A 56,051-nucleotide genomic window follows, 5' to 3' on the forward strand; every position below is an offset into this window, starting at 1 on the left:
GGATAATCGTTGCACTAGGCATGCGCCAGCATCGGATTTTCCGGCACGGGATTTCCCCGGTCTTCGGCTCCCGCCCCGTTGCTTGAGGCCTGCGCTGACTGCCCTACTACAGTAAGCATGCTTAGCATCAAATGGGAAGTCTGCTTAGTATTTTTTTCATTGACCCGGGCTGATGCTCCCCGCTGTTCACCGAACCTTTCCCCCCGGGCCATGCCTTCATCCCCGCCGCGTCAGGGCCGGCACCCACCGTGGAGGGGTGAGGATCGCAATTGTTGCTGAATCATTCCTGCCGCTGATGAACGGGGTCACGCACTCCATCCTGCGGGTGCTGGACTATCTGCAGGAGCGGGGTGACGATGTCCTGGTCATCGCGCCGTCAGCGCACGACGGCGGTGCGGAGGACCATGTCAAGGGCGCCGAGATCCACCGGCTTCCGGCCGTCCCGCTTGCGGGGTACGCGAATGTCCGGGTGGCGATGGGCGGTGTGTACCGGGTCAAGCGAATCCTTGCCGACTACGCACCGGACGTCGTCCACCTGGCCTCGCCGTTCGTCCTCGGCTGGCGGGCAGCCCAGGCGGCCGCCCAGCTTGGCATCCCCGCCGTCGCGGTTTACCAGACAGAGGTTCCCGGCTACGCGGCCCGGTACGGCGTCCCGTTCCTGGAGAACTGGGCCTGGAACCGCGTGGAGAATATCCACCTGCTTGCTTCCAGGACCCTGGTGCCTTCCACGTTCGCGCTGAACCAGTTGCGCGGACGCGGCATTCCCCGGGTGCGGATGTGGCGCCGCGGGGTGGACACGGCCAGGTTCTCGCCGGACAAGCGCGACGACGGGTGGCGGGCATCGGTGGCCCCGGCGGGCCACCGGATCATCGGCTACGTGGGCAGGCTGGCCGTGGAAAAACAGGTGGAGGACCTCGCAGCCCTGGCCGGAATGCCGGACACCACCCTGGTGATCGTAGGTGACGGACCGCAGCGGGCAGCCCTGCAGGAAACCCTCCCGGGAGCCGTCTTTACCGGGTTCCTGGGCGGCGATGACCTGGCCCGCGCGGTGGCGTCCTTTGACCTCTTCGTCCATCCGGGCGAGTTCGAAACCTTCTGCCAGACCATCCAGGAAGCCATGGCATCGGGGGTGCCGGTGGTGGCCACGGGACGCGGCGGACCGCTGGACCTGGTGGAGAACTCCCGGACCGGCTGGCTCTACGAGCCCGGTGACCTGTCCGCCATGCGAGGCCACGTCCTGGACCTGATGGGCGACGACGCCAAGCGCCGGGCGTTCGCCGCCGCGGCTCACGCCTCGGTACAGGCCCGCACATGGCCGGCCCTGTGCTCGGAACTGATCTGCCACTACACCGATGTCATCGCAGAACAGCCGGTTTTGTCCGGTTCGTACAAAGCCAAGGGAGCAGCTCTATGAAAATTTCGGTGATCGGCTGCGGCTACCTGGGCGCCGTGCACGCGGCCACCCTTGCCTCGATGGGCCACTCAGTTGTTGGCATCGACGTGGACCACGCGAAAGTGGAACAGCTGGCCCGCGGTGCAGCCCCCTTCCACGAACCGGGCCTTGACGAGCTGCTGCAGGACGGCAGCGCCACCGGACGGCTCCGGTTCTCCACCGACATCGCGGATGCCGCCGGCGCCCAGGTGCACTTCCTGTGCGTGGGCACCCCGCAGGACAAGGCCTCCGACGCCGCCGACCTGTCCTACCTGGTCTCCGCCACCCGGGCCCTGCTGTCGCACCTGGCCGCGGGCGCCGTCGTCGTGGGTAAATCCACGGTGCCGGTGGGCACCGTGGACATGCTGCGCGGGGTGCTGGGGCGGCGTCCCGATGTCCTGCTGGGCTGGAACCCGGAGTTCCTCCGCCAGGGCACAGCCGTCAAGGACTCGCTGGTGCCGGACCGCCTGGTGTACGGCGTGGACGGCGGGAAAGCCGCGGCGTTCAACCGGTCCACCGGCGCGCCCGTGGGGGTGGCGGCAGCCCTGGATGCGGTCTACGAGCCGCTGCTGCGGGCAGGCATTCCCCGGCAGGTCTGCAGTTGCGCCACGGCAGAACTCATCAAGTCCGCGGCCAACGCGTACCTGGCCACCAAGATCAGCTTCATCAACGCGGTGTCGGAGCTGTGCGATGCGTCCGGCGCGGACGTGGCGGAACTCAGTGAGGCAATGGGGCTGGATCCGCGGATCGGCAACCGTTACCTGCATGCCGGGCTGGGCTTCGGCGGCGGCTGCCTGCCCAAGGACATCCGCAGTTTCCGGGCACAGGCCACAAGCCACGGCGTGGATGCCGTGGCGGACTGGATGCAGCTGGTGGACTCGGTCAATCTTGGCCAGCGGCAGCGCACGGTGGACCTGGCGGCGGACCTCTGCGGCGGTACCGTGGCCGGCCGGACCATCACCGTGCTGGGCGCCTCCTTCAAACCGGACACGGACGACATCCGCGACTCCCCCGCCCTGGACGTGGCAGACCGCCTCGCGGCGGCCGGAGCTCATGTGACCGTCACGGACCCCAAGGCCGTGAACAACGCGTGGCGGCGTTACCCCCGGCTGCGGTTCGAGGCCAACGCAACCCGGGCCCTGGAAGAAGCAGAACTGGTGCTGCTACTCACCGAGTGGGATGAGTACCGCCGGCTGTCCCCGGCCGTTGCAGGCAGCCTGGTACGACGGCGTGTGCTGCTGGATGCGCGCAACGCACTGGACGCCGCGGCATGGCTGGCGGAAGGCTGGGTGGTGCGCGGCCTTGGCACGTGCCCGGCTTCATCAAGTGATGCGGGTGGGGTTGCTGCCGAAGTCGCAACCGCAGCCCGCCGCTGACCGGACGGCGTTCAGTCCAGGAGGCCAGTCAGTCCAGGAGGCCCAGGCCGGCGAAGGCGAGCGCCACGCCGTTGCCGGCCGGGCCGGGTGTGAGCCGGTCGGCGACGGCAAGCACGCCTGGATGTCCGTCCTCCACCGCGATGCCCACCCCGGCGTACTCGAGCATCTCGATGTCGTTGGCGCTGTCGCCGATGGCCACGATGTCCTCCCGGTGCAGGCCCAGGCGTTCCTCCACCACCCGGATGCCCACGGCCTTGTGGGTTCCGGCCATGAAGATCTCCCCGGCTGAGTCGCCAAGGGCGGACAGGGAACTGGGGATGAGCCCCACCTGCGGGCCGAGGCCACCCATGAGGCGGGTCAGCGGTACCGGGGAATCGAAGCAGGAAATCTTGGCGAAGGACGCCCCGCGAAGGTCGTCGCTGTACTGGACCGGCCCCAGGATGTCGTCCACGGGATCCACGTCGGTACTGAGGACGCCGTCGTGCCGGGAACGGCCGGCAAAGACGGGAGTGAGGACCCGCCGGAGCCGCTCACCCACTCCGGTGCGGCCGCGCAAGGCTTCGGGAGCCTCCAGGATGTAGGCGACGTCGTTGGCGTCCAGGGTGTCCACGATGAGGGCCGCCACGCCGGGTTCGAACCGGGTGTCCTTGAGTACCTCCCCGTTCATTTCCACCCGGGCACCCGCGCCGGTGATCACGCCGTCGAACCCTGCCTCCAGGATGTGGGCCGGCACCATGGACAGCGGACGCCCGGTGCACACGAACACCAGGTGGCCGCGGCGGCGCACTTCCTGCACCGCCTCCACGTGGGCTGCCGGGGCCAGGCCGTGGTCCGCATATGTTCCGTCAATGTCGAGGAAGATGGCGCGCGGACGGTCTGTTTGCTGGCTGGCCATGCCGGGCTCCTAGGGAAGTGCTAACCGGGACAATTCATCCTATCGAAGGCCCGTAATATGGCGCCCCGCCAGGCCAAGAGGGCTGGTCAGGCGGGTGTTTGCCGGAAAAACTGATAGTCATCCTGTGATATTGAAAGCCTTGCAGCGAAGTAAGCACGCTGATTGAATTAGGGAACCGGAGATGGGGGCACGGCACAACTTACTAATAAGGAGTGACAGCATGGGCATTCTCGGATTTCTCATCTTGGGCCTGATTGCGGGCGCCATTGCAAAGGCGATCCTGCCGGGCCGTCAGGGCGGAGGCTGGCTGGTGACCATGGTCCTCGGCGTAGTCGGCGCAATCCTCGGCGGTTGGATCGGGTCGCTGATCTTCGGCGGCGGCCTGGCCGAGTTCTTCGATATCCGCACCTGGCTGCTTGCCATCCTCGGATCCATCGTGGTCCTGCTGATCTACGGCGCAGTCATGAACCGCAGCGGGCACCGGGCCTAACACCCCCTCCATCCACAAGCGCAGAGACGCCGTCCCGGCAGCGGGGCGGCGTTTCTGCGTTCCGGTTCTGTACCGGTATTCGTGCCCAATCCGTAGTGAACCTGGCCCCCATTACCGGCAGTTCGCACCTTATGATGTGCGAGGGGGTGGTGGTATGGCTGAATCCGGCCACGAAAGCACAATGGCAGTCCGGACGTTCGAGGCGATGCTTGACGCCAGCCCGGATGCCTTCCTGGCCCTCGCGGCGGATGGCACCATCACCCTGGCCAACGGGGCAGCAACAAAGCTCTTTGGACTGGACCGCAGGTTCCTCACCGGCCTGGATTACCGGACCCTCCTGGCTGACCGCTCCCACCCCGAGGTCGAAAGGCTCTTCCGGCAGATCCTGGCCCGGTCCACCGCGCACCCGCGGGAAGTGGCCTGGGTCCATGCCGACGGCACCAGCTTCTCCGCGGAAGTGGCCGGGTCCCTCTTTCCCCCCGGGCCCGGGCAGCTGCCCTGGAACGCAGCGGCCGGCGCCGCCGATGCCACGGACACCGCGCCCGACGGCGGCGTCCCGGCCGGGGCGCAGGTCCTCCTCTCGGTCCGGGGTACTTCGCACCGGCAGGCCACGAATGCGGACCTTCGCGATGCGATGTCCCTGCTGGCGTCCACCCTGGAGTCCACGGCGGACGGCATCCTGGTGATGGGCTCCAACGGCACCGTGGCCGGGTACAACGACCAGTTCCTCACCATGTGGGACATTCCCCGCAAACTCATGGAAGGTGAAAGCGGGGACCCGGTAATGCAGCGCATTACCGGCCAGCTCACCGACCCCGGCGCGTTCCTGGCCAGGCTCATGGAAGTCCAGGGCAACACCACCGCCGAGAGCTACGACGTTCTGGACTTCAAGGACGGCCGCACCTTCGAACGCTATTCGCGCCCCCACAAGGTGGGCGAGGATGTTGTGGGCCGGGTGTGGAGCTTCCGGGATGTCACTCCCCGCCGCAAGGCCCAGGAACAAGCGCACCAGGCCATGCTTGACCTGGCGGAGCAGGCGGAAAAGCTGCGCGTCATGGCCTTCCAGGACCCGCTGACCGGCCTGGCCAACAGGGCCGTGTTCAAGGACGCCCTGGCCGGGTCTCTGCAGGAACCCCGGCTCAAGTCCGTTGATGTGCTGCTTCTGGACCTGGACGATTTCAAGGAGGTCAATGACCTCCTTGGCCACCAGGCCGGGGATGACATGCTGATCGAGGTCTCCCGCAGGCTGCGCGGCTGCCTTCCGGCCGCGGACGTGGTGGCACGGCTGGGCGGCGACGAGTTCGTGGTGCTCCTGACGGCCTGCCCCAACGTGGATGAAATCGCGGCGTGCATTGTCCGCTGCCTGCACGTCCCCGTCACCATCAGCGGCCGCGCGCTTCGCCCCAGCCTGAGCCTCGGAGTGGCATCGCGGGGGCGGGACGAGGTTGGCCCGTCCGAGCTGCTGCGCCAGGCGGACATCGCCATGTACGCGGCGAAGGCCGCCGGGAAGAACCGCTTCCTGCGGTTCCATCCGGACATGATGGCTGCCCTGGTGCAACGGACGGACATGGAAAGCGGACTGCAGTTCGCCCTGCAGGGCGGCGAGATCTCAGTGGATTTCCAGCCCATCGTGTCGCACCGCAGCGGGCAGGTGGTCCAGTTCGAGGCCCTCGCCCGGTGGGACCGCGGCGCCGGGCGGGTGCCGCCGTCGGACTTCATTCCCCTGGCCGAACGCACGGGGCTGATCCGGGACATCGGCCTGGAAGTGATGGCCCAGGGCATGGCGCAGCTGGCGGACTGGTTGGGCGGGGACCCGGCGAGGTCGCTGGCGGTGAACGTGTCAGGCGTGCAGCTGCAGGAACACGACTTTGCCGCGAAGGTGCTGGGCCTCGCGGAGGCCAGCGGCGTGGCCGCCCGCCAGCTGGTGCTGGAGGTCACCGAAAGCGTATTCTTCCATGCCGACTGCGACCTGATCAGGCAGCTCAGCACGCTGCGGGATGCGGGCGCCCGGGTTGCCCTGGACGACTTCGGCACCGGCTATTCCTCGTTGGGGCGGTTGCAGGACCTGCCGGTGGACGCCGTGAAGATCGACAAGACCTTTGTGTCCATGGTGCGTACCGGCAGCGAACGCCTGCCCATCCTCAGCTCCATGATCAACATGGCGCACAGCCTGGGGCTGACCGTCACCGCGGAGGGAATCGAGACGGTTTCACAGGCGGACTACCTTACGGCGCTCGACTGCGATGCGCTGCAGGGCTACCTGTTCTCGCTGCCGGAGCCGGCCGCGCGTCTTGGGGACGCGCTGCGCCAGGCCAAAGAGGTGCTCGGCGCGCTGCACCAACGCTAGCTCGCGGCTGCGCAAGTACGACGCCGGGCCGTCCGGCTGCTAGGCGGCCTGCCTGCCGCCGGGCTGCCTGGGCTTCTTTCCCGAGCCGAGGGGTTGGCCTGGGGGCCGCGGCGGAGCAGCCGGGCCCTGCTGCCCGCGCGCTTCGGGTGCGGTGGACTGGGCGTGGTCGTACGGTGCAGGGTCCTGGGCGGATGACCCGGCAGCCGGTTCCGCGGCGCTGGATTCCACGGCAACAGCCTGAGTGGCAGTCCGCTCGACCCGGGCCGGCCCAGCTGATTCCTCGTCAAGGGCATACTCGATGACGCCGTACTCGTCGACAGCGTTTTCAGCCGGGACGAACGCATCAGCGGGGTTTGCCATTGCGGCGCGGTTGCGGCGCCAGCGGCGGATAAGGTCCACGGCGGCCAGCAGGCCCGCGAGCGGTGTGAGTACCGCAGCGGTGTACACGAAGAGCATCCAGGTGAGGGTGGTCAGCGGCGGCTGGTTGTTGTGCAGGAGGGACAGCCCGCCAAGGATTCCCACGAGCCAGAAGAGGATGACCGCCGCGAGGACTGCTCCGGCGGGAAAGTACTGGTTCCGCACAATCTTCTTCAGGGTTTCCAATGCACTTCCTCCTTGCCTGGCCGGGGCTGCGGAAAGTGGCCGCATCACCCTAAGTATGGGGCCACTTTCCGCCGAATCCCGGCAAGACGCCACGGCGAGTGATGAACGTAACTGGAGTGTTGCCGTCGCCCCCGTTTTTGGCGGCAATCAGCCGCGCCTTGGCGGTATTTGGTCTTCCGCCGGAACGGCCCGGCGCATAGGTTGTTCCTTGACCCAACGAACCCTGGAGGACCCGCATGCGCAAAGTAACGGCCGGACTGTTCCACTCCATTGACGGAGTGGTTTCGGATCCGTTCAAGTTCCAGTTCGACAGCTTCGACGCTGAGCTCGGCGAGGGGCTGACCAGCATGATGAACACCGTGGACACGGTGGTGCTGGGCCGGAAGAGCTACGAGGAGTGGGCGTCCTACTGGCCCAACGCGTCAGCGGACCAGGACTTCGCCGCGTTCATCAACCCGGTGCAAAAGTATGTGGCGTCCCGGACGTTGAGCGAGCCCCTGGAGTGGCAGAACTCCCGTCTGATGGACGCACCGCTGGAGGAGTTCGTGGCGAAGCTCAAGGAGACCGACGGCGGTGAGATTGCCGTGTGCGGCAGCATCTCCGTGACGCGGCAGCTGCTGTTCGCAGGGCTGCTGGATTCGCTGCAGCTTATGACCCACCCCGTGGTGGCGGGCAGCGGCAGGCGGCTGTTCGAAGACGGCGATCCCCTCACCCGGCTGGTCCTGCTGGACGAGAAACGCACCAGCAAGGGCAACGTGCTCAGCACCTACGGGCTCCGCGGAGACTAGGCTGCCTGCGCCAATGGGCCCCATGCCGGGGCACATTGACCCGGACACGCCGGGGATGGCGGGCATTCGCCCCGGACTTAGCGCTGGATGTGCCCCGCGACGGCGGAGATGTCAGTAGGCGTTGTCCTGCAGCAGCCGCCGATGATCCGGGCGCCGAGGGCCTGCCAGGCAGGCACGCCGTCAGCCAGCGCTGCAGGGGCTGTGGCCGCAGCGGGCGCTGCGTCCCATGTCTTGGTGCCCGCATCGTAGGTCTCCCCGGAATTCGGATAGGCCACCAGCGGTTTGTTGGTGCCACCGCGGAGGGCCGTGAGCGCCGGGGCAACCAGCGCCAGCGGCACGCAGTTGACCCCGACGGCGGCCACGTGGGACTCAGCGTCCAGCAGTTCCGCGACGGCGGCCAGGGGTGTGCCGTCACTGATGTGTCCGGCGTCGCGGAGGGAGAAGGAGAACCAGGATTCGACGCCGAGGTCCCTGGTCAGTTCCGCAAGGGCCTGGGCTTCGGCGAAGGATGGCAGGGTTTCGCAGGCCAGGACGTCCGCTCCGGCACCGGCCAGCGCTTCGAGGCGGGGACGGTGGAAGGTCCGGAATTCGGCGGGCGTCAGGGCGTAGTCGCCGCGGTACTCCGAGCCGTCCGCGAGGTAGGCACCGTAGGGCCCCACGGATCCGCCGATGAACAGGGGCCCGGCCTCCGGGTGGTTGGCCAGGTGGTCACGCCGCGCCTCGCCCGCCAGCTGGACGGACAGGGCCACGAGATCGAGGGCCTCCTGCTCCGTCATTCCGCGGCCGGCGAATCCCTGGGGTGTTGCCTGGTAACTCGCGGTGGTGGCAATCCTTGCCCCTGCTGCGAAGTAGTCCCGGTGCACGTCCCGGATCAGGCCCGGCTGTTCCAGCAGGACCTTGGCTGACCACAGCGGATCGTCCAGGTTGCAGCCGCGCACCTCAAGTTCCGTGGCCAGTGCGCCGTCGGAGGTCAGGGATTCCCCGGCGTCGAGCAGGGCGGACAAGGTGAGGATGGCAGGCATGTTGGTCACTATACGCATCCAGATATGCCGATGCCGGGTATTACGTTCCCGGGACCGCGACGGCACTGCAGCCCAACTACACTCGGAGCCATGTCGAAATCCTCCAGTATGGGCCGCGGAATCATGGCCCTGCTGGCTGTGGGATCCCGCCACGCGGCCGAACATCCGGGCGGGACCGTGGCTGAGATTGCCGCCGGCCTGGGCAAGGACCGCAGCCAGGTCTCACGGTACCTGCGCAGTGCGGAGCAGGAGGGCTTCCTGGCCCGCACCGTCCACCGTACGTATGCGCTGGACTGGGAGGTCTTCACCGACGCCCAGCAACTGACGGCCCGCCGGCTGGAATCCGACGGTGCCACTGCCCTGGACACCCTGGCCGGCGAAACTGATGAAGCCTGCTTCCTGGGCATCCTGCACGGAAACAGCACCGTGACGATCGGCGAAAGTGTTCCGGCCAGCAGCAACCTGGTGGGCTCCTGGCTGGGCCGGCCCTACCCCGCGTACTGCAGCGACGCCGGGCAGGCAATGCTCTGGGAGGCCTCCGAAGCGGAGATCCGCACCGTTTTCGCGGCCGTCGACTTTGTCCGGCACGGGCCCAACACTCCGCGCAGCGTGGAAGACTTCCTGGCCCGGCTGGAAGCGGCGCGCCGGCGGGGCTATTCAATAGTGGACCAGGAGGCAGAACCGGGGCTGTACTCCCTGGCCGTCCCCGTGCGCGATTACAAGGGCGAGGTGGTGGCAGCCCTGCAGGTCGTGGGGATCAGGGACCGGCTGGAACCCCGCCGGGAGGCCTGCGCCGCAGCGCTGCTCCAGCAGGGGCTGCGGCTCGAAGCGGGATTGGGGTACCGGCCGTGGGACTAGTGGGGCACGGCCGCAGCGCCGGGCCCTCCCGCCGCTCCGAGCCTTTCCGCGGCGGCGGCCAGGGCGTCCGCCGCGTCACGCCGCTCCACCAGGCCGGGACCGCCGAGCACACTCAGCGAGGCCCGCACTTCTCCTGACCCGTCCCGCACGGGCACGGCGAGCTCAACAACGTCATGCTCGAATTCCTCGACGGCGGCAACCGCCCCTGCAGGGCGGTCCCGGACCATGAGCTCCCAGACATCGTCGATGGTGTGGGCCGCGCCCGGACCGCCGATGCCAATGAAGTTCACGTCCTGCAGCAGCCTCTCGAGGGCCGGCCGGTCCAGGTCCCACAGCAGGGCGCGGCCGGCACCCGTGCACCACACCGGACTGACCATGCCGGGGTGGACGAAGCTGCCGGGTACGGAGTCGTTGCTGGAGTTCCGGAGCAGGATGGACCGGTAGCCGTCGCGGACAGAGAGCCTTGCACGCAGGCCCAGGGCGGAAACCAGGGATTCGAGTTCGGCCCGGGCGGCCAGCACCCAGCCGGTATTGAGGGCCGCGGCCAGGCTGAAGTATTCCGGCCCGGCACGGAACGGACCACGCTCCGGGCGTTCGAGCAGTCCAAGGTCGCAGAGTTCCTGGGCCAGCCGCGAAACCCTGCTCTGGTCCATCGACAACGCCGCGGCGAGCTGGGATACACCCAGGAGTGGGCGCCCGGATTTCTCCCGGTCCACCACCAGCCGGACAATCCGGAGCCCCTGCGCCATGGACGACGCCTCAGCGGATGAATCCACGCTTTCCCTGCCCCTCCCGCCGGTCACGCGCCCCATTCTTCCACGGCCTTGGCGGCGTCGCCCCGCGTAGCCCCCATGGTCACTGCAGGCGGCCACGGCACCCAGGCCGCGGACGACGCCGGCGCGCGCCGGCGAAGGTGCCGGGCGCCCCTGCCGTACAGCCGTCGTCGTCCGTGCCCGGCTTAGCCCCGCGCCTGAACGGTCTTGCGGCCGTGCCGAAGGTGGAAGTAGAGGTAGCAGCCGGCCACGAACGGAACACCGAAGTACAGGGCGGGTGCCTGGGCGGGATCCAGGGCGATGCCGATCAGCGAAACGACGCACAGGGTGAACGCCAGGATGGGGACCAGCGGGAACAGCGGTGCCTTGTAGGCGAGGGTGGAGGTATCGCCGCCGCCCCGGATGAAGGCGCGGCGGTGGAAAAAGTGCGAGGCCGTGATGGACATCCAGACGCCCACCACCGCGAAGCCGGCCACAGACACGAGGACCAGGTAGACCGTCTCCGGTGCCACCACGCTGCTGATCAGGGATGCCAGGCCACCCACCATGCTCAGCGAGAGCGCAGCCAGGGGGATGCCGCGGCGGGTCAGCTTCTTGAGGGCACGCGGTGCATGGCCTTCGTCGGCGAGCGAGTAAAGCATGCGGGCGCAGGAGAACAGGCCGCTGTTGCCGGCGGACAGGAGGGCGGTGATGATGACGAAGTTCATGATGTCGGCCGCGAACGGGATGCCGATGGCGGAGAAGACGGTGACGAACGGGCTCTCATCGAGCCCCACCTCGGTGTACGGGATGGTGGCCGCGATGACGGCAATGGCGCCGACGAAGAAGATGAGCAGGCGGATGACCGTGGTGCGCATGGCCTTGGGGATGGCCGTGGCCGGGTCTTTGGTTTCGCCGGCGGCAACGCCGATCAGCTCGGAGCCGGAGAAGGCGTAGAAGACGGCAAGCACGGTGACCAGGACGCCGGTGAAGCCGTTGGGGAACAGGCCGGACTCGGTGGCGAAGTTTTCGAACAGGAACGGGTGCCCGTCCCCGCCGCCGCCGAGCGGACGGAAGCCGAACAGGGCCGCGCCGCCCAGGACAATGAGTCCGATAATGGCGGCTACCTTGATGATGGCAAACCAGAATTCGGACTCGCCGAAGAACCGGGCGGACACCGCGTTGAAGCCAAAGAGGATGGCCGCGAACACCAGGCACCAGACCCACACCTCCACGTCCGGGAACCACCGCTGCATGAGCAGGCCGGACGCCGTGAATTCGGAGCCGATGGCCACGGCCCAGCAGAGCCAGTAGAGCCAGGCGGTGGCAAAACCGGTGGCGGGTCCGATGGAGCGGGCCGCGTAAATATGGAACGCCCCGGACACGGGGTAGGCGATGGCCAGTTCGCCCAGGCAGGCCATCACCAGGTACACCACGAACGCCCCGATGAGGTATGCGATCACCGCGCCCAGCGGGCCTGCCTGGGAGATGGTGTAGCCGGAGCTGAGGAACAGCCCCGAGCCGATGACGCCGCCCATGGCGATCATCACCAGGTGCCGCGGCCCCATGGAGCGGCGGAGTCCGGAGGTGACCGGCTGCGCCGGGTCCGGCCTGGTGTCGAGCGTAGGCAATGAGGGTTCCACGGGTTTCTCCAGGTGCGGGTGATCGGTGCAGATAGTGGCGGCGGCCAGGGTTTACGTGCCTCGCAGGTGCGCTTCACATGAACACGGGGAACCGAAGAAGTGAACGCCGACAGAGCCGAAAGTAGCACGGTTGCCGAATTTAGGGTCATTAAAGGCATGGCATCTTGCTTATATTGCACGCTATTACGAGGGTGCCGGCAACGGCGGCACCCCCCAGGTACCGGCGTCGGGCGCCCCCAAAGGCAGCAGGTAAAATTGGAGGGCCATGCGCTGTTCCTACTTTGATGCCGCCCGCTGCCGCTCCTGCACCCTCATGGGCACGCCCTACGGCGAACAGCTGGCCGGCAAGCAGGCCCACTGCCAGACGCTCCTCTCCGGCCACGCCTCGCTGGAGTGGCTGGAGCCCGTGGCCAGCCAGGAATCAGCGTTCCGCAACAAGGCCAAAATGGTGGTCAGCGGGACGGCCCAGAACCCCACCATCGGCATCCTGGACGCCGACGGCCACGGCATCGACCTGCGCAAATGCGGCGTCTGCTCCCCTCGGCTCCGCGCAGTCTTTCCCGTGGTGGCCGCCTTCATCCGCAGCAACCGCCTGACGCCCTATGACGTGCCCAACCGGAGCGGCGAACTCAAGCACCTGATCGTCACCGAGTCCCCGGACGGCGAGATCATGCTGCGCCTGGTCCTCCGTTCAGAGCAGCTGGTGCCGCGCATCCGGAAGCACCTTCCGGAGCTGCTGGACGCCCTGCCCCAGGTGAAGGTGGTGTCCATCAACTTGCACCCCGAGCACAAGGCGGTACTGGAGGGCGACCGGGAGATCCTGCTGACGGAGCAGTCCACGCTGAACATGCGGGTGAACGACATCAACCTGCACCTGCGCCCGCAGAGCTTCTTCCAGACCAACAGCGCGATGGCCGCCGCGCTGTACCGGCAGGGGCGCGAATGGGTCAGCGACCTGGCGCCGGCGTCAGTGTGGGACCTGTACTGCGGCGTGGGCGGGTTCGCCCTGCACGTGGCCGATCCGTCCCGCACGGTGACCGGCATCGAAACCAGCAGCGAGGCCATCGTCTCGGCCCGGCTCAGCAGCGACGAAGCAGGGCTGCAGGGCATGGAGTTCGAGGCCGGGGACGCCACCGCCTTCGCTCTTGCCGCCCCGCAAGCGCCGGAGCTGGTCATCGTAAACCCGCCGCGCCGGGGCATCGGCAAGGAGCTGTGCGGCTGGCTGGAATCCTCCGACGTCCGGCACGTGGTCTACTCCAGCTGCAATGCCCAGTCCCTGGCCCGCGACCTGGCCGCCCTCCCCTCGTTCACGGCACTGCGGGCCCGGGTCCTGGACATGTTCCCGCAGACCACGCACTACGAAGTGATGGTCCTGCTGGAGCGGGCCGCCTAGCTTTCCGGAGTTCGCTGGGCCAGGACGCGTTCGACGGCGGCCGCGCTGGCTTCCTGCCCGCTGGACCGCAGCCCGGCCACCACACCGGCGGCGTCGGCGGCAGACCGGTTCTGGCTCAGTTTCTCCTTCGCCTCGATCCGGGTGATCAGCAGCTCGATGCCCACGATGGCGCGCAGCTGCCCGGCGATGAACTTTTCAGGGGCGTCCCCGACGCTCCACGGATGCTCACGTTCCCCCTCGTGCCGGTCCGTCAGGCGGCGGACGTGCCGTGCCAGCCAGCCGGCGTCGTCATGGACAACCAGCTGGCCGTACACGTGCGCGGTGCTGTAGTTCCAGGTGGGCACCACCCGCCCGTGCTCGGCTTTGGACGCGTACCAGGACGGCGAAATGTAGGCGTCGGGGCCCTGGATGATCGCCAGCGCCTCACCGGCAACAGCCGCGGAGGCCTGCGGGTTGTTCCGGGCGACGTGCGCGTGCAGGGCACCGTGCTCACCCACGTTCGGCTCGTAGACAAAGGGCAGCAGCGTAGCCAGCAGCCCGCCGTCGGTCATGGTGATGAGGTTGCCCGCTCCGGGGGTGGCGAGCAGGTGCCGGACGGCGTCGGGGCCGGCGGCGAAGTGGGCGGGAATGTACATGGGGATGTCCTTTCGGGTTGTAGGAGGCAGGTCAGGCTTTGGGCTTGAGCCGGACGCGGACGGCGGCGCCGGCGCAGAGGATGACGGCCAGGCCGCCGATCACGGTGGTCCAGGTAATGGCTTCGCCCAGCAGGAGCGCCGCCCAGCAGATGCTCAGCACGGGCTGGAGGAGCTGGATCTGGCTGACCTGCGCCATGGGGCCGATGGCCAGGCCGCGGTACCAGGCGAAGAAGCCGAGGAACATGCTGACCACCGCAAGGTAAGCGAACGCTGCCCACTGGGCGGGCGTGGCCGACGGCGGCTGGCGGGCGAGGTCGAACACGGCGAGTGCCAGCATGGGCGGGAATGCGAGGACCAGCGCCCAGGCGATGGTCTGCCAGGAGCCCAGTTCGCGGGCCAGCAGGCCACCCTCGGCATACCCCACGGCGGCGCACACCACGGCGCCGAGCAGCAGGAGGTCCGCCCAGTGCAGGTGGCCGATCCCGCCCGATTGCAGGAACGCGAAGGCGAGGGCGGCCAGCGACCCGAGCGCCATGACTGCCCAGAAGGCTGCCCGGGGACGCTCCCGGGTCCGCAGGATGGCGGCCGTAGCCGTGGCGGCCGGGAGGAGGGCGATCACCACGGCACCGTGCCCGGCCGGAACGGCGGTGAGCGCGTAGGACGTCAGCAACGGGAAGCCGACGACGACGCCCCCGGCCACCAGCGCCAGCCTCGCCCAGGTGCGTGGCTGCGGAAGCCTCTGCCGCGTGAGTGCCAGGGCTGCGGCTGCGAGGACTCCGGCGACGACTGCACGGCCGGATCCGATGAACAGCGGGGACAGGCCCGCCACCGCCATCCGGGTTAACGGGACCGTGAAGGAGAAGGCCGCGACGCCAAGGAGTCCCCACCAGATGCCGGTGGACGTCCTGCTCGCGGCGGTCCCGTTGTGCCGGACGGGCAGTATCACTGGCTCCGGCAGGACAGTAGCGCTACTATGTTCTCTCATGAACAACGATAGCAGTTCGCGCATCGTCCTGGCACTCAGGACGTGGATCACCGCCGCCGCGCCAGGCGCGAAACTGCCGTCCACGCGCTCGCTGGTAGCGGAGTACCAGGCCAGCCCGGTGACGGTGCAGAAGGCGCTGCAGGCGTTGACGGCGCAGGGGCTGATCGAAAGCCGTCCCGGCGTGGGAACCTTCGTGCGGGCAGTCCGGACGGCGCGACCCGCGGACTACGGCTGGCAGACCGCGGCGCTGGGCTCGCCGTCGGCCGCGCTGCCGTCGTCGTCCACCATGCGCACGGCTCCCAACGACGCCATCTGGTTCCACTCGGGCTACCCGGACCGTGAACTGCTGCCGGAACGCCTGGTGCGTGCTGCGCTGGCCCGGGCAGCCCGCGGTGACGCCGCGTTGTCCCGCCCGCCGGCCGCCGGGATGCCGGAGCTGCAGCAGTGGTTTGCCCATGAGCTCGGGGCGGCGACGCCGGTGGGCATCACTCCCCCAACGCCGAGCGACGTGATCGTGCTGCCGGGAAGCCAGAGCGGTCTGAGCTCGATCTTCCGGGCGCTGGTGGGGGCCGGGCAGCCGCTGCTGATGGAGTCGCCCACGTATTGGGGTGCCATCCTGGCTGCCGCCCAGACGGGCGTGCGGGTGGTGCCGGTACCCAGCGGACCGGACGGGCCGGACCCGGTGGGACTGGCCAGGGCATTCGAGGAGACCGGGGCGCGGGCGTTCTACGCTCAGCCCAACTACGCTAACCCCAGCGGTGCACAGTGGGCACCCCCGCGGGGCGGCGAAGTCCTGGAGGTGGTGCGCGCACACGGGGCGTTCGTCATCGAGGACGACTGGGCCCATGACTTCGGCATCACCTCAACACCGGTGCCGCTGGCGACGCAGGACGATTCCGGGCATGTCATCTACATCCGGTCGCTGACCAAGAGCGTGTCCACGTCGGTGCGGATTGCCGCGGTTGTTGCGCGGGGTCCGGCCCGGGAGCGGATCTTGGCGCACCGGGCGGCGGAGTCGATGTACGTCAGCGGGCTGCTGCAGGCCGCGGCGCTGGATGTGGTGACCCAGCCGGGCTGGCAGACCCACCTGCGGAACCTGCGCCAGCAGCTGCAGTCCCGCCGGGACCTGCTGGTGACCAGCATCCGCCAGCACGTGCCGGACGCCCACATCGAGCTGCTGCCCAAGGGCGGGCTGAACCTCTGGCTGCGGATGCCCGACGGCACGGACCTGCCCCGGCTCACGCGCGACTGCGAGGACAACGGCGTCATCATCGCCGCCGGAACGGATTGGTTCCCGGCGGAGCCCGCTGGCCCGTTCGTCCGGCTCAACTATTCCGGCCCGAACCCGGCGGCGTATCCCCAAGGTGCCAAGGTGATCGGCGAGGCGCTGGCGCGGCAGGGTTGAGCGCCACCGAAACGGTGTTTAGGCGGGCTTGACCAGCTCTTCGCTCTTGTCCCACAGTTCGCGGGCCAGCACGGCGTCGTAGGCCTGCTTGTTGGCCTTGGCCAGCGCACGCTTGGCGTAGTAGGCGCCGGAGATCCAGTCGGTGCCGGCGGTGCCGTTGATGAGCCACAGCATGGTGTCGGCGCCCTGGTCCGGGGTGAGCATGAACCGGTTCAGGATGGTCTTGTACGCGTGCCGCATCGGACTTGCCGACTCCGCCGCGAAGTTGGTGCGGACCACGCCCGGGTGGAAGGCCGCCGTCGTAATTCCGCGCTCGTGGAAGCGGCGGTGCAGCTCGGACGTGAAGAGGATGTTGGCGAGCTTGCCGGTGCCGTAAGCGCGGTTGACGGAGTAGCTGTGCTCGGAGGTGAGGTCGAAGAGGTCCAGCTTGCCGAAGCCGTTGGCGGCGCTGGAGGTATTGATGACCTTGGCGTTGCTGGCCGACAGGGTGTCCAGCAGCAGTGTGGTGAGCAGGAACGGTGCCAGGTGGTTGATCTGGAACGTGGCTTCGTTGCCGTCCACGGTCAGGGTGCGCTTGCCCATGATGCCGCCGGCGTTGTTGGCCAGGACGTCGATGCGCGGGTAGTCGGACTTCAGCTGCGCCGCGAGGGTGCGGACCTGTGCGAGGTCGGCGAAGTCGGTAACGAAGTAGTCGGCGTCGATCTCCTTGGCCAGCGCCCGGGTCTTCTCGGCGGAACGCCCCACGACCACCACCCGGTCGCCGCCCTTGGCCAGGGTCCGGGCGGCTGCTGCGCCGATGCCGTCGCTGGCGCCGGTGATCACAATGGTGCGTTGGGTCAAGGGGTGTCCTTTGCTCGAAGCGGCAGCGCCCTGTCCTTTGTGGATCGAACAAGCGCACATAGGAGGAACAACGACGGCGGGGCGGCCGGTGTTCCCACCAGCCGCCCAGCCGCCGCGGAAGTTGGGCGTACGCTAGCCCGCCAGCCCGGCCACCAGGAAGATGGCCGCGGCGATGGCGAAGCCCATGACACCGATCAGGGTTTCCATCACGGTCCAGGTCTTCAGCGTGGTTTTGACGTCCATGCCGAAGAAACGGCCCACCAGCCAGAAGCCGGAGTCGTTCACGTGCGAGACCACCACTGAACCGGCGGCCACGGCAATGACCATGGCGGCCACCTGCATGCCGTTCAGCCCGCCGGCGGCCACGGCCGGAGCAATCAGGCCCGCCGTGGTGGTGAGTGCCACGGTGGCGGAACCCTGCGCGATGCGGAGGATGGCGGAGATCAGGAAGCCGGCCAGGATGAGCGGGATGCCCAAGCCGCCCAGGACATCGGCCAGGGCCTTGCCAATGCCGGAGGTGCGCAGCACGCCGCCGAACATACCGCCGGCACCGGTGATCAGGATGACGGAGCAGAACGGGCCCGAGCGAGGACTCCAGCAGCTTCTCCAGTGCACCGGCGTCCTTGCCGCGGCGGGCGCCGAGGACGAACAGGGCCACGAGCACGGCGATCAACAGGGCCACCGGGGTTTCACCGAGGGTGCGCAGGACCTGGAACCACTGCTGGTCCTTGGTGCCCTCGGCCAGTACGCCGGAGGAGGCCAGGGTGTTCAGGCCGGTGTTGACGAAGATCAGGACCAGCGGCAGGAGCAGCAGGCCGATAATGGTGCGGAAGCGCGGCGGGTGGGACTCTGCTTCAGCGGAGGCGTGGCCCAGGATTTCCGGCACCGGCAGGACCAGCTTCTTGCCGGTGTACAGGCCGTAGAGGTAGGTGGTGACGTACCAGGTGGGGATGGCGACGATCAGGCCGGCGATGGTCACCAGTCCGATGTTGGCTTCGAAGAACGCGGCAGCGGAAACCGGGCCCGGGTGCGGCGGCAGGAAGATGTGCATCACGGAGAACGCACCGGCGGCAGGCAGGCCGTAGCGGAGTACGCCGCCGCCCAGGCGGTGGGCCACAGCGAAGACCACAGGCAGCATGACCACGAGGCCGGCGTCGAAGAAGATGGGGAAGCCGAAGATCAGGGAGGCGAGGCCCAGCGCGAAGGGGGCGCGCTTTTCGCCGAAGATGCCGATCAAGTAGTCGGCCAGGACCTTGGCGCCGCCGCTGGTTTCGACGATGCGTCCCAGCATGGCGCCGAGACCCACCAGAAGCGCTACCGTACCCAGCGTGGTGCCAAACCCGTCAATGAGGACCGGCACCACCTTGTTGGCGGGGATGCCGGTGGCGAACGCCGTGGCCAGGCTGACGAGGATCAGGGCGATCAGGGCGTGCACGCGCAGCTTGATGATCAGGAACAGCAGGACGAGGATCGCGGCTGCGGCGATGAGCAGCAGGGGGCCTGCTCCCAGCGTCTGGGTCCATCCTTCGATGGTCATGGTTCTCCTTTGAAACAGTACTTCTGGTTGGGGATTCGGGGGTGCTTAGGAAGCGCGGGGCGCCTGGTCCGCGTCGAGGCCAAGAGCTTGGACGACGTCGGCGACGAGTTCCTCCGGTGAGCGCGAGATGTCGAGGCGGAGGCTGCCGGCGTCGAGCTCTTCCTGGCTCAGTGGCTCCAGCGTGGCCAGCTGGCTGGGCAGCAAGGTCGGCGGCATGAAGTGGCCTTCGCGGCCCTGCATGCGCTGGCCGATCAGGTCTGCTCCGCCGTCGAGGTGCAGGAAGACCACGCGGCCCCCGGCTTCGGACAGGAGCCGGCGGTAGCTCTGCTTCAGGGCGGAGCAGGTGAGGACGGTGCTCAGGCCGTCCCGGGACTTGCCGGTCATCCAGTCCCGGATCTCGCCAAGCCAGGGCCAGCGGTCGTCGTCCTGGAGGGGAATGCCCTGGCTCATCTTGGCGATGTTGGCGGCCGGGTGGAACTCGTCCGCCTCGGCGCAGGCCCATCCCAGCGTGCGGGAGAGGGCTGCGGCGAGGGTGGATTTGCCGGACCCGGCAACGCCCATCACCACGAGGTGCGTGGGTGGATACTGCATGTTTGTACCTCCGGAGAAGACGTCGTTGGCTTTCGAAGAAGCTCCCTGCGGTGCCCAGTTGGCGTGGGCTACGCCATAAGGTATCACCTTTCAGAGCTATAAATACTATCTTTCAGTGTCACAAGTCATACCTTTGCGCGTTTCACCGGTACTCTGGAGGTGCGCTGCGGCGCGGAGAGAGGCGGCAGGAATGTCAACGGCGACAGTTGAAGAGACGGATGACGCGCACGACGGCGGCGCGTCTGTAGCAATGCATGAGCGCGTCCTCGAGGCGGTGGGCATAGCCATAGCGTCCGCCAAGCTTCCGCCGGGCAGCCGGCTCACCCTGGAAGGGCTGCAGCAGGAGTACAGGATTTCGCGGACCGTTGCCCGGGACACCATGAAGGTGCTCGAGTCCATGAACCTGGTGTACTCGCGGCGCCGGGTGGGGATCGTGGTGCAGGAGCGTCAGTACTGGAATGTCTTCGACCCCAAACTGGTCCGGTGGCGACTCGCCTCGGACCGCCGCGAGGTCCAGTACAGCAGCCTGACGGAGCTGCGCATCGCCGTCGAGCCCATAGCCGCCGCCGGGGCAGCGCGGCGGGCCAGTGCCGACGAACGCGCCCAACTACTGGCCCTTGCCGGCGACCTCCGGCGCCTGGGTGAGGCCGGCGACCTGCAGAATTTCCTGGCGGCGGACATCGAATTCCACCAGCTCCTGCTGCGCAGCTGCGGCAACGAAATGTTCCGGGCACTCGAAGGCATGGTGGCGGAGGTCCTGACCAGCCGCACCCAGCAGGGGCTCATGCCGTTCAAGCCCCGCAACGAGGCACTGCAGGCGCATGAGGATGTGGCAGCTGCCGTGGCGGGCGGCGATACCGCTACCGCTGAGCGCGCCATGCACCACATCCTCGATGAGGTCCGCGAGGCCATGGGGCTACGCTGAGACCCATGAAAACGGGTTGGGGGATCCTGGGGACACTCGCTGCCGCCATGGCGGGGGCACTCCCCCTGGCCGGCTGCATGACGTATTCATGCTCCGCCATTGGCTACAGCAATACCGTCACCGTGGCCCTTGAGGGGAACGTTGCCGGCGTCGGCGAGGTTCGGCTGTGCGACGAACGCACGTGCTCCCGGCTTGCACCGGAATTGGGCGCCCCGGCCCCGGCGCGCACCATCGAGCCCACGTTTTCGCCCGACACGGAGCCACCCACCCCTGTCACCTCTGCGCCGTACTTCGCCACAAAAACCGACAATGCGGTTTGGGAGGTCAACGTGGCCATGCACACTCCCCGGAACGCCACGGTCAGTGCCCTGACGGCAGACGGAACGGTGTTGGCCTCGCAGAACGTCGACCTGGCGTGGACACGGGTGGGCGGTTCGGAGCAGTGCGGCGGGCCGATGAGCGCATCGCCCATTCAACTCCGCGTTCCCTGACTCCGGACCAGCGACGGCGGGGCCCGGCAACCAAGCCGGGCCCCGCCGTCGTACGTCCTGTCAGTGAGCCCTAATGACGTGAGCGTCGCCTACATCCGGAAGGATGCGTAGGGCTCGCTGGGGAGGTTTCCCGCCGACCATGGCGATCCCGAGCGGATGTCAGGGGTGTGTCCACGGCCGTCAGAAAGGATGGTGCAGATGGTTGCGATGAGGACCCAAAGAACGAAAAGCAGGAGGCCGAGCAGTTCCATGGTTGGTGCTTTCTGGTGAGTGTGCGGATGGGGCGATTTCAGTGTGTTCGGCTGGCGTGTGAGCAACCGTGTGACGGCCGCTGACGCCGCCAATCCCGCGGCGTACCATGAGCCCTATGGCCGAGAACTGGATTCGGCTCCTCGGTCCGCCCACGATCGAGTCCCCGGGCACCACTCCCCCGCAACCCCGGGGCCGCAAGGCGTGGGCGTTGCTGGCATACCTTGCGCTGCAGGCTGATGGCACCGGCCGGTCCCGCACTGCTGCCCTGCTGTTTCCGGATGCGGCGGACCCGCTGGGCGCGTTGCGCTGGAACCTGTCGGAGCTCCGGCGGGCCCTTGACGGCGTCACCGTGGCGGGCGATCCCCTGCGGATGGACCTGCTGCCGCCGTGGCGCTGCGATGCGCTGGACGCGATGGACCCGGCCACCGGTCCGGGCACCGACCCGCGCCGCTTCACCGGGCAGTTGCTGGAGGGCTTGGCCTTCACGGATTCCCCGGTGTTCGATTCCTGGCTGGCGGACCAGCGCTACCGCCTGGACAACGTGGTCCAGTCGCTGCTGTACGAGGCTGCCCTGGCGGCGCTGGCATCGGGCGCCGCGGGCGAGGCTGCCGAACTGGCAACCCTGGCCCTGGAGCGGGATCCCTTCCATGCAGACTGCAACGCCGTCCTGGTGAAGGCGCTCATTGCCGCTGGCGAGTACCGCAAGGCCCGTGCGCACGCCGTCCACTGCGGCGACCTGTACCGGCAGGAGCTCGGACTGCCGCTGCCGGCGGAGGTCCGCCGTGCGCTGTTCGACGCGGATCCGGAGCCCGATCCCGGCACCCCGGCCACTGCGGCAACCGTGCGGTCCTACCTGGATGCGGGCGGGGCATCGCTGTGGGCCGGATCCGTGGACCGGGGGCTGGAGCAGCTGAGGCTTGCGGTCAGCCTGGCGCAGCATACGGGCAACAGCCATTTGGTGGCCGAGTCGCTGGTGACGCTGTCCGGTGCGCTGATCCACCAGGCGGGCGGCCGCGGCGCCGAGGTGGCGGACCTCCTGCACCGGGCCCTTCAGGCGGAGGGGCCCGACGGCGCCTCCCGGACCGCCGCTGCGGCCTACCGCGAGCTGGGCTACCTGTCCGTTCAGCGGGGTGTGCCGGACCGGGCCGCCGGGTGGCTGGAGAAGGCGATGCAGGCGGCGGACGGCTTTCCCGAGGAACAGGCGCGGATCCTGGCCATCCAGGGGATGCTGGCCTCAGACACTGCCCGTTACGGGGCAGCCGCAGCGGCCCTCACGGAGTCCGGGAAACTCGCCGAAGCGCTCGGCAACCGACGGCAGCAGGCGTTCAGTGCCGCCCTCCTGGGACGGGTCCACCTGCTCCGCGGCGAACTGGACCTTGCGGGGGCTGTCCTGGACCAGGCACTGGCCTGGATCGCGGAGGAGCACTGGACGGCGTTCGAGCCGTTCGTCACGGGGGTCCGCGGCGAAACGTACCTTGCTGCCGGAGAGCTGGAACAAGCGGCAGCGTTCATCGACCGGTCCTGGGTGATGGCGGAACTGGCTGGAGACCACTGCTACATGGCGCTGGCTGCCGGAGCCGAGGCACGGCTGTTCGCAAAGCACGGCGACCTCGCAGCTGCTGAACACTGGATCGACCGCGGCCTGGAGCCAAAACCCTGGTACCTCTGGTATTCGGCAAGGCTGCTGGACACGGCCGCGGAAGTCGCCATTGCCATCCGGTCACCTCGCGCCGCCGGCTTCGTGGACCGGCTTGGCGAGCTGGCCAGCCGCAGCGGGATGCGGGAATTCGTGGTCCGCGGCCAGTCCCACCGTGCCGTGCTCGGGGACGCAGCCGCTGCGGAGGCCGCCCCCTGGCTGGCTAGGGAAATCGACAACCCTGCGCTGGCGGCTTTCCTGGCGGAGCGGCACCCGGGCTGACGCTGACGTGGCACACCCGGGTTAAGCAAAAGCAGGGCCTGCCCGAAGGCAAGCCCTGCTTTGAGAAACCTAACGGTCCCGGAACTCTAGGAAATTAGAGAGCCTGGATGTTGGTGGCCTGGGGACCCTTGGGGCCCTGCTCGGTGTCGAAGGAAACCTTCTGGTTCTCTTCGAGGGAGCGGAAGCCGTTGGAGTTGATCGCGGAGTAGTGCGCGAAAACGTCCTGTGAGGAGTCGTCCGGGGAGATGAAGCCGAAGCCCTTTTCAGCGTTAAACCATTTGACGGTGCCAGTAGCCATTATTTTTGTCCTTCGTGAAGGTGGAGGGAACGTCCCGACTTTCGGGCCCTCCGGCGTGGGGTGTTCAAAAACCGCTACTTCAGAAGAACACGGACTTTCGACCGCGCGTACTGCCTGAACTACCAACTGCATAAACACAACAACATGACTAACTGTACAGGAAATTGCGGCCCGTCCGAGCCACCCCCCGGCCGGACGTCATCCTCCAGCCGGCGCCTTCAGCCGGACCAGCCTCTCGACCCGTTCCGGGAACGGGCATATCCTGCCTTCACACGTAGCTCCCGGGAGATGACATCCATGGACATGCCCAAGGCGTCCGAGCAGGACAAGGAACGGTTTCGGCGTGTGGTGCCGGACCATCCCGATGTGGTGGTGAAGCCGATGTTCGGCAACCTGGGGGCGTTCATCAACGGCAACATGTTCGCGGGCCTGTTCGGGTCCACCATCGGCGTGAAACTCTCCGACGCGGACCGGGCCATCCTGGAATCCTCCGAGCGGACCGTACCGTTTGGCCCCGCGGAACGGCCGATGGGCGGGTACACCGGCCTGCCGGAGGTCTGGAACGAAGAGGGCGACGGCGACGACACCCGCGCCAGGGCCTGGGCCGAAAAAGCCCTGGGCTACATCGCCACGCTGCCGCCCAAGGAGCCGAAGGAGCCGAAGGAGCCGAAGGAGCCGAAGGAGCCGAAGGCCAGGGCGCCACGATCAGGCACCCCGCGGGCAGCCGCGAAGTAGCCATGTCCTCCCCCGCAGCCTCCCGGCAGGAAACCAACACAGTCATAGTGGGTGCCGGGCAGGCCGGCCTGGCCACCAGTTACTGGCTCAGCCAGCACGGGGTGGAGCACCGGCTGCTGGAGCGGCGGCCGGCGCTGGGCGGGGCATGGCAGGACCGGTGGGATTCCTTCTACCTGAACACCCCCAGCTTCTCCCTTGACCTGCCCGGCAAGGCCTATTCCGGGTCCGAGCCAGACGGGTTCCAGCCGCGGGACGCCACCATCGGCTGGTTCCGGGGCTACGCGGAGGACATCGCGGCGCCGGTGGAGCTGGATACCGCTGTCACCCGGATCTCCCCCGCGGATGGCGGGTTCACGGTGGAAACAGACCGTGGCGCGTGGGCTGCCCGCAACGTGGTCCTGGCCAGCGGCGCGTTCCAGCGGCCGCGGATCCCGCCAGCCGCCGTCGGAATCTCCGCGGACGTGCTGCAGCTGCACAGCCACGACTACCGCAATCCCGCCCAGCTGCCGGACGGTGCGGTGCTGGTGGTGGGGACCGGGCAGTCGGGCGGGCAGATCACCGAGGACCTGCTGGACGCCGGCCGCACGGTGCACCTGTCCGTCTCGTCCTGCCCGGAGGCGCCCAGGCGGTACCGCGGCAAGGACGTCTTCCACTGGATTATGCAGGTGAACGTGCACGGGCCGGAGTACGGCATCAACGCCCTGCAGGTGGACCAGCTCCCGTCCCCCGCGGGCCGGTTCATGTGCAATCCGCTGCTGTCCGGCAACGGCGGCGGCCGCAGCATCCGCCTGCGCTCCCTGGGCCGCAGGGGCGTCCGCCTGCACGGCCGCTTCGAGGGAATGCACGACGGCGGTCCCGTCTTCACGGACGATCTCGCCGAGCGCCTCACGCTGGTGGAGGCCGGGTTCGGCCAGCGGCTGGGCCGCCTGTCAGACGCGTACATCAAAGCTGCCGGCATCGACGCCCCGCCAGCCGAAATCCCGGATCCGGATGATTGGCTGCCGTCTGAGTCCGGCGCCCGGCTGGACCTGGCGGCGGAGGGCATCACGTCAGTGGTCTGGTGCACCGGCTATGGGTTGGATTTCAGCATGCTGGATCCGTCCCTTGCCCTCCTGGATGAGTGGAACTACCCCCGCCACCTGCGGGGCGTGACGGAGCACCCGGGCCTGTACGCCGTCGGCCTCCCCTGGCTGACCAAGCACATCTCGGCGACCCTGCCCGGCGTGGGCCCCGACGCCGAATACGTGGCGGAACACCTGGCGTCGCGTTCCAACTAGCCGGGTTTGCCTCGCGGCCCGGTCAGCCCGCTTGGCGGCTAGCTGGGGCCGTGGACCTTGCTGTGCTTGCCGGTCCGGGCCAGGAACGCGTACACCACCAGCGCAGTCCCGGCCGCGATCATCACGGCAGGAACGGCAAAGTCCAGAGGGATCAGGAGCTCCGAAGACCGGATGGCCATGATCACGCCGAGTACCGCGAGGACCCCCACCGGGATCAGCGGCCATCTGAGGTGGCCACCCCCTGAAGTGCCCGTGCCGGTGCCATCGGCGGGGCGGACCGGAACCAGGGCCAGCACGCCGAAGGTGGCCGCCAGGCCCAGGAACAGGACGGCGGCAACAGGTGTGCCCTGGAACGCCGGCGGCAGGGCCACAATCACGGCCAGGGTCAGCATCACACCGGCCGGGATGATGGCCCACCAGTTGGCCGGGACGCGGACGTAGACGGCGGCGAAGCCGGCACCCATGAAGAGGAACAGGAAACCCGCGGACGCGCCGCTGCCCGTCAGCTCGGCGGAGGTGATCACCGCGGCGAGGCCAAGGAAGACGGAACCGGGGATGGCCGCCCACCAGTGTTCCCGGCGCCGGACGAAGACCGACAGGAACAGGGCACCGGCAGCGGCGAACACCAGCGGCGCAACGATCGCACCGCTTTCGAGGACGCCAACCCGGTCCAGCATCAGCAGGACACCGAGCATCATCAGGACGATGCCGGCGATGATGCTCGCGTTGGCCGATTTCACCGTGGGCCTCCCGGGTGCTGGCAGGCGGCGGAGTGCCGCTGCTGCCCTCAGGCTAGGCTGCGGCCTGGAGCCGCAGGTAGGGCACAAAGCCCCGGCGCACGGTGGTTGAGCCTGTCGAAACCCCCAGGCCCCCTACTTCAGGCTCAGCACCTCGTCGATGGGGCGGCCGTTGACGAACACCTGCGCGCTGGTGGCCCCGGAGGCGGCCATTGCCGTGTATTCCAGCTGGGCCTTGGCGCGGGGGATGTCGCACACGCCGCCCAGCATGAACTGCCCGGTCAGCCAGATGGTGATGGTGCTGCCGGTCAGTTCACCGGCCACATACGTCAGGTTCGACTGGTACAGGGCGTTCACGTAACCCGATTCGCCGAGTGTGTAGTTCTTGTTGGCGAGCAATGCCTCGATGCTCGGCTGCACCTGGTCCGTGAACCGGACAGGTGCAGTGGTGATGGGGACCACGCTGTCGCCGCACCCAGTCGTGGGGCCGGGACCGCCGTATCCGGCGCCGATGTAGTACACCGTCAGCGGTCCCGTTTGTTCCGGCAGCCCGGTGGTTTGCGGTTCCTCCGTCGCAGGAGGGCTGGCAGGGGCAGACGACGGCGGCGCGGCGGCGCCGGTGGTGGGCGCGGCTGAGGTGCCGGCCGGCGCAGTGGTGGTGGGCGCAGTGGTGGGCGTCGCCGTCGTGCTTGGACCCGTGGTGCCGGAAGCACTCGCGGTGGGGGCGGGGGCGGTGGAACTGCCCGTGGGCGTCGGGGCGGGAGGGCCGAAGCAGCCTGTGAGCACCAGCAGGCCGCTGAGCCCGAGAATGCCAAGAACCGGATGCCTGGGCCTGCTCATGATGCCCCCTTGAATGTGGGCCCGCGGGCGCGGGACCCACATTCAAGCTACGCCGGAGGGTTACTCCACAACAGGGACTAAAGTCCGGCGGCATGCTCCACTAAGGGTGCACCAGCACCTTTACCGCCGTGTCCTTGTGGTTGATGAGGGTGTCGAAGCCCTGTTCCACCAGGTCCTCCAGCGCGATCCGGCCAGTGATGAACGGCTTGAGGTCCACCTTGCCCTCCTGCACCATTTTGATGACGGCCGGGTGGTCCCGGACGTAGGCGATGGTGCCGCGGAGGTCGATCTCCTTGAGCACCAGCTTCTGCATATCGATAGTGGCGGGCGCGCCCCAGATGGACACATTGACCACCACCGCGCCGGGCCGGACGGCGTCGAGCATGGTGTCCAGCACCGCGTTCACGCCCGCGCATTCGAACGCTACATCAGCCCCGGTCCCCCCGGTGAGTTCCCGCACCCGGGCTGGCACGTCCTCCTTGCTGGGGTCCAGCACATGGTCAGCCACCCCGCTGGAAGTGGCCTTCTCCTTGCGGGCCTGGGTGAGTTCGCTGATGATCGTGGTCACGCCCATGCCTTTGAGGACGGCCGCCGTCAGCAGGCCGATGGGACCGGACCCGCCCACCAGCGCAACATCGCCTTCCTTCACTCCGCTGCGCGCCACCGCATGGTGGGCCACGGACAGCGGCTCGATCAGCGCCGCCTCGTCCAGCGGAATGTCACCGATGGGGTGCACCCACCGCTGGTCCACCACGATTTTCTCGCTCAGCCCGCCACCGCCGCCGGACAGCCCGATGAAGCCCATCTGGCGGCACAGGTGGTAGCTGCCCGCCTGGCACATGTCGCAGTCACCGTCCACGAAATAGGGTTCGACGACGACGTTGTCACCCACTGCCAGCCCCTCCACGCCTTCGCCGACGTCGGAGACAGTCCCGGAGAATTCGTGCCCCAGGGTCACCGGGGATTCCTCGTGGGACAGCGGGTGCGGGTGGCCCGGTGCCGGGCAGAAGATGGGCCCTTCGAGGTACTCGTGCAGGTCGGTGCCGCAGATGCCGCACCACGCGACGTCGATCTTCACCGCTCCTGCCCGGAGTTCCGGCTCCGGGACGTCCTCGATGCGGATGTCCTTGCGGGCGTGGAAACGTGCTGCCTTCATGATGGTCCTTTCATGGGTTTCGGCGGGTTCAACCGACGGCTCAGCGGGTGTGGTGGCTGGGCTGCAGTTCGTAGACGGGCGTGTCCAGTCCTTCCATGCGGGCCTTCAGCTGCAGCGCCAGGTAGGCGGAGTAGTGCCGGCTCTGGTGCAGGTTGCCGCCGTGGATCCAGAGCTGCGGGACGTTGGTTGGCTTCCACATATTGCGCAGCTCCCCCTCCCACGGACCAGGGTCTTTTGGCGTGTCCGAGCCGTATCCCCAGCATTTTCCTACCTGGTCCGCGATTTCGGGCGAGACCAGGTCCGCCAGCCAGCCGTTCATGGAGCCGTAGCCCGTGGCGTAGACAATCAGGTCGGCTTCCAGCTCGGCGCCGTCGTCCATCACCACCGCGTTGCCGGTGATCTTGGTGACCTGCCCGGTCTTCAGCTTCACCCTGCCGTCGATGATCAGCTGGGAGGCGCCGACGTCGATGTAGTAGCCGGAACCGCGCCGCAGGTACTTCACGAACAGGCCGGACCCGTCCACGCCGAAGTCCAGGTCGAACCCGGCGGCCTCCAGCTGCGAGTAGAACTCCGCATCCCGGGATGCCATTTCCTGGTACACCGGTACCTGCGCCTCCGGCAGGATCCGCATGGGCAGCGAAGCAAAGAGCAGGTCGGCCTTCTCCGTGGTCACCCCGTTCGCCAAAGCCCGCTCCGAGTACAGGTCCCCCAAAGCCAGGTCCATCAGGGACTCGCTGCGGGCGATGTGCGTGGAGGACCGCTGCACCATGGTGACGTCGGCGCCGTGCTCCCACAGGTCTGCGCAGATGTCGTGAGCGGAGTTGTTGGAGCCGATCACCACGGCCTTCTTGCCTGTCCAGTCCCCGCCTCCGGGGTGCTGGGAGGAGTGGCGCTGCTCGCCCAGGAAACTCTCGGCGCCGTCGAACGTCGGGATGTTCGGGTAGCCGGACACGCCCAAGGCAAAGATCAGCTGCTTGGGCCGGAGCGTTACTGGTTCGCCGTTGCGAAGGACGCTGACCTTCCATTCCTGCGTGCCGTCGTCGTACGCTGCCCCCACGCACTCGGTGCCGGACCAGTAGTTCAGCTCCATGATGCGGGTGTAGTGCTCCAGCCAGTCGCCGATCTTGTCCTTGGCGGCGAAGACGGGCCAGTCGTCCGGGAATTTCAGGTAGGGCAGGTGGTCATACCAGACGGGGTCGTGCAGGTGCAGGGACTTGTAGCGGTTCCGCCAGGAGTCGCCCGGGTTCTGGTTCTTTTCGATGATGATGGTGGGCACGCCCAGGCGCTTCAGCCTGGCGGCGAGGCCGATCCCGCCCTGGCCGCCGCCGATAATCACGCAGTAGGGCTGCTCCTCGTAGCCGAGCCGGGCTTCCTGTTCTTCCTTGAGTTCCTTCCAGGACCGCCGGCCGCGGACAATCTCGTGGGCCACGCCCTGCTCACGCCGCGGACCCTTCTTTTCCTCGAAGCCCTTCAGCTCCTGCATGGTGGTCAGCAGCGTCCAGCATTTGCCGTTCCGGAGCCGGAGGTGGCCGTAGCCGCGGGCGTCACCGGTTTCGAACGTGATCCAGGCCTCCGCGGTGTCCGCGTCGCCGGTGGCGTCCTCGGCGAGCGCCCAGTTAGTGGGCTGCACGCGGTCCAGCGTGGACTCCAGCATGCGCCGGATGTCCGCCTTTCCCTCGAGGGTTTTGAGGTTCCAGGTGAATGCCACGAAGTCCCGCCAGTAGCTGTCATCCTCGAAGAGCCCAAGTGCTGCGTCCACGTCGCGCCGCTGCAGCGCCTCATCCAGGCCGGCGAGCCAGGCCTTGGCGGCAGCCGTGGGTGTTTCGGTCATCTCCACTCCTTTGTGTTGGTGCACTCTGGCCGCCCCGTCCCGCCGGGGTGCCTGCGATATGCTGAGGCGGGCGTGAGCTGCATCACTAGTGGAACGCGGCGGGGGTAACAGGTGCGTTACACGCCTACCGGACTGGCAAGGACGCCGGCGGCGAGGAGGACACGGTGGACTACGGTCAGAGGTTTTCGGACCCGGCACGGTATGCGCGGACGCTGCGGCGCGCGCATGAGCTGGTCATCTCCGGTGTGCCGCGCCCCGAAATCCCTGCCAGCCTGGTGGACTCCTGGCACCGGTCCATGGCGCTGGGCATCAGCCCGGACCAGCACAGCCCGCGGCACCTGCACGATGTGTCCGAGGTGCTGGAACTGCGGCGCGCGCACCGGCTGCAGCGGGTGATGCCGGCGCTGCACGAGCTCCTGGCGGACGACTCACGGGACGGGCGCCACCTCCTGGTCCTCACCGACGCCGGCGGTGAGATCCTGTGGCGGGTGGGCAGCCCTGCGGTCCTGCGGCGCGCCGACCACCTGGAGTTCCTGGAGGGAGCGGACTGGTCGGAGGCCGGTATCGGCACAAATGCCATCAGCGAGGCACTGGTGACCGGCGGCGCCGTGCAGCTGTTTTCCGCCGAGCACCTGGTGCGCACCCACCACGAGTGGGCCTGCACGGCCGCGCCCATCACGGACCCTGCCACGGGTGAGGTGCTGGGCGTCCTGGATGTCTCCGGCCCCCTGGACACGATCAGCGCGGATACGCTGCGGATGGTGCGGTGCGCGGTCCGGGTGGCGGAATCGCTTTTGGGAACCCCCGACGGCGGGGCCTCGCCGGGCGGGTCGGCTCCCGCCCGCGCGGCCCGGCGGTCAGCGCTTCCTGATGCCCGGCCGGCCGCCGTCGTGGCATCCCTTGAACTGCTGGGAGACAAAGCTGCGGCGGTGTTCGACGATGGGAGCCGAACCTCCCTCACCCTCCGCCGGGCCGAAATCCTCGCGCTGCTGGACTCCCGGTCGCAGGGCTGGTCCGCGGAGGAACTGGCCTACGAACTGCACGGGGACGCCGGCACCCCGCAGGCTGTCCGGACAGAAATGTTCCGGGTCCGGTCACTGCTGGGCGGCGCCGTGGAATCCACCCCCTACCGGCTGGCGTCAGGCCTGGCCGGGCGCTCCGACTCGGGGCGGGTGCTGCGGCTGCTGCGTGGTGGCCGGGTGGCCGAAGCGCTGGAGGCGTACACCGCTCCCCTGCTCAGCCGGTCCGGCACCCTGGCCGTGCAGCTGTTGCGGGACCAGCTGGACCTCGCCGTGGGATCGGCCGTGCGGGCCAGCGGGGATGCCTCCTTGCTGGTGCGTTGGCTTTCCACGGACATGGGGGCATCTGATCCGCTGGCTGTCGAGGCGCTGGGCAGGATCGTGGGACGTAGCGACCCCGGGTACCTTGCCTTCCTTGCGGCCACCGGATCGCCCGTTCAGTAGGCAGGTCGACTGATCTTGTCACGCAGTTAACCCGCCATTCACATCCCCCACGGAACCTGTCCAACCGGCCTCCCTAGGTTCGATGGCATGGACAATATCTCCCGCAGAACCCTGATCTCCGCCGGCCTGGGCGCAGGCATCGTCGCTGCCCTGCCGGGTGCCGCCGTCGCGGTTTCCACCGCTGACGACGCCGGCCTCCGCACCAACCCCTTCCTGCTCGGCATCGCCTCGGGCGAGCCGTGGCCGGACGGCTTCGTCCTCTGGACCCGCCTGGCGCTGAACCCCGTGGCCGAGGACGGCCTGGGCGGCATGCCCGCCCGCAACGTTGCGGTGCAGTGGGAAGTGGCCGAGGACGAAGGCATGCGCCGGGTAGTAGCCCGCGGCGTCGAGCACGCCCGGATTGAAACCGCGCACTCGGTGCACGTGGAGCTGCGCGGCCTGAAAGCCGGCCGCGAATACTTCTACCGGTTCCGTACCGGCCGGCACCTGAGCCCGGTGGGCCGCACCCTCACCGCCCCCGCGCTGCATGAGACGCCCTCCGCGCTCGCCATGGCATTCGCCAGCTGCGCGCAGTACGAGCACGGCTACTTCACTGCCTACAGGCGGCTCGCCGAGGACCACCCGGACCTGGTGCTGCACCTGGGCGATTACCTCTACGAGTACAAGAAGGGCAGCTACGTGATCGGCGGCGGCAACCCGCGCGACCATGAAGGCCCCGAGACCGTCGCGCTGGAGACGTACCGGCAGCGCCACGCGCAGTACAAGGCCGACGCCGACCTGCAGGCCGCGCACGCCATCGCACCGTGGGCAGTGGTCTGGGATGACCACGAAGTGGACAACAACTGGGCCGACGAGGTGCCGGAGAACAGCGACGCCGGCCAGCTCAACGACACCACCGAGCACTTCCGGCAGCGCCGCGCGGCCGCGTTCCAGGCGTACTACGAGAACATGCCGCTGCGCCCCTCCTCCCTGCCGGCCGGGCCGGACATGAAGATCTACCGCAGGATCCAGTGGGGACAGCTGGCCAACTTCCACATGATGGACACCCGCCAGTACCGCGATGACCAGCTGGCCGGCGACGGGTGGAAGAAGAACGTGGCCGAGCGCCTGGCGGAGGACCGCACCATCACCGGCGCCGAGCAGGAGAAGTGGCTGCTGGACGGCTTCACGAACTCCACCCAGCGCTGGGACGTCCTGGGTCAGCAGGTCTTCTTCGCCGAGCGCGACAGGGCCCAGGCCCTGGACGTGGACGATGTATCCATGGACGGCTGGGACGGCTATGTGTCCTCCCGGCGCCGCATCACCCAGGGCTGGGTGGACGCGAACGTCCGCAACGCCGTGGTCCTCACCGGCGATGTGCACCGCAACTGGGCCAACGACCTCAAGGTGGACTACAAAGATCCGGCCTCCCCGGTGGTGGGCTCCGAGCTGGTGTGCACGTCCATCACCTCCACGGGCAACGGCACCGGCTCCACCACCGATCCCACCATGGCCTGGAACCCGCACCTGAAGTTCTACAACGACAACCGCGGCTACGTGAACACCCGCATCACCAAGGAATCGATGACCGCGGACTTCCAGGTGCTGGACCACGTCACCACGCCGGGCGCACCGGTTTCGACGAAGGCCTCCTTCGAGATCCGCGACGGCGTGCCGGGGCTTCAGGCGCGGGGCTGACCTTCTGCGGGTAGGCCGCGGGGCATCAGCGCGGCCTACCTGCAGGCATAGTCATAGTCGAGTCCGGCCGCTACGTACTGGGTCACGGTGACGGAACTTCCGGGAGTCAGGCCGGGCAATGAGCAATTCGATTTCGCTCCCCGCAAGGTCTTGGCACCTGCAAGCCAACTGTGCAGGCCGGCCAAGGGGCTGCCTGGCTGCACCGTCCCGGCAATGGTTCCCCACTGGCTGCCGGTGGAGTAGATTCCCACCCCGGCGGTCTTGCCTGCGGAGTCCGTCTTGCCTGCAGTGATGCCTTTGAAGTAGGTGGCCATGCCTTCGAGCGTGGCGCGGTTCAGGGCCGTGGAGTCCGGTCCGCCGGTCTGCCAGCTGTTGCCGGTCTCCACATCCAGCCACCAGAAATAGGTGCCGGGGTTGGTGACGCCCCTGATGGTGGCATCGTCATAGGCCTTGGCGTAGCCGTACATATAGGAGCAGGGAAGGTCCACCGGCCCTGGTGCCCCGCCGCCGGAACCACACGTTCCGTACGGGTTGGAGACGCTGACGTTGGCGTAGGTGTTGGACGATGGCCACCAGGAGCCCGCGTGTCCCGGGTTGGCGGTATTCACGTACAAGGCAACCTTGGGCTGGCTGGATCCCCCGGTTGAGGATTTGCCCGCCCACGCGAGTTGCTCGGCCAGGCAGGGATTCGTGTTGTTGGCCAGCCCGCCGGTCACCCCTACAATCGCAAAAGCCGGGGATACCGGGAGGGTTTTGCCGCATTGTGGCCAGGACACGTCATTGCCCACCGGGTCAGTACTTCCTGATGGCGGAGGTGCCGCCACCGCCGCCGTTCCCGTGGCAAACAGCCCCAGGAGGACCAGGAACACACCTGTCAGCTTCTTTGTCATAGGGGCTATCTTGCGCCCGCGCAGGCAGGCTGGGTAGGGGAAGCGGCCCCTCACTTAGGCGGGAACGACGACGGCGGCGCGTCCCGCCGTCGTACGCCCTGCTTTGCTGCCGCGCACGCCGCCTCGCATCATTCCGCAAGCCATTGTTCAGGGCCCGGTGCGGGGATACGATGCTCGCGGGGAGAGGCCTGGTCTCGCGACGAGTAGGGGCCCTCCCGTGACCGACTTCTTCACCATGCAGCCCGGTGAGACCGCCGCTCCCCTGCCGCCCGGGCCGGTCCTGTGTACCGGGACCGCGGCCATGCGGCGCATCCACCGCTTCTTCCTGTGGGCCTATGCGGAGGCGCCCGGCCTGGTCCGCTCCGTGCCGGCGGGCGATACTGGGCGTGCCGCGTACGTGGGGGAAGTGCTGGGGAACTTCGACATGGTCCTCCACGTGCACCACGAGGGTGAGGACCTGCTCATGTACCCGCCGCTGGAGCAGCGCGCTCCCGGCTGTGTCCTGCACATCGCCCAGATGCTGGAGCACCACCGTCAGGTGACGCAGCGGCTGGAACGGATTGAGCCGGTGCGGCTGCGCTGGATGGGGACGGCGGACCAGCAGGACGCCTCGGAACTCGCCGCGCTGTATGAGGACCTGAAAGCGGTGCTGGACGTGCACCTGCGCCGCGAGGTCACGGAGGTCATGCCGGTGGTGGACCGGGTGATGACCGAGAAGGAAGCCGCTGCGGTGGGGCAGCACGGGATCGACAGGTTCGACAAGAAATTCATGGTGGCCTACCTCGGCATGGTGCTGGCCACGAACCCTCCGGCCGACAGGGTTGAGCTGTTTCGGGAAATCCCGGCGCCGGTCCGGCTGGCGTACAAGCTGGTGGGGCGCCGGATGTACCGGAAGCAGTACGCCACGCTCTTCCCGGGCCGGCCCGTTCCGGAGACCTTATAGGGACGCAGACGGACCGGCGCGGGGCCGCAGGGGTTGAGGTTCCGGCTGGATAGCCCCATTGCGCGGTTCCGGTGCGGGCGTACAGTTCTTCCATGGAACCGATTCGGGTCATCCTGTTGCCCGGCGCAGTACTCCCCGCGGACCTGGCCTACGCCCGCCTGATCGAATCGCTGGGACCGGACGTGAATGCCGTTGCCAAGGAACTTGAGCTGTACCGGGAGGACCAGCCACCCGCCGGATGGACCCTGGACACAGAGGTGGACGGCGTCCTGCGTGAGGCCGATGCCCGGGGCTGGCAGACCTTCCACCTGGTGGGCTATTCGGGCGGCGGTGCGGTGGCGCTGGCGTTCGCCGCTAAGCATCCAGGCCGGCTGCAGAGCCTTGCCGTGCTGGAGCCGGCGTGGGCAGGAAGCTGGGACTGGAGCCACTCCTACACGGAGCACCATGCGAAGTTCGCGGAGCTCGAAGCTCTTCCGCCGGACGAGTTCATGGCCGCGTTCATGCGGCTCCAGGTGAGGCCCGACGTCGTCCTGCCGCCCGCGGAGGCCGGTCCCCCGCCGCCGTGGATGGCCAAGCGGCCCGCCGGGATCCGTGCATTCCTGCGCACCTTAAGGGACTATGACCTGGACCGGTCGCGGCTCGCCGCCTTCAGCAAACCCGTCTACTATGCCGTGGGCGGGCTCAGCCATCCCGATGACCAGGGCGATGTCGCTGCCCGGCTGGCCCGGGTCTTCTTCCCGGACTTCCACCTCGAGGTGTTTCCCCGGCGCCACCACTTCGACCCACCGCACCGGATCGAACCGGAGCGGCTGGCGGAGTCCCTGCACCGGCACTGGGCTGTGGCGGAGGGCCGCCCCGCCGGGCAGCATGGGGCCCTGGAGTCCCGGGCTTCCTGACCGGGGTGTCCCCAGCAGCCCGGATTTCGTGCGCCTCTCAAGCGCCGAGAACGCTGGAATGGTGCGGGGACGCTGCAGCGGTGCAGCGTCCCCGCTCCGTTTCAGCGTCCTGGGCGGGTGGCCGGCACACAGCCAGCCACCCGCCGTCGTACGTTCTTCTTTACTGAGGCGTCCGCGCTAGAGGCAGACCGGCTGGAACGCTGGGTCCGCGGGACCGGACGCGCGGCCCAGGGCGTTGCCCACCCACTGGTGCACCACGGGATCGTTGGGCGTCTGGTCGTGCTCGAAGACGTCGGCCGGGCACTTGTCCTGGATGGTGAGGTTGGTGACCTGGCGCGCGCTCCCGTTCAGGTACTGGCTGTTATAGGGGATCACTACCTCGTCGTACTTCGTGGAGATGACGGTGTAGGACGGTCCGGCCACGGTGTCGGCGATCGAGTTGAGCTGCTGCATGAACGCCGAACCGGCCTGCTGGTCCGCACAGGCTGCACATCCGGCAAGGGTGTAGTCAGGCGTGGGCAGCATGTCCGGTGGCGGGACGATCAGGCCCTTGGTGCCGTGGTTGGACGGCGCGATACCCACCAGATGGTGGACATACTTGGCGCCGCCCAGGAAGCCCCACGTAGTACCGGGGCATCATGCCGCCCTGGCTGTGGCCCACCAGGTCCACCTGCTTGGCGCCGGTGGCGGCCCGGACGGAATCCACGAACGGGGCAAGCTGCTTGGCGGACTCGGCCACGGGGGCGGTGGCGTACACGCCGTTGGTGGCGCCGTAGTTGAGGGCGAACACGCAGTACCCCTGGCTCTTGAGGTAGGGCGACAGGGTGGACCAGTTCTTCGCCATGCTTTCGAACGTGCCCGGCACCAAGATGACTGGGTAGGGGTGCTCTGCTGACGGCTTGCAGGACCAGTCGTTGGCCCCTGGCGGGGAAACGTCGACGGCCTGGGCAGGGACCGCCATCAGGGACGTGGCAAGAAGCGCGGCTGCGGCAACGGACAGGGCCCGGGATAGGAAGGACATGGAAACCTCTTTGTTTGTCTGTCTTCGGAGGAAGCCCGGCGCCTGCTGTTGGGGGTCATCAGGCGCCGGGCCGGTTTCCATGCTGGCAGCGCTGTGGCCTTTGCGGAGCGGAAGTGCACGAATGTGCGGGTTATCCGGTGGTGTGGCGGCACCTCGCCGGGGCGGGCCCGGCTGAGCGTTGTTACTGGTGGGTAGGTATTTTCCGTGGCGCTCACGCGTGGACGCCCGCCCGACGACGCTTGCACAAACGTGCACGGAGCCCCCGCCGGGGCGCTGGAACGGTGCGGGGACGCTGGAACGGTTCAGCGTCCCCGCACCGTTCCAGTGTCCTGGGCGACTGCAGTCGGGAGCACCCAGGGCTAGCCACCACGAGAGAGAACGCGTTCGGGAGAAAGCCACCACAAGTGAGCACGCGTTCGGGATGAAGCCACCACGAGAGAGCACGCGTCCCTTGGAAAGCCACCACGAGAGAGCGCGCGTTGACGGTGAAGCCACCACAAGTGAGCGGGCGTCAGAGGGAGGCGCCGCCGCAGATCACGTAGTTCTGGCCGGTGATGGACTTCCCGTGCGGGCCCAGGAGGAACGCGGCCAGGGCGGCGACGTCCTCCGGGTCCACCAGTGCACCGAGCGCGGGCAGCTTCACCGGGGTGGCGGCGCGGCCGGGGTCGTTCAGCATCGGGGTGTCGGTGGGTCCCGGGGAGAGGACGTTCACCGTGATCCCCCGCGGCGCCAGCTCCTGCGCCCACGTCCGGCCCAGCCCCATCAGGGCAGCCTTCGTGGCGGCGTAGTGGCTCTTGCCCGGCATCCCCGTGGAGGTGCGGCTGCCCAGCAAAACGATCCGGCCGCCGTCGGGCATGGCCGGCACCAGCGCGTTGGCCAGCACCGACGCCGCCGCCACGTGGACGGTGAACATCCCCGCCAGCGCGGCCGGGTCAAGGGAGCCCAGATGAGCCGTCCGCTGGAACCCGGCGGCGTGCACCAAGGCGTGGGCCGGCCGGAGCCCGGCCACCGCGTCAGCCAGGGACTCCGGATCGGAGAGGTCCGCCTGCAGCCACTCGAACTTCCCGTCCAGGGACGTCTCGGTGCGGCTCAGCCCGGTGACCGACCAGCCGTCGGCCAGCAGCCGCTTGGTGATGGCCTGACCGATGCCCGAACTGCACCCGGTCACCACCGCATGCTGCTCAGTCATTGATGGAGCCGTCCTCCAGGCCGCCCGGCGTCTGCGTGCCGTCGTAGGCCCACTGCGGGTCCACCCGGACAAACTTGATGGCCTGGCGGAAGTACGTGTACGCGATGTTCAGCGCACCGTCCGGGCCCTGGTGGATGGAAGGGTAGGAGTATTCGCGGTTGAGCCCGTCGCGGGAGTTGTTGGACAGGCAGTACCCGTCCCCCACGTCCAGGTTCCGGCGGATTGGCCAGCTGCGGCCGGAGTCCTCGGAGATGGCCAGGGTCATCGGCGAGCGCGGCGTGCCCCAGAAGGCGCGCTTGACGCCGTCGTCCTCGGAGAAAGCGGAGGCGTCCGGCTCGGCCACCTGCCCCTGTTCCTCAGCCAGGCCGTCGTCGTCAATTTCGTCGTACAGCGAGAGGCGCCGTTCGGTGCCCTCCCCCGCCCGGCTGTGGTTGTAGACCAGCGCGAGGCGGCCGTCGGCGAGGGCAACGAACTGGATGGACGAGTTGTTGTTGGGCAGCTCGGTGGGGACGGGTTCGCTCCAGGTGGAGCCGTCGTCGGTGGAACGGGATTCGTAGATGGAGTCGGCCCAGCGGCTGCGGAACAGGGCCAGCAGCGAGCCGTCGGCCACGGGCTGGATGTTCATGTGGACGCAGCCCAGGCTGCAGGGCAGGACGGATTCGGTCCAGGTGGCGCCGGCGTCGTCGGAGATCATCACGGCGCTGTCGTCGCTGTTGCCCACCCATTTCTCGCCCGGCGTGGTGATGCAGCGGAAGATGGGGATGATCAGCCGGCCGGACGGGAGCACCACGGGCAGCTGGCGGACGAACACGCCGCCGGTCTCGTTCGCGGCGAAGAGCGTCTCCACGTCGCCCCAGGTGCGGCCGCTGTCCAGGGAAATACGACGCCGGACCTCGGCCGTGTCCTGGTTGCCCGCCTTCTGCGCGGTGTACAGGAGCCAGAGGGCGCCGTCAGTGTTCGTGAACAGGATGGGGTTCTGCTCGGACCGGGTGGAGTCGTCCGAGAGCTGTTCCGGTGCGGACCACTGGGTGCTGCCCGGTTCCAGGGCGGAGAACCAGATGGAGATGTCCGGCACGCCTTCCTGGGTGCCACCGAACCAGACGCAACCCAGCCGGCCGTCCGGGAGGGTGAGCAGGTTGGCGGCGTGGCTCTGCACGGTGGGTGCGGGCAGGTAGGCGAAGTCGGCGCCGTCGGCCGTTTTTACAACGCCGTCCGGGGTGATGGTGCTGTACGCGTCGGTGGTGGTGTTCGTCATGGTTACTTGCCTTCCTGGGTTCCGACGGCGGAGCGGGCGGCGTCGAGGTGGGACTTGGCGATCTGTTCCAGGTGCGTCAGGTCCGAGGCAATGGTGGTGAACGTGTAGCCCTGCTGCAGGCGCTGGTTGGCCACGGTGCCGGCGGGCGTGTGGATGCCGGCGGCGATGCCTGCGGACGCCGCAGCCTCGGCGATGGTCTCCAGCGCGGCGTTGAATTCTGCCTCGACGGCGGGATCCCCGGGGAGGGCCCCGCCCACCGCGATCGCGAGGTCGGACGGGCCCACGTAGATGCCGTCCAGGCCGGGGGTGGCGCAGATTTCCTTGACGTTGGCCAGGCCCTCGGGCGTTTCGATCATGGCGAAGACCATGGTGGTGGCGTTGGCTTCAGCCGGCACGGGACCGATCCGCAGCGCCGAGCGCATGGGGCCGTAGGAGCGGCCGCCCAGCGGCGGGTACTTTGCTGCCGCCACGGCCGCGGCGGCGTCTTCGGCGTTGTTGATGAGCGGAACGATGACCCCCACGGCGCCGGCGTCCAGGGCCTTGCCGATGGCGGTGAAGTCGTTGGCCTCCACGCGGACCATGCCGACGGCGGTGTGCCCGGCGTCGATGGCCATCAGCCCGTTGAGCACGCCGGAGTAGCCGAGCAGGCCGTGCTGGGCGTCCAGGGCGACGTAGTCGTAGCCGAGGCGGCCGATGCGTTCGGTGGCCACGGGTGCGTCCAGCACCGCCCAGTAGCCCACCGCCTGCTCACGGGCGCGGATCTTGCGGGCGAATTCGAGGGCCAGTTCGGAGGTCATCAGTGTCCTTCAGTCAGTTCGGTTCAGTCAGTGCGAAGAGTCAGGAAAGCGTCAGCGGTTGTAGGCGGGCATCGGGCCGCGCAGCGAGGTGCCCACGGCGTCGCAGGCTTCCACGACGTCGGCCGGCAGGGGTCCGTTGGCTACGGCGGCGATGTTGGCGCGCAGCTGCTCCACCCTGGACCCACCCAGCAGCAGGGACCCGACGCCGTCACGGTAGGCGAGCCAGCGCAGCGACAGTTCCGCGAGGGTCATGTCAGCGTCGGCGGCGATCCGGGACAGCTCGCCGATCGCGTCGAACAGCTGCTTGTCCCAGTACCGCTGCGTGTACATGGCGGCGAGCTTGGAGTCACCGTAGCGGCCCTCGGTGGGCTTGGCGTCGAAGCTGTGCTTGCCGGTGAGCAGGCCGCCGCCCAGCGGGTTGTAGACCATGGTGTGCACGTTGTGGGTGGAGGCGAACTCGAGGTACTCCTCCTCCAGCCGGCGGGCCACCAGGTTGTAGAGCTGCTGCGCGACGACGGGCTGCGGCGCTCCCACTTCCCGCGCCGTGTGGATCAGGTCGGCGATCTGCCAGGCGGCGAAGTTGGACACGCCCAGCGCGCCGATCTTCCCTTCGGACACCAGCTCGGCAACAGTCGAAAGGGTCGAGGTTAGAGGCGTGGCCCGGTCCGGCTGGTGCAGGTAGAACAGGTCGATGCTGTCCACGTTCAGGCGGCGCAGGCTGTTCTCCACGCTGGCGCGCAGCCCGGCCGGCGACAGCGGCGAGTTGGAGCCGTGGTCCGCGTGCGGCATGCCGGCCTTGGAAGCCAGGATGACGCCGTCGCGCTTTCCCTTCAGGAGGCGCGCAAGCATCTCCTCCGTCACCCCGCCGACGTACGCGTTGGCGGTGTCGATGGTGGTGATGCCGGCGTCGAGCGCCTCGGACACCATCCGGCCGGCGGTGGCTTCGTCAACGGTGTCGCCGAACGTCATGGTTCCCAGGACCAGCCGGGAGATGGGGAGTTTCAGGCCGTCCACCTGGGCGCCTTCGGGCTGCGTGCTCATGCGTTGATTCCTCGTGGTTGCGGATGCGGGAAGTGGACTTAGTTGCTCTGGTTGGACAGGGCCAGGGAGCGGACAATGTGCCTGGGCTTCAGGCCCGTCATGGTGGAGGGGTCCAGGGCCGCGCGGCGGAGCTTGCGGGTGTAGTCCTCCTTGGGGGCGGTCAGGACGGACGCGGTGCTGCCGTGTTCCACGAGCTTGCCGCGCTGCATCACCATGACGCTATCGCTGATCTCCTGCACCACGCCAAGGTTGTGTGAGATGAACACGTAGGTGATGCCGGTTTCGTCCTGGATGGATTTGAGCAGCCGCAGCACCTGCGCCTGCACGGAGACGTCCAGGGCGCTGGTGGCTTCGTCGCACACCAGCAGTTCGGGCTTGGAGGCGAGCGCCCGGGCGATGCCGATGCGCTGGCGCTGGCCGCCGGAGAACTCGCCGGGGTGCTTGTCCAGGGACCGGACGGGCAGGCCCACCTGGTCGATCAGCTTGGCGGCGGCCTTGTGCCGTTCGGCCTTGGAGCGGATGCCCTGCAGCTTCAGCGGCTCGGCCACGATTTCCTGGGCGGTCATGTGCGGGTCCAGCGATCCGTACGGGTCCTGGAACACCATCTGGAACTTGGAGCGCAGGGGCCGCAGCTTCGCTTCGCTCATGGCTGCGATGTCCGTGCCGTCCAGGGTGATGCTGCCGCTGGTGGGGGTCACCAGCCGCATGAGCGCCTTGGCGATGGTGGATTTGCCGCAGCCGGATTCACCTACGACGGCGATCGTCTTGCCTTTGTCCACGGCGAACGAGACGTCATCCACGGCCCGGAACGTGCCGCCGGGGACGTGGTAGTCCACCACCAGGTTGTCGACGGCGAGGAACGGCTTAGTCATTGCGTGCTCCGGTCTGGGTGAGGGCTGGGCTGGTGGTGGCAGCTGAGCGGCGGCCGGTGGCGGCGGGCGTTTCGTCCCACTCCCCCAGCACGGGGACGGCGGCCAGCAGGGTCTGGGTGTATTCGGTGGCGGGGTGGTCCACGATCTGCTGCACCTCGCCGGATTCGACGAAGGCGCCGTTCTTCATCACGTGGATGCGGTCCGAGATGAGCCGGGCCACGCCGAGATCGTGCGTGATCATCAGGATCCCGATGCCGCGCTGTTCCTGCAGTTCCAGGAGCAGGTCCAGGATGCCGGCCTGCACGGTGACGTCCAGGGCCGACGTGGGCTCGTCCGCCACCAGCAGCTGTGGCTCGGAAGCCAGCGCGATGGCGATCAGCACACGCTGCAGCATGCCGCCGGAGAGCTGGTGCGGGTATTTCTTCAGCTGCTTCTCCGGGGTGGGGATGTGCACCTGTTCCAGGAGCCGCACGGCCCGGGCCTGCAGGGCGGCCTTGTCCCTGGCTGATGCGGCGCCGGCGATGCTGATGGCTTCGAACAGCTGGCTGCCGATCGAGTGGACCGGGCTCAGCGCCGTCATGGGGTCCTGCGGGATCAGGGCGAGGGTTTTGCCGCGCACCTTGTTGATGGCCTTGGGGTCTGCGGAGATGTCGACGCCGTCAATCACCACGGTGCCGGACAGCACCGCCAGGTCCTCGGGCAGCAGGCGGAGGATGCCCATCGCCGTCGTCGACTTTCCGGAACCGGACTCGCCGATGATGGTGACCGTTTCGCCGCGGTGGATGCTGAAGCTGACGGCGTCCACGGCGCGGATGATGGCGGTGTCCGTGATCAGTTCCACCTGGAAGTCGCGGACCTCCAGGAGGGGCTGTTCGGTGAACTTCGGCTGTTCGGTGGCCTCCGCCTGTGCGGTGGCCTTTGCGGCCGGGGTCTCGGATGAGGCGGTCATGTCAGGCACCCTTCTTCTTGCGGCGGGGGCGGTCGCGGAGGCCGTCGCCCAGCAGGTTGACGCCCACCACCATGAGTACGATCACCAGGCCGGGCAGGGTGACCATCCACCAGGAGGTGGTGATGTAGTCCTGGCCGTCGGAGATGATGCGGCCCCAGGTGGCGAAGGGCCGCTGGGGGCCGGCGCCCAGGAAGGACAGCGCGGATTCGAGCAGCACGGCCTGGGCCAGCAGGAGCAGCACCACCAGGGTTGCCTGCTTGATGACGTTGGGGATGATGTGCTGGATGAGGATCTGGATGCGGTGCAGGCCCAGGATCCTGGCGGCGGAGACGTATGGCTTTTCACGTTCCACCAGCACCATGGAGCGGGTGAGGCGGGCAACTTCGGGCCATTGGGCGATGGCGATCACGAATGTGATGACGGGGATGGACGGGCCGAAGAGGGCCACCACCAGCAGCAGCATCATGAGCAGCGGCAGGGACATCTGGGCTTCGAGGATGCGGGAGATGATGGTGTCCACCCAGCCGCCGAAGTAGCCGGCGGCGGAGCCGAGGATCACGCCGATGGCGCCGGAGACCAGCACCGCCAGCACGCCGATGGTCAGCGAGACCTGGCCGCCGTGGAGGACGCGGGAGAGCAGGTCGCGGCCCAGCTGGTCGGTGCCGAACAGGTGCCCGTCCGTCAGCGGCGGCAGGCGCCGGGCGGCGAGGTCCTGGAAGTTGGCGTCCGGCAGCGGCAGCACGTTGGCCAGGATGATGGGGATGATCACCAGCAGGGTGCAGATGGTGCCCACCACCAGTTTCCACTGGGCGGATTTACGACGCCGGGTGGCGCCTGCCTTGGCGATGTCCGCCTTGGTGACGGCGCTGGGGCTGGGCTGCTTGGCCGGTGCGCCGGGCGCACCCGGCGTGGGAGTTGCCGTATCGATGCTCATGCTGTGGCCGCCTTTCCAAGACGAACGCGGGGATCAAGGAGCGGGTAGGCGAGGTCGATGAGCAGCTGCACGCCCACCGCCAGGAGTGCGGTGATGAGGACCGTGGCCTGGATGAGGGGGTAGTCGCGGGTTTCGAGGGCCCGGACAATCAGGGAGCCGACGCCGGGCCAGGCGAACACGACTTCCACCACCACCACGCCGTTGAGCATCGCGGCGAACCGGGTGCCCAGGGCGGTGAAGACGGGGATGGCGGAGTTGCCCATGGCGTAGCGCCAGGTGAGCAGGGAGCTGCGGACGCCGCGGGAGCGGGCCACCGTGAGGTACGGGGCGGCGAAGTTGGCGGTCATTTCGCGGCGGACCATGCGGGAGATCAGGGCGATCTGCAGGATGGCGATGGTGATGGTGGGGAGCACCAGCCCGCCCCAGGTGGCGAAGCCGGAGGCCGGGAAGATGGGGACCAGCACGGCGAAGCCGGTGAGGAGCATGATGCCGGTCCAGAAGTCCGGCATGGACTGCCCGGCGATGGTGAGGACGTTAACGCCGAACTCGCGGCCGGTGTCCGGGCGGCGGGACATCCACACGCCCAGCGGGATGGCGACGACGGCGGTCAGCAGGATCGCGGACGTGGCCAGGGTAAGGGTGTAGGGCATGCGTTCGAAGACCACCTGCATGGCGGGTGCCTGGAACGAGTAGGACTGGCCCAGGTTGCCGATGACCAGCTGCTGGATGAAGATCCAGTACTGCTCCAGCAGGGGCTTGTCCAGGCCGAACTGTTCGCGGACGGCGGCGAGCTGGTCGCTGGTGGCCAGGGGGCCGGCGTAGGAGACAGCGGGGTCTCCCGGGGCCATGCGGATGAGGATGAACACGGTGGACACCGTGAGGAACACGGTGAGCAGGCCCTGTCCCAGGCGTTTGAGGATGTAGTTCGTCATGGCTTAGGCCTCCAGCCGGACATCAACGAGGGGGTAGGAGTTGGTGGGGGCCAGGTTGATCCCGGAGACCCGCTCCCGGTGGGCGAGGACGGACTTGGGGACGAAGGCCCAGGCGCAGGGCCAGGTGTCCCAGACCGCCTGCTGGGCTTCGTTGAGCAGTTCGGTCCTGCGGGCCGGGTCCGCTTCGGCGGAGGCTGCCTGGATCTTGGCGGTGGCCTCGGGGATCACGTAGCCCTGGTAGGTGTCGCGGGTGGCTTCCTTTTCGGGGGTGCCGGTGTACATGCCCTGGAGCATGGTGATGGCCAGGCCGGTGGGGCTGGGGTAGCCGTTGCCCAGGAGGTCCCAGTCGCCCTGCTTGCCCTGGCGCCACGCGAGGATGTTGCCGCCGGGTTCGAACTGCTGCAGCTCGGCCTTGACGCCGATCTTGCCGAACATTTCCACCAGGGCTTCCATCACGGAGGTGTCGGAGGCGAACTCGCCGGTTTCCCAGATGATCTTCAGGGTGAGGTCCTTGACGCCGAGTTCGGCGAGCCGGGCCTTGGCCTGCTCGGGGTCGTAGACGTATTCGCCGGTCTTGTAGTAGCCGGTGAGGCTGGAGGGGGTGACGCCTTCGGCCTGGGTGACGGAGTCCACCAGGACGTCCTTCACCAGGGACTGGCCGTCAATGGCCATGCTGAGGGCCTGCCGCACGCGGGGATCGGCCAGGGGGTGGCCGGCGGGCTTGCGGAAGTTGAAGAAGATCTGGTTCAGGCGGAGGCTGGAGGATTCCTGCAGCGTGACGCCGGGCAGGCCGCCCAGCTGTTCGCGGGAGTCCGGGGTGATGGAGTCGATCACGTCCACCTCGCCGCTGCGGAGGGCGATGACGCGGCTGGATTCCTCGGGGAGGAAACGGACTTCCACGTTGTCCACCTGCGGGGCGGGTCCCCAGTAGTTCTGGTTGCGTTCCAGGCTGTAGGTGCCGGCGCCGCGGTTGAACTTGGTGACCACGTAGGGGCCGGTGCCCAGGCCTTCCTGCAGTTCTTCAGGCTTGTTCTGCGCGGCGGGGGTTATCAGGATCATGCTCATGAGCGAGTCCAGGATGGGGACGGGCTTCTTGGACACCATCTTGAAGGTGCGCTCGTCCACGGGGACAACCTCGGGGAATTCGGGGAAGAAGCCGGCCACGAAGGAGCCCTGCACCTGCTTGTACATCTTCAGGGCGGTGGCGACGTCCTCCACGGTGACCGGGCTGTTGTCCGAGTAGCGGATGCCTTCGCGGAGGGTAACGGTCCATTCGGTGGGGCCGGTCATCTCGAACCGTTCGGCCAGGACCAGGATGGGCTTGGTTTCGGGGCCGATGGCGGTGAGGCCCTGGCGGACCGCGCGCTGCACGGTGACGGCGGCGTCGAACTGGTTGAGCTTGTTGTCCAGGCTGACCAGGGAGCGGTTGAGTGCCAGGGTCAGGGTGCTGGGACCCGGGAGGCCGGTGGGGCCTGCGCAGCCGGCGAGGCTGCCAGTACCCAGCAGAAACCCTGCAGCCGCGCCGAACTGCAGCAGGCGGCGGCGGGAAATCTCACTTCCTTGAGGAAGAACGGTCATCGTTGACCTCTCGGTAGGTTGGGGGTTCGGCGGGCGCCGGGGTGGCGGCGCCGAATGTTGTGTCCATCACTTTGCCACTCCTGCGCAGTTTGCGCAACCCCTCTAGCGTGTTTCGCGCAACCGTGTCATGATGATGGAAAGCTTCCCGCAGTCAGCGGGTTCCAGCCCACTACCGATTTCGAGAGGAGCGCCGTGGCTTCCGTATTTGTGCAGGCTGACGACTTCTCCGGAGCCGCCGAGGTTGGCTGCTGCTTTGTGGAGCACGGCCTGTCCGCGCAGGTTTCCCTGGGCACGGGCACGGTTTCCGGAACGTACGACGGCGTCGCTTCCGCGGGTGCGCCGGTCACCGACGTGGTGCTCATCGACACGCACTCCCGCGGGCTGTCCGGCACACTTGCACAAGGCTTGGTGAAAGAGGCCTTCTCCGCACCCGCCGCGTCCGGTGCGCAGGTGATGTTCAAGAAAGTGGACTCCCTGTGGCGCGGCAACATCAGCGCCGAGACCGCGGCGCTGGCGGGCCTCGGCCATCACGTTGTGGTTGCGGGGGCACTCCCCCAGCTGCAGCGCACAGTGCGCGCCGGCCGCCCGTTGGTTGCCGGTTCTCCCCTGGCGGAGACGGACCTGTGGCAGGCGGAGGCTTCGGCCCCGCCGGTGGACATTCCGTCACTCCTCCGCCCGGAAGAACCGGCATCGGTGCAGTCCCTGGATTTGGAGGCGGTGCAGTCAAGCAGCGTGCCGTCCCGCCTGGCCGGGCTGCTGGACGGCCGGCCCGCGCTGGTGGTGGCTGACGGTGAAACCGTGCAGGACCTGGAGCATGTGGTGGATGCCCTGCTGGAGCTGGGCTTCCAGTCCGGCGGACGCCGCATCGTGCTGGTGGGAACCGGCGGAGCGGCCGATGTCCTCGCACGGCGACTGGCCACCCAAGCTGCGCGGAATGCGCACAGTGCGTCAGCGGCGGACGAAACCGCCGCGGAACCGCAGGACGTGGACCGGCCGGTGCTCGCCGTCGTCGGCTCCGCCTCACAGACCGCGCAGGCCCAGCTGGCCCAGCTCGAAGGCCAAGGTTTCACCGTGGTCCGGCTGCACCCGCAGTACGCCGGCGCCACCGGCGCCTACGGACCACAGCTCGAGGAGACCAAGCAGGCGCTTCGGAACGGCAGCAACGTGGCCGTCACCCTGGCGGCCGGCAAGGTGGACCCGGCGCGCGCGGCGGGCATCGTGCAGGCACTGTCTGCGTTCGCGGCCCAGGCTGCGAAGGCCACCGCTGCTGACCTGATCCTTACCGGCGGTGAGACGGCCCGGGAAGTCCTGGACGCCGTCGGCCGCTCCAGCCTGGTGCCGCTCGCGGCGGTGCAGCACGGGGCCGTGCTGAGCCGCGCCGACGACGGGACGCTGGTGGGCACCAAGCCCGGCAGCTTCGGCGATGACCTGGCCCTCCTGCAGCTGTATGACGAAATCCGGGAGCGCCGCGGCCAGTCCGCGGGTGCTCCCGCCAACACCCTTCCCCGCAAGACTTCCGAACAATCTGGAGCAACAATGACTGACGCAGCAAACCCCAACCAGCTTCCCTTCGTGGCCGTGACCATGGGCGACGGCGCCGGCGTGGGCCCCGAGGTGGTGGTGGCCGCCGCGTTGGATCCGCAGAGCAACGCCGAGTGCCGTCCCGTGGTGATCGGCGACGCGCTGCGGCTGCGCCAGGCCGCCGAGGTGCTGGGCATCGAGGCGGACATCCAGGTGATCGAGGATGTGGAGGACGCGGTGTTCACGCCGGGCCGGGTGAACGTGATCGACCTGAACCTGCTGCCGGAGGACCTGCCGTGGGGCAAGCTCTCCCCCGTGGCCGGCCACGCCGCGTACGAGTACATCCGGGTGGCCAGCGAGCTGGCGATGGCCGGGAAGGTGCAGGCCATCTGCACCGCGCCGCTGAACAAGGAGGCGCTGCACGCCGCGGGGCACATCTTCCCCGGGCACACCGAGCTGCTGGCGCACCTGACGGGCACGGAGGAAGTGTCCATGATGCTCTCCACGCCCAAGATCCGGGTGATCCACGTGACCACGCACATCGGGCTGATGGATGCCGTCCGGAAGATCAATCCGGACCTGGTGGAGCGCACCATCCGCCGCGGCCACGAGGCGCTGGTGCGGGCGGGCATCCCGAACCCGAAGATCGGCGTGTGCGCCATCAACCCGCACGCGGGCGAGAACGGCCTGTTCGGCCAGGGTGAGGAAGCGGAGAAGATCGAGCCGGGCGTGAAGGCGGCGCAGGCGGCCGGGATCAACGCGGTGGGCCCGCTGCCGGCGGACACGCTGTTCTTCCTGGCCGGCCGGGGCGATTACGACCTGGTGGTGGCCATGTACCACGACCAGGGGCACGGGCCGGTAAAGGTGCTGGGCATCGAGGCCGGCGTGAACATCACGGTGGGCCTGCCGGTGATCCGGACCTCGGTGGACCACGGCACCGCGTTCGACATCGCCGGCAAGAACATCGCCGATTCCCGGTCCATGGTGGAGGCGCTGCACCAGGCGGCGGAGATGGCCACCCGGCCGGCCGTGGCCGTGTAGCTTCCTGGGTTTGATGGGGGCCGGAACTAGCATGGGTAGCACTGCCACCGCCATGCCCACGGGAAGGAGACCGGGAATGCTCAGCGCAAACGCGCGGCGCGAGGAGATCTACCACCTTGCCGTGACCACCGGGCTGGCCTCCGTGGAGGAGCTTTCGGCCCGGTTCGAGGTGACGGCGTCCACCATCCGCCGGGACCTAGCGCTGCTGAACGGGCAGGGCCGGCTGGCCCGCACCTACGGCGGGGCGATGGCGCTGGGCGCACACCCGGAGGCGTCGCTAAGGCAGCGCACCGGGGAGGCGTTCGAGCAGAAGCATGCGATCGCCCGGTGGGCGGCTTCGGTGATCCAGCCGGGTGAGAATATCCTGCTCGACGCCGGCTCCACCGCGGGTGCCCTGGCGCATGAGCTGCGCGGGTCCGGTCCGTTGTCCGTGACGACGCCGGGCATCAGCACTTTGCAGGAGCTGGCCGACTGCGAGGGCATCGAGGTGGACTGCCTGGGCGGCCGGCTCCGGGGGGTATCCCAGAGTTTCGTGGGGCCGCTGGCCGAGGCGGCGCTGGAGCGGATGAGCTTTGACCGCGTGTTCCTGGGCGCCGACGCCGTCACCGCCGAGGACGGCATCTGCGAAGCCGACCACGCGCAGACCCGGCTCAAGGAACTCATGGCCCGGCGGGGGCGGTCCGTTTACGTTTTGGCCGACTCCTCCAAACTCGGGCTGCGCCCGTTCCACGCGTGGGCACGTTTGGCTTTGCCCTGGACCTTGGTGACGGACGACGGCGCGGACCCGGCCCAGGTGCAGAAGTTCCGGGATGCTGGGGTCACGGTTGAGGTGGCTGCGGTCTAACGGTTGTGAGGCCCGCAGGTTCTTCCCAGCGCGGCATCACGGCGGTCAGGGTCTGTTCCATCGGCTCTTCCTGATGGGCTGCGACTGCGTGTAGGACTCTGGAAGCTTCGTTTTTGCACTCATGATTTTGAGCGGATCGGGTGATCCCCGGCGGAGGCGCGCTTTTCGAGCGCGGTAGACCACCACCGATTCCCAAATTAGGTACGCCGCGCCGAGCGCGAACAGCACGGCAGCGCATATGGTTGCCCCTAGTTGTGTGGCTGTTCCCGGATCCGTAATTATGACGAACGTGGTGAGGCCAAGAACCGTCAACAGAACCAACAATCCAGGCAGGTTCTGCCACCAGCGAGTGCTTCCGTTCGGCGGGCCTCCCAATTCCGTTTTGGTGTAGCTGTGAAGCATCCCGTCTTTGGTCAAATACAGGACCCGCTGTTCACCGCGGGCGAGGGCCGCTTGATGCTCGGTATGAACCGCGTCATCGTGTTCCTGGTGGCTGCTGACCGACATGATTCCCCCATTTGGTGTTCTTTGTCCCTGCAACGCAAAGTCTAGGGGTGTGTAGCCTGCTTCTATCGACGGAACAACGAAAGGGAGCCACGCATGCACGCCGTGCTCGAATACACCTACGCGGACGACTATATAGAATCCCGCGAGCAATTCCGCAGACTCCACCTCAAGGCCGCGTGGGAGGCAGTCGAACGCGGAGAGCTTCTGCTGGGTGGGGCCATTGGTGACGGCCCCTTCACCGGGCTGCTGATCTTTACCGGCGAGAACCCTCTCGAGGCCGCCAAAGCCTTTGCGGCCGCCGACCCCTATGTCACTGGCGGCGTTGTGACGTCGTGGACCGCCCGTCCGTGGACAACGGTGGTCGGCATCGAGGCGGCCACACCCGTTCGTCCGTAAGCCTGGAGGTCAAGGCAGCACGGCACAGTTTTTCGGAGAGTGCGCTACCGACTGGGAAAAGTACGCGGGTAATCCCTAACTTCGAAATGTGAGTATCAATTACTGGTGATGGCAATAGAAGTGGCTTCATAAACTCCAAGTCCTTGCAGTCAGGGACTTGTCCCGTTTTTGGGGGATTTATTCAGAAGCTATAGCGGAGTGCTCCAATGAAAAACTGGCTAACTCGCTTTGCCATACCCATCACAGGCGCCGCCTCACTCGCTGGGCTGGCCGCTCCGGCCACCGCCGCACCACCCGTGTCAGCGGACCAGACCCTACCGGATTTCGGCGCGGGTGAGCTATGCGCGTTTCCGGTACGCATCGAGATCACAGGCAAGACCAAGCTCATAGGCGACTGGCTCGAGGACCATAAAACCACCTCACCTGGGTTCAAGGTGACAACCACAAACCTCGCCTCTGGCAAGACCGTGAAGTACACAGCAACGGGCAGTTCGCGCTATACCGTAGCCACCGATAAAGCGGGTAATAAGTACTTCGAAGTAGTATCCACCGGCCAGAATCTCCTCTTCTCCCCGGAACTTGGAGGCCTCTTCTTCGTCCGCGGCAACGTGAACTACGCCGTAACCCTCGATTTGCCCGAGAACCAGCAAGAAGTGAGGCCCTTTGTGCCCTCAATCGAGCGCCTAAATGAGGCCAACGCGGTGAACATCTGCGGCCCGCTGAGCTAATCGGCGGCCGCTGTGGGAAACGCCCACCATGCAGGTTTTCAAACTTGCAAGGTGGGCTTTTCTTGCGTAGACCTGACGCCAAGTCCTCCGGGCCTGGAACTAGCGCACCAGTCCACGCAGCGCCGGTCATCCATGGCCACCCCCGGGACGGAGCTCAGCGGCATCTATTCTGCGAAGGCGAATTCCACGGCGATATCGGGGTCGATGTTAGCGATGAGCCCTGAGTAGAAGACCTTCGCCTGTTCCTTCAGTGCTGCTTCGTTTTGGGATATGTACTTCTGCTTGTTCTCGTCACTGAGGATGTTGTTGATCATGCGGGTTTGAACGGCTGGCGTTGCCATCCAGCTAAGCGCGTTGCTCATCTCCAGGGGATCCTCGAACACTGGTTCGTCGAAGCCGATGCCAATGAACTGAGGGATAGTTACCCGAAAAGAATCTGGGCCATTGGGCTCGATGGTCACCTGTGCCCCATCAATGCCCAATTTCGCGTCGAACTTGTACTGGATCAGGGTCGTTTTCTCGCTCGCGGGCACGGCCACACCGAATATTTCTCCATTGCTCTCGTGCTTCGAAATACCCTCGATGTGCAGGCTGAGCAACGCGACCTCTTGCAAGCGAGTAACAGACTGAACCACCTGCGAATCGCGTTCGTGCGAGCTGCTGGTGAACAGCGACCTCAGTGCCGTCGCGTTAAGTGCTCCGGATGCGAATGCGGCGAACGATCCCGTAACAACCAGCGCGGCGATCAGCAGAACAGGCCAAAGCCGGAACCGTGCCTTCAATAGCTTTACGAGCATTAGGTCTCCATTTTCATTTGACGTCGAAAACGCCCTCAGGTGGTCACGGTAAGAATCGGGGTCCGTAACAGATCGCCGGCACGGGCCGTCAAACGATTTTTAGCATTACGAATCTGGGCGGTTTAGCGCGCCAACTGACCCTGGACATTTGGCTGCGCGTGCAACCCGTGTACTACCAATTGAGGTCAAGAGTACGGCTAGCTAAGTGGTGACGGCTGGTGCGCAGCAGCAGCGTCATGGCTCTCCGCCCAGTCCCCCGCAGCCTTCTCCGGATATTCAACCAGCTTGGGTTCAAGGCCATTCTCGGACAAGTACTTCATTGCTCTTCCGATTGTCTCGAGCTTCTTCTTCAGCTCTTTGAGTGCCTGAGAGGATTCGTCGGAGAACTCATCCAGCCGTTCGTATTCGCGGCGGACTGTTATCTCATTTGAAGCTAAGATGCTCCACAACGTGTAATCGGGTTCAAGCATTTGCCGCTGGCGCAGAATCGCGGCCGCCAAGCGGCGCTGGATCACTGCTTCTACGGTTTCGGCTGTAGTACCGGGGCTGGCGAGGCTGAAGGCGATGCCACCACCACCCGCACCCACCAGCGTTCCCGCAGTTAGAAGTCCACCAATCATTCCTCCAGGACCGAATCCGGCTAGGGCACTAGTGATGACTGCGGCCCCGACTACCCCAGGCGCCGCAGCTAGGGCCAAGCCGCCGGTAGCAACGACCAGTGCAACGGCACCCGCTCCGAGTGCTCCCCATTTCTTCCAATCAATTACGAGCGCTCCACTGAGCACATCTTGAGCCTCCTTGGCAGCCTCAAAAACGTGAGTACCGTACTGGCTACCCAACCCCATCTCCGAGGTGAGCTCCCGCATTGCGCCGAGCCACTTAGCGCGGTCTACATTGATATCAAAAGGCCGGATCACATTTTCCGATGCCAGAACGGTCAGCAGCGTTACCGCGTCCTCTTTAGTGAGATGACGGCTCGGCAGGGGCTCGGGGACCTTCGCATTCGAGTCTGATGCGTCGAAGGCCAGCCTTGCAACTTGAGAGGGCAGCGGCCTCCCCGCTTCCTTATTCCTTTGTCGAATTTCGTCGACGACAGTGGCCTGCACTTGCCGCAACGCTCCAGCAAATCGAATACGCTGTTCGCCGTCTAGCCGTTCCTTGAGCAGATGGGCATAACGTAGTGCCGCCAAGGCAGTCAGTTCAGACGCATCCAGTGGAATATCGAGACCTCGCTCAGCGAGGACGATTTCCTTGGACTTGGATCCGAAGAGCCCAAACCCCACGGCTTCGGCGACCGCATCGTGGGAAAGGTACGTTTCGGCGTCGTGTACGTGGTGGTTAAATCCAGTTCCAATTCGGAAGTCAAGCATCCAGTTGTACACCGAAGACAGGCCCCTGTGCGCCGCTACAGGGTCCAGCACGTTCCAGAAATTTGCCCACCAAGCCAAGTTAGTGGGTGGCTCCTGCATATTTTCGCGCAGTTTGTCGACATTGAACCTGCCGCTCGCCAGTGGGCTGCCGATGGTGACCAAGCCGACCACCTCAAGCTCTTTTGGTAACCGCTGAATTAGGTCTGCAGCAATTACCGACCCTAGGCTATGACCAACAATTACTATCCGGCCGGCTGCTGGCAGTTTGCTAAGGATGAGCCGCAAAACCTGTGCCCTGACGTCAGCGTCACCGAGGTACTTTCGGACTTGCGCGAAACCGGGAAGGCTCGCCGCCCCGTTAACCACCAGTTCGGCGCCACCCCAGCCGGTTCCGTGGTCATGTCTTCCTAGCCGAAACTCCAGCGCAGCTGTCCGTCGCTCAAAATCCCGGCGATTCTGGCGAACCTTGTCCCTCGCAGGCTGCTTGACGTTGATCTTCGGAAGCGGGAAGGATTCATCACTGTCCCTGAGTGCGTGAGCATACCTGGGTGCAAGTATGCGTTCAGGGGTTATGCCCGGATACCCCAGGCGCGATAACGCCGCCTCAAGGCCAGTCAGCCACGCACGGTCTCTGTTTCCGTCTCCGACGCCGTGCAGAAAGAGCAGCGTGGGTTCTTGGGTCATGGGAAACTCCGATCAAAATTTGAATCAATTTGTTCAGGGTGCGGGCACCAGCTAGCTAACGGCATCTGCAGGCCCGCTTGCTATGCCTTCTGGGAAGAATCAATGATTGCCTAAGTGCCCTATTTGCCTAGCTAGCCAGCTGCACGAATGCACCTCGAAGCTCAAGCCTCTTCGTGTCAACGCCATACTGCAGTCCTTCGTTCAGGCGGGCTGTAACGCCTGCCGTCAAACGCTTGCCCCCGAAAGTCCTGATGGTTTCTCGGTGGAGCTCGTCCACTGCAATGCCACCGGAGAGCCGCACAATGTCGACCATCGCGTTCCGAATTTCGACAACGCTGATGTGCTCAGGCTTCCTAGTGATGTCAGCGCTGTTCGGTCGGAACTGCTCCCACATTTCTCGGTCAACCGAGGCGTCCCAGATGAACCCGTCGGCGTCGCAGTAGTGGAGTGATTCGTCCAAAACATCGAGTACGGAATTTGCCCTTTGCGAGTTCACCTTGTTGAGTTCAAAAGCCGCGCAGACGAGCTTGGCGAGCCGCTCCTGGTGGATTGGTCCTTCTGCTGCGATCACATCTTGGATAGCTTCGCGTACGGCTGTTACGGAGCGGCGGGAGTGAAGCGTGTCCAGTACTTCAAGGCCGCCGAAGCGCCGCACAATCCAAGGCTCGTAGCTGGCCTGGGCGGATGCGGTAACAACCGTGGCTGGCCTAGGGTTCGCTTGAACGGCCTCCAGGAGGGTTCCCTGGCCAAGCGGGGAAGTGTCCTTGCCGGCGACCAGAACGAACTCCTGCTCAGGTACGGCCGCCTCTGCCGCCCGTCGTCCGGAACGCGTCACCGCGGGAGTTCCGCCAGTCAACGCATCCTGAGGTTCTGAAGCAGGAGCTGCCGCCCCGTACGCTTCCTCCAGAGCAGCTTCAAGCTTGTCCAGCACCGCGTTCCGGTCGGCAAGCCACGCCGGCAACCAGACGCGCTCCACTGAAGGCCATCGCATCATCCGCGTCAGAACATCCCTGGGCAGCCCGTCCCGGTCGCCCGCCGTCCGGCGGGCAGCCCACGCGGGGCTGTCCAGAAGGACGGCCATCAACGGGCGGCTCGGGTTGTCGGGAACGGCAACGCTGATATCAACTTTGAAATCGGACAATCCTACATCCGACGAAACAACAAAGCCGCGGTCCCGCAGCGCGTCGGCAATCTCCTCCCGGTGCAGGTCAATGCTGGCGGCACGGCGCCCGTCGTAAGGAAGAGCAGCGGTGCCCTGCTCGGCCAGATCAAGATAGGACCGCAGGTGCTTGATGCCAACGGAGCTGGTTTCCTCGGAGCGCAGATCGGTTGGGTTGAAGCTGGAGAAGACAATAACTTGCCGGCGTGCACGGGTGACAGCAACGTTGAGGCGCCGTTCCCCACCAGACCGGTTCAAGGGGCCAAAGTTCAGCGGCAGGTAGCCCTTGTCATTCTTGCTGAACCCCGTGGAGAACAGGATGACGTCCCGCTCATCACCCTGCACGTTCTCAAGGTTCTTGACGAACAGCCCTTCTGCATCCTCATCAAGGGCAGCGACGATACGGGGGTCCTCCGTGTCACGCAGCAGGCCTTCGATCAATGCGCGTTGCTGCAGGTTGAATGTCACCACACCCACGGAGGGAGTTCCCGCGGGATCAGTATCAAACCTGCGGC

At 67.2% G+C, this 56,051-nt stretch carries 50 protein-coding genes and 2 pseudogenes (1 of these 52 only partly in view); 21 read left to right on the forward strand and 31 right to left on the reverse strand.

Going from position 1 to position 56,051, the window contains the following annotated elements; translation table 11 throughout:
- The first annotated feature begins 256 nt into the window (after positions 1–256).
- Positions 257–1,414 (forward strand): glycosyltransferase family 4 protein, encoded by a 1,158-nt coding sequence (locus OVA06_RS12640; protein ID WP_200937855.1) that lies wholly within the window; start codon positions 257–259, stop codon positions 1,412–1,414.
- Positions 1,411–2,808 carry a UDP-glucose dehydrogenase family protein gene (locus OVA06_RS12645; protein WP_268158678.1) on the forward strand — a complete coding sequence of 466 codons (1,398 nt, stop codon included), beginning with the start codon at positions 1,411–1,413 and terminating at the stop codon, positions 2,806–2,808. Before OVA06_RS12640 ends, OVA06_RS12645 begins: the two co-directional genes overlap by 4 nt.
- 28 nt (positions 2,809–2,836) lie before the next feature.
- On the opposite strand, the gene OVA06_RS12650 is transcribed toward OVA06_RS12645, so the two are convergent.
- Positions 2,837–3,703: an HAD family hydrolase gene (locus tag OVA06_RS12650; protein ID WP_056082151.1), complete on the reverse strand. Its 867-nt coding sequence runs from the start codon at positions 3,701–3,703 to the stop codon at positions 2,837–2,839.
- Between the two features lie 220 nt (positions 3,704–3,923).
- On the opposite strand from OVA06_RS12650, the gene OVA06_RS12655 reads away from it, so the two are divergent.
- Both OVA06_RS12655 and OVA06_RS12660 read left to right on the forward strand, forming a co-directional pair.
- Positions 3,924–4,193: a GlsB/YeaQ/YmgE family stress response membrane protein gene (locus OVA06_RS12655; RefSeq protein WP_056082154.1), complete on the forward strand. Its 270-nt coding sequence runs from the start codon at positions 3,924–3,926 to the stop codon at positions 4,191–4,193.
- Between the two features lie 154 nt (positions 4,194–4,347).
- Positions 4,348–6,540 carry a putative bifunctional diguanylate cyclase/phosphodiesterase gene (locus OVA06_RS12660; RefSeq protein ID WP_268158681.1) on the forward strand — a complete coding sequence of 731 codons (2,193 nt, stop codon included), beginning with the start codon at positions 4,348–4,350 and terminating at the stop codon, positions 6,538–6,540.
- Between the two features lie 39 nt (positions 6,541–6,579).
- On the opposite strand, the gene OVA06_RS12665 is transcribed toward OVA06_RS12660, so the two are convergent.
- Positions 6,580–7,143: a hypothetical protein gene (locus OVA06_RS12665; protein ID WP_268158683.1), complete on the reverse strand. Its 564-nt coding sequence runs from the start codon at positions 7,141–7,143 to the stop codon at positions 6,580–6,582.
- A 236-nt stretch (positions 7,144–7,379) separates the two neighbouring features.
- On the opposite strand from OVA06_RS12665, the gene OVA06_RS12670 reads away from it, so the two are divergent.
- Positions 7,380–7,931, forward strand: coding sequence for a dihydrofolate reductase family protein (locus OVA06_RS12670; protein WP_268158685.1), 552 nt, complete (start codon positions 7,380–7,382; stop codon positions 7,929–7,931).
- Between the two features lie 77 nt (positions 7,932–8,008).
- On the opposite strand, the gene mmuM is transcribed toward OVA06_RS12670, so the two are convergent.
- Positions 8,009–8,953 (reverse strand): homocysteine S-methyltransferase, encoded by a 945-nt coding sequence (mmuM, locus tag OVA06_RS12675; RefSeq protein ID WP_268160782.1) that lies wholly within the window; start codon positions 8,951–8,953, stop codon positions 8,009–8,011.
- Positions 8,954–9,043: 90 nt separating this feature from the next.
- Here mmuM and OVA06_RS12680 point away from each other — a divergent pair, with 90 nt between their 5' ends.
- Positions 9,044–9,811 carry an IclR family transcriptional regulator gene (locus OVA06_RS12680; protein WP_268158687.1) on the forward strand — a complete coding sequence of 256 codons (768 nt, stop codon included), beginning with the start codon at positions 9,044–9,046 and terminating at the stop codon, positions 9,809–9,811.
- Here the strand turns inward: OVA06_RS12680 and OVA06_RS12685 are convergent.
- Positions 9,808–10,587 carry an IclR family transcriptional regulator gene (locus OVA06_RS12685; protein ID WP_268158689.1) on the reverse strand — a complete coding sequence of 260 codons (780 nt, stop codon included), beginning with the start codon at positions 10,585–10,587 and terminating at the stop codon, positions 9,808–9,810. The genes OVA06_RS12680 and OVA06_RS12685 overlap by 4 nt on opposite strands.
- Before the next feature lie 182 nt (positions 10,588–10,769).
- Positions 10,770–12,206 carry an amino acid permease gene (locus OVA06_RS12690; protein ID WP_268158691.1) on the reverse strand — a complete coding sequence of 479 codons (1,437 nt, stop codon included), beginning with the start codon at positions 12,204–12,206 and terminating at the stop codon, positions 10,770–10,772.
- Between the two features lie 265 nt (positions 12,207–12,471).
- Between OVA06_RS12690 and rlmC the strand changes: the two genes are divergently transcribed.
- Positions 12,472–13,599, forward strand: coding sequence for a 23S rRNA (uracil(747)-C(5))-methyltransferase RlmC (rlmC, locus tag OVA06_RS12695; RefSeq protein WP_268158693.1), 1,128 nt, complete (start codon positions 12,472–12,474; stop codon positions 13,597–13,599).
- Here rlmC and OVA06_RS12700 read toward each other — a convergent pair.
- Positions 13,596–14,234 carry an FMN-binding negative transcriptional regulator gene (locus OVA06_RS12700; RefSeq protein ID WP_056082169.1) on the reverse strand — a complete coding sequence of 213 codons (639 nt, stop codon included), beginning with the start codon at positions 14,232–14,234 and terminating at the stop codon, positions 13,596–13,598. The genes rlmC and OVA06_RS12700 overlap by 4 nt on opposite strands.
- A gap of 31 nt (positions 14,235–14,265) precedes the next feature.
- Positions 14,266–15,219, reverse strand: a complete 954-nt coding sequence (locus OVA06_RS12705; protein WP_268158695.1) for a DMT family transporter — start codon at positions 15,217–15,219, stop codon at positions 14,266–14,268.
- Between OVA06_RS12705 and OVA06_RS12710 the strand changes: the two genes are divergently transcribed.
- Entirely contained in the window at positions 15,218–16,624 is a 1,407-nt protein-coding gene (locus OVA06_RS12710; protein WP_056082175.1) for an aminotransferase-like domain-containing protein, read from the forward strand. The genes OVA06_RS12705 and OVA06_RS12710 overlap by 2 nt on opposite strands.
- Before the next feature lie 18 nt (positions 16,625–16,642).
- Here OVA06_RS12710 and OVA06_RS12715 read toward each other — a convergent pair whose 3' ends face one another.
- The 3 genes and pseudogenes from OVA06_RS12715 to OVA06_RS12725 all read right to left on the reverse strand — a co-directional run bounded on the left by OVA06_RS12715 (position 16,643) and on the right by OVA06_RS12725 (position 19,592).
- A complete protein-coding gene (locus OVA06_RS12715) occupies positions 16,643–17,464 on the reverse strand; it encodes an SDR family NAD(P)-dependent oxidoreductase (protein ID WP_056082178.1) in 822 nt (273 codons plus the stop codon).
- 132 nt (positions 17,465–17,596) lie between these two features.
- Positions 17,597–19,001, reverse strand: a pseudogene (locus OVA06_RS12720) (GntP family permease).
- A gap of 45 nt (positions 19,002–19,046) precedes the next feature.
- On the reverse strand, positions 19,047–19,592 hold the full coding sequence (locus OVA06_RS12725; protein WP_056082184.1) for a gluconokinase: 546 nt from the start codon (positions 19,590–19,592) through the stop codon (positions 19,047–19,049).
- A 190-nt stretch (positions 19,593–19,782) separates the two neighbouring features.
- On the opposite strand from OVA06_RS12725, the gene OVA06_RS12730 reads away from it, so the two are divergent.
- Both OVA06_RS12730 and OVA06_RS12735 read left to right on the forward strand, forming a co-directional pair.
- A complete protein-coding gene (locus OVA06_RS12730) occupies positions 19,783–20,517 on the forward strand; it encodes a FadR/GntR family transcriptional regulator (RefSeq protein WP_268158698.1) in 735 nt (244 codons plus the stop codon).
- A 5-nt stretch (positions 20,518–20,522) separates the two neighbouring features.
- Positions 20,523–21,008, forward strand: coding sequence for a hypothetical protein (locus tag OVA06_RS12735; protein WP_268158700.1), 486 nt, complete (start codon positions 20,523–20,525; stop codon positions 21,006–21,008).
- An 89-nt stretch (positions 21,009–21,097) separates the two neighbouring features.
- On the opposite strand, the gene OVA06_RS12740 is transcribed toward OVA06_RS12735, so the two are convergent.
- On the reverse strand, positions 21,098–21,259 hold the full coding sequence (locus tag OVA06_RS12740) for a hypothetical protein (RefSeq protein WP_268158702.1): 162 nt from the start codon (positions 21,257–21,259) through the stop codon (positions 21,098–21,100).
- 116 nt (positions 21,260–21,375) lie between these two features.
- Here OVA06_RS12740 and OVA06_RS12745 point away from each other — a divergent pair, with 116 nt between their 5' ends.
- The gene (locus tag OVA06_RS12745; protein WP_268158704.1) at positions 21,376–23,178 is read left to right on the forward strand and encodes an SARP family transcriptional regulator; all 1,803 of its coding nucleotides are present in this window, start codon (positions 21,376–21,378) and stop codon (positions 23,176–23,178) included.
- Positions 23,179–23,272: 94 nt separating this feature from the next.
- On the opposite strand, the gene OVA06_RS12750 is transcribed toward OVA06_RS12745, so the two are convergent.
- A complete protein-coding gene (locus OVA06_RS12750; RefSeq protein WP_009372930.1) occupies positions 23,273–23,476 on the reverse strand; it encodes a cold-shock protein in 204 nt (67 codons plus the stop codon).
- 297 nt (positions 23,477–23,773) lie between these two features.
- On the opposite strand from OVA06_RS12750, the gene OVA06_RS12755 reads away from it, so the two are divergent.
- Entirely contained in the window at positions 23,774–24,211 is a 438-nt protein-coding gene (locus tag OVA06_RS12755; protein ID WP_268160785.1) for a TfoX/Sxy family protein, read from the forward strand.
- A 2-nt stretch (positions 24,212–24,213) separates the two neighbouring features.
- Positions 24,214–25,488: a flavin-containing monooxygenase gene (locus OVA06_RS12760; RefSeq protein WP_268158707.1), complete on the forward strand. Its 1,275-nt coding sequence runs from the start codon at positions 24,214–24,216 to the stop codon at positions 25,486–25,488.
- Positions 25,489–25,526: 38 nt separating this feature from the next.
- Here OVA06_RS12760 and OVA06_RS12765 read toward each other — a convergent pair whose 3' ends face one another.
- The 4 genes from OVA06_RS12765 to OVA06_RS12780 form a co-directional block, all read right to left on the reverse strand.
- On the reverse strand, positions 25,527–26,228 hold the full coding sequence (locus tag OVA06_RS12765; protein ID WP_268158709.1) for a hypothetical protein: 702 nt from the start codon (positions 26,226–26,228) through the stop codon (positions 25,527–25,529).
- Between the two features lie 132 nt (positions 26,229–26,360).
- The gene (locus OVA06_RS12770) at positions 26,361–27,065 is read right to left on the reverse strand and encodes a hypothetical protein (protein ID WP_268158711.1); all 705 of its coding nucleotides are present in this window, start codon (positions 27,063–27,065) and stop codon (positions 26,361–26,363) included.
- Between the two features lie 100 nt (positions 27,066–27,165).
- Positions 27,166–28,221: a 2,3-butanediol dehydrogenase gene (locus OVA06_RS12775; protein ID WP_261620068.1), complete on the reverse strand. Its 1,056-nt coding sequence runs from the start codon at positions 28,219–28,221 to the stop codon at positions 27,166–27,168.
- 40 nt (positions 28,222–28,261) lie between these two features.
- Positions 28,262–30,052: an NAD(P)/FAD-dependent oxidoreductase gene (locus tag OVA06_RS12780; protein ID WP_268158714.1), complete on the reverse strand. Its 1,791-nt coding sequence runs from the start codon at positions 30,050–30,052 to the stop codon at positions 28,262–28,264.
- A 164-nt stretch (positions 30,053–30,216) separates the two neighbouring features.
- On the opposite strand from OVA06_RS12780, the gene OVA06_RS12785 reads away from it, so the two are divergent.
- Both OVA06_RS12785 and OVA06_RS12790 read left to right on the forward strand, forming a co-directional pair.
- Entirely contained in the window at positions 30,217–31,515 is a 1,299-nt protein-coding gene (locus OVA06_RS12785) for a GAF domain-containing protein (RefSeq protein ID WP_268158716.1), read from the forward strand.
- Positions 31,516–31,602: 87 nt separating this feature from the next.
- The gene (locus tag OVA06_RS12790; RefSeq protein WP_268158718.1) at positions 31,603–33,192 is read left to right on the forward strand and encodes an alkaline phosphatase D family protein; all 1,590 of its coding nucleotides are present in this window, start codon (positions 31,603–31,605) and stop codon (positions 33,190–33,192) included.
- Positions 33,193–33,227: 35 nt separating this feature from the next.
- Here the strand turns inward: OVA06_RS12790 and OVA06_RS12795 are convergent, their stop codons facing one another.
- Positions 33,228–34,082 carry a hypothetical protein gene (locus tag OVA06_RS12795; protein ID WP_268158720.1) on the reverse strand — a complete coding sequence of 285 codons (855 nt, stop codon included), beginning with the start codon at positions 34,080–34,082 and terminating at the stop codon, positions 33,228–33,230.
- A gap of 217 nt (positions 34,083–34,299) precedes the next feature.
- Between OVA06_RS12795 and OVA06_RS12800 the strand changes: the two genes are divergently transcribed.
- Complete coding sequence (locus tag OVA06_RS12800) at positions 34,300–35,025, forward strand: hemerythrin domain-containing protein (RefSeq protein WP_268158723.1); 726 nt, start codon at positions 34,300–34,302, stop codon at positions 35,023–35,025.
- A 92-nt stretch (positions 35,026–35,117) separates the two neighbouring features.
- Positions 35,118–35,921 carry an alpha/beta fold hydrolase gene (locus OVA06_RS12805; RefSeq protein ID WP_268158726.1) on the forward strand — a complete coding sequence of 268 codons (804 nt, stop codon included), beginning with the start codon at positions 35,118–35,120 and terminating at the stop codon, positions 35,919–35,921.
- A 177-nt stretch (positions 35,922–36,098) separates the two neighbouring features.
- Here the strand turns inward: OVA06_RS12805 and OVA06_RS12810 are convergent.
- The 10 genes and pseudogenes from OVA06_RS12810 to OVA06_RS12855 all read right to left on the reverse strand — a co-directional run bounded on the left by OVA06_RS12810 (position 36,099) and on the right by OVA06_RS12855 (position 46,489).
- Positions 36,099–36,942, reverse strand: a pseudogene (locus OVA06_RS12810) (esterase/lipase family protein).
- 511 nt (positions 36,943–37,453) lie between these two features.
- Complete coding sequence (locus OVA06_RS12815) at positions 37,454–38,131, reverse strand: SDR family NAD(P)-dependent oxidoreductase (protein WP_268158728.1); 678 nt, start codon at positions 38,129–38,131, stop codon at positions 37,454–37,456.
- The gene (locus OVA06_RS12820; RefSeq protein WP_268158730.1) at positions 38,124–39,386 is read right to left on the reverse strand and encodes a sialidase family protein; all 1,263 of its coding nucleotides are present in this window, start codon (positions 39,384–39,386) and stop codon (positions 38,124–38,126) included. The genes OVA06_RS12815 and OVA06_RS12820 overlap by 8 nt, the downstream gene beginning before the upstream one ends.
- A 2-nt stretch (positions 39,387–39,388) precedes the next feature.
- A complete protein-coding gene (locus OVA06_RS12825; RefSeq protein WP_268158732.1) occupies positions 39,389–40,183 on the reverse strand; it encodes an HpcH/HpaI aldolase family protein in 795 nt (264 codons plus the stop codon).
- 51 nt (positions 40,184–40,234) lie between these two features.
- Positions 40,235–41,224, reverse strand: coding sequence for an aldo/keto reductase (locus tag OVA06_RS12830; protein WP_268158735.1), 990 nt, complete (start codon positions 41,222–41,224; stop codon positions 40,235–40,237).
- 38 nt (positions 41,225–41,262) lie between these two features.
- Positions 41,263–42,096: an ATP-binding cassette domain-containing protein gene (locus OVA06_RS12835; RefSeq protein ID WP_268158738.1), complete on the reverse strand. Its 834-nt coding sequence runs from the start codon at positions 42,094–42,096 to the stop codon at positions 41,263–41,265.
- Positions 42,089–43,045 (reverse strand): ABC transporter ATP-binding protein, encoded by a 957-nt coding sequence (locus OVA06_RS12840; RefSeq protein WP_268158740.1) that lies wholly within the window; start codon positions 43,043–43,045, stop codon positions 42,089–42,091. Before OVA06_RS12840 ends, OVA06_RS12835 begins: the two co-directional genes overlap by 8 nt.
- 1 nt (position 43,046) lies before the next feature.
- The gene (locus OVA06_RS12845) at positions 43,047–43,979 is read right to left on the reverse strand and encodes an ABC transporter permease (protein ID WP_091718765.1); all 933 of its coding nucleotides are present in this window, start codon (positions 43,977–43,979) and stop codon (positions 43,047–43,049) included.
- Positions 43,976–44,911, reverse strand: a complete 936-nt coding sequence (locus OVA06_RS12850; protein ID WP_268158743.1) for an ABC transporter permease — start codon at positions 44,909–44,911, stop codon at positions 43,976–43,978. The genes OVA06_RS12845 and OVA06_RS12850 overlap by 4 nt, the downstream gene beginning before the upstream one ends.
- A 3-nt stretch (positions 44,912–44,914) precedes the next feature.
- Positions 44,915–46,489 (reverse strand): ABC transporter substrate-binding protein, encoded by a 1,575-nt coding sequence (locus tag OVA06_RS12855; RefSeq protein WP_268158745.1) that lies wholly within the window; start codon positions 46,487–46,489, stop codon positions 44,915–44,917.
- Positions 46,490–46,681: 192 nt separating this feature from the next.
- Between OVA06_RS12855 and pdxA the strand changes: the two genes are divergently transcribed.
- Positions 46,682–49,051, forward strand: coding sequence for a 4-hydroxythreonine-4-phosphate dehydrogenase PdxA (gene pdxA / locus OVA06_RS12860; protein WP_268158747.1), 2,370 nt, complete (start codon positions 46,682–46,684; stop codon positions 49,049–49,051).
- A gap of 76 nt (positions 49,052–49,127) precedes the next feature.
- Complete coding sequence (locus OVA06_RS12865; RefSeq protein ID WP_268158748.1) at positions 49,128–49,895, forward strand: DeoR/GlpR family DNA-binding transcription regulator; 768 nt, start codon at positions 49,128–49,130, stop codon at positions 49,893–49,895.
- A gap of 45 nt (positions 49,896–49,940) precedes the next feature.
- On the opposite strand, the gene OVA06_RS12870 is transcribed toward OVA06_RS12865, so the two are convergent.
- Positions 49,941–50,402, reverse strand: a complete 462-nt coding sequence (locus tag OVA06_RS12870; RefSeq protein WP_268158749.1) for a hypothetical protein — start codon at positions 50,400–50,402, stop codon at positions 49,941–49,943.
- 93 nt (positions 50,403–50,495) lie between these two features.
- On the opposite strand from OVA06_RS12870, the gene OVA06_RS12875 reads away from it, so the two are divergent.
- Together OVA06_RS12875 and OVA06_RS12880 are read left to right on the forward strand one after the other, a co-directional pair.
- Positions 50,496–50,798 (forward strand): YciI-like protein, encoded by a 303-nt coding sequence (locus OVA06_RS12875; protein WP_268158751.1) that lies wholly within the window; start codon positions 50,496–50,498, stop codon positions 50,796–50,798.
- Positions 50,799–51,004: 206 nt separating this feature from the next.
- Positions 51,005–51,526: a hypothetical protein gene (locus OVA06_RS12880; protein ID WP_268158754.1), complete on the forward strand. Its 522-nt coding sequence runs from the start codon at positions 51,005–51,007 to the stop codon at positions 51,524–51,526.
- A 164-nt stretch (positions 51,527–51,690) separates the two neighbouring features.
- Here the strand turns inward: OVA06_RS12880 and OVA06_RS12885 are convergent, their stop codons facing one another.
- From OVA06_RS12885 to OVA06_RS12895, 3 genes are all read right to left on the reverse strand, one after another.
- Positions 51,691–52,323, reverse strand: a complete 633-nt coding sequence (locus tag OVA06_RS12885; RefSeq protein ID WP_268158756.1) for a hypothetical protein — start codon at positions 52,321–52,323, stop codon at positions 51,691–51,693.
- A gap of 197 nt (positions 52,324–52,520) precedes the next feature.
- Complete coding sequence (locus OVA06_RS12890; protein WP_268158759.1) at positions 52,521–54,377, reverse strand: hypothetical protein; 1,857 nt, start codon at positions 54,375–54,377, stop codon at positions 52,521–52,523.
- Positions 54,378–54,504: 127 nt separating this feature from the next.
- Positions 54,505–56,051, reverse strand: the end of a protein-coding gene (locus tag OVA06_RS12895) for a DUF3320 domain-containing protein (RefSeq protein ID WP_268158761.1). 4,933 nt of this gene lie beyond the right edge of the window; only the last 1,547 of its 6,480 coding nucleotides appear in the window; the start codon falls outside the window, past its right edge — the gene reads right to left on this strand; its stop codon occupies positions 54,505–54,507.

Source organism: Pseudarthrobacter sp. SL88 (genome assembly GCF_026672455.1).
In the GTDB taxonomy this organism is placed as follows: Bacteria; Actinomycetota; Actinomycetes; order Actinomycetales; family Micrococcaceae; genus Arthrobacter.

What these genes read in the sequence shown, in the direction of transcription:
- OVA06_RS12645 (WP_268158678.1), top strand. Translation starts at nt 1,411, where the DNA reads ATGAAAATTTCGGTGATCGGCTGCGGCTACCTGGGCGCCGTGCACGCG.
- OVA06_RS12650 (WP_056082151.1), bottom strand. Translation starts at nt 3,703, where the DNA reads ATGGCCAGCCAGCAAACAGACCGTCCGCGCGCCATCTTCCTCGACATT.
- OVA06_RS12655 (WP_056082154.1), top strand. Translation starts at nt 3,924, where the DNA reads ATGGGCATTCTCGGATTTCTCATCTTGGGCCTGATTGCGGGCGCCATT.
- OVA06_RS12660 (WP_268158681.1), top strand. Translation starts at nt 4,348, where the DNA reads ATGGCTGAATCCGGCCACGAAAGCACAATGGCAGTCCGGACGTTCGAG.
- OVA06_RS12670 (WP_268158685.1), top strand. Translation starts at nt 7,380, where the DNA reads ATGCGCAAAGTAACGGCCGGACTGTTCCACTCCATTGACGGAGTGGTT.
- mmuM (WP_268160782.1), bottom strand. Translation starts at nt 8,953, where the DNA reads ATGCCTGCCATCCTCACCTTGTCCGCCCTGCTCGACGCCGGGGAATCC.
- OVA06_RS12680 (WP_268158687.1), top strand. Translation starts at nt 9,044, where the DNA reads ATGTCGAAATCCTCCAGTATGGGCCGCGGAATCATGGCCCTGCTGGCT.
- rlmC (WP_268158693.1), top strand. Translation starts at nt 12,472, where the DNA reads ATGCGCTGTTCCTACTTTGATGCCGCCCGCTGCCGCTCCTGCACCCTC.
- OVA06_RS12700 (WP_056082169.1), bottom strand. Translation starts at nt 14,234, where the DNA reads ATGTACATTCCCGCCCACTTCGCCGCCGGCCCCGACGCCGTCCGGCAC.
- OVA06_RS12710 (WP_056082175.1), top strand. Translation starts at nt 15,218, where the DNA reads ATGAACAACGATAGCAGTTCGCGCATCGTCCTGGCACTCAGGACGTGG.
- OVA06_RS12705 (WP_268158695.1), bottom strand. Translation starts at nt 15,219, where the DNA reads ATGAGAGAACATAGTAGCGCTACTGTCCTGCCGGAGCCAGTGATACTG.
- OVA06_RS12725 (WP_056082184.1), bottom strand. Translation starts at nt 19,592, where the DNA reads ATGCAGTATCCACCCACGCACCTCGTGGTGATGGGCGTTGCCGGGTCC.
- OVA06_RS12730 (WP_268158698.1), top strand. Translation starts at nt 19,783, where the DNA reads ATGTCAACGGCGACAGTTGAAGAGACGGATGACGCGCACGACGGCGGC.
- OVA06_RS12735 (WP_268158700.1), top strand. Translation starts at nt 20,523, where the DNA reads ATGAAAACGGGTTGGGGGATCCTGGGGACACTCGCTGCCGCCATGGCG.
- OVA06_RS12740 (WP_268158702.1), bottom strand. Translation starts at nt 21,259, where the DNA reads ATGGAACTGCTCGGCCTCCTGCTTTTCGTTCTTTGGGTCCTCATCGCA.
- OVA06_RS12745 (WP_268158704.1), top strand. Translation starts at nt 21,376, where the DNA reads ATGGCCGAGAACTGGATTCGGCTCCTCGGTCCGCCCACGATCGAGTCC.
- OVA06_RS12750 (WP_009372930.1), bottom strand. Translation starts at nt 23,476, where the DNA reads ATGGCTACTGGCACCGTCAAATGGTTTAACGCTGAAAAGGGCTTCGGC.
- OVA06_RS12755 (WP_268160785.1), top strand. Translation starts at nt 23,774, where the DNA reads ATGGACATGCCCAAGGCGTCCGAGCAGGACAAGGAACGGTTTCGGCGT.
- OVA06_RS12760 (WP_268158707.1), top strand. Translation starts at nt 24,214, where the DNA reads ATGTCCTCCCCCGCAGCCTCCCGGCAGGAAACCAACACAGTCATAGTG.
- OVA06_RS12770 (WP_268158711.1), bottom strand. Translation starts at nt 27,065, where the DNA reads ATGAGCAGGCCCAGGCATCCGGTTCTTGGCATTCTCGGGCTCAGCGGC.
- OVA06_RS12775 (WP_261620068.1), bottom strand. Translation starts at nt 28,221, where the DNA reads ATGAAGGCAGCACGTTTCCACGCCCGCAAGGACATCCGCATCGAGGAC.
- OVA06_RS12780 (WP_268158714.1), bottom strand. Translation starts at nt 30,052, where the DNA reads ATGACCGAAACACCCACGGCTGCCGCCAAGGCCTGGCTCGCCGGCCTG.
- OVA06_RS12790 (WP_268158718.1), top strand. Translation starts at nt 31,603, where the DNA reads ATGGACAATATCTCCCGCAGAACCCTGATCTCCGCCGGCCTGGGCGCA.
- OVA06_RS12795 (WP_268158720.1), bottom strand. Translation starts at nt 34,082, where the DNA reads ATGACAAAGAAGCTGACAGGTGTGTTCCTGGTCCTCCTGGGGCTGTTT.
- OVA06_RS12805 (WP_268158726.1), top strand. Translation starts at nt 35,118, where the DNA reads ATGGAACCGATTCGGGTCATCCTGTTGCCCGGCGCAGTACTCCCCGCG.
- OVA06_RS12815 (WP_268158728.1), bottom strand. Translation starts at nt 38,131, where the DNA reads ATGACTGAGCAGCATGCGGTGGTGACCGGGTGCAGTTCGGGCATCGGT.
- OVA06_RS12820 (WP_268158730.1), bottom strand. Translation starts at nt 39,386, where the DNA reads ATGACGAACACCACCACCGACGCGTACAGCACCATCACCCCGGACGGC.
- OVA06_RS12825 (WP_268158732.1), bottom strand. Translation starts at nt 40,183, where the DNA reads ATGACCTCCGAACTGGCCCTCGAATTCGCCCGCAAGATCCGCGCCCGT.
- OVA06_RS12830 (WP_268158735.1), bottom strand. Translation starts at nt 41,224, where the DNA reads ATGAGCACGCAGCCCGAAGGCGCCCAGGTGGACGGCCTGAAACTCCCC.
- OVA06_RS12835 (WP_268158738.1), bottom strand. Translation starts at nt 42,096, where the DNA reads ATGACTAAGCCGTTCCTCGCCGTCGACAACCTGGTGGTGGACTACCAC.
- OVA06_RS12840 (WP_268158740.1), bottom strand. Translation starts at nt 43,045, where the DNA reads ATGACCGCCTCATCCGAGACCCCGGCCGCAAAGGCCACCGCACAGGCG.
- OVA06_RS12845 (WP_091718765.1), bottom strand. Translation starts at nt 43,979, where the DNA reads ATGAGCATCGATACGGCAACTCCCACGCCGGGTGCGCCCGGCGCACCG.
- OVA06_RS12850 (WP_268158743.1), bottom strand. Translation starts at nt 44,911, where the DNA reads ATGACGAACTACATCCTCAAACGCCTGGGACAGGGCCTGCTCACCGTG.
- OVA06_RS12855 (WP_268158745.1), bottom strand. Translation starts at nt 46,489, where the DNA reads ATGACCGTTCTTCCTCAAGGAAGTGAGATTTCCCGCCGCCGCCTGCTG.
- OVA06_RS12865 (WP_268158748.1), top strand. Translation starts at nt 49,128, where the DNA reads ATGCTCAGCGCAAACGCGCGGCGCGAGGAGATCTACCACCTTGCCGTG.
- OVA06_RS12870 (WP_268158749.1), bottom strand. Translation starts at nt 50,402, where the DNA reads ATGTCGGTCAGCAGCCACCAGGAACACGATGACGCGGTTCATACCGAG.
- OVA06_RS12875 (WP_268158751.1), top strand. Translation starts at nt 50,496, where the DNA reads ATGCACGCCGTGCTCGAATACACCTACGCGGACGACTATATAGAATCC.
- OVA06_RS12880 (WP_268158754.1), top strand. Translation starts at nt 51,005, where the DNA reads ATGAAAAACTGGCTAACTCGCTTTGCCATACCCATCACAGGCGCCGCC.
- OVA06_RS12885 (WP_268158756.1), bottom strand. Translation starts at nt 52,323, where the DNA reads ATGCTCGTAAAGCTATTGAAGGCACGGTTCCGGCTTTGGCCTGTTCTG.
- OVA06_RS12890 (WP_268158759.1), bottom strand. Translation starts at nt 54,377, where the DNA reads ATGACCCAAGAACCCACGCTGCTCTTTCTGCACGGCGTCGGAGACGGA.